Source organism: Microseira sp. BLCC-F43 (genome assembly GCF_041929235.1).
Classification (GTDB): domain Bacteria; phylum Cyanobacteriota; class Cyanobacteriia; order Cyanobacteriales; family Aerosakkonemataceae; genus Microseira.
In genome coordinates, this window is sequence record NZ_JBHFNP010000349.1 from 1 (window position 1) to 57,671 (window position 57,671).

At 45.4% G+C, this 57,671-nt stretch carries 56 protein-coding genes and 1 pseudogene (1 of these 57 running past the window's edge); 21 read left to right on the forward strand and 36 right to left on the reverse strand.

The genetic code is table 11. The annotated features are described in order from the left end of the window. Positions 1-816: 816 nt before the first annotated feature. The 4 genes from grxC to ACE1CM_RS45980 all read left to right on the forward strand — a co-directional run bounded on the left by grxC (position 817) and on the right by ACE1CM_RS45980 (position 3,341). The gene (gene grxC, locus ACE1CM_RS45965; RefSeq protein ID WP_374886323.1) at positions 817-1,134 is read left to right on the forward strand and encodes a glutaredoxin 3; all 318 of its coding nucleotides are present in this window, start codon (positions 817-819) and stop codon (positions 1,132-1,134) included. Between the two features lie 52 nt (positions 1,135-1,186). Further along, the gene (gene tadA, locus ACE1CM_RS45970) at positions 1,187-1,633 is read left to right on the forward strand and encodes a tRNA adenosine(34) deaminase TadA (protein ID WP_374886408.1); all 447 of its coding nucleotides are present in this window, start codon (positions 1,187-1,189) and stop codon (positions 1,631-1,633) included. A gap of 192 nt (positions 1,634-1,825) precedes the next feature. Continuing rightward, a complete protein-coding gene (locus ACE1CM_RS45975; RefSeq protein WP_374886324.1) occupies positions 1,826-2,593 on the forward strand; it encodes a lysophospholipid acyltransferase family protein in 768 nt (255 codons plus the stop codon). Positions 2,594-2,720: 127 nt separating this feature from the next. Continuing rightward, positions 2,721-3,341: a hypothetical protein gene (locus tag ACE1CM_RS45980; protein ID WP_374886325.1), complete on the forward strand. Its 621-nt coding sequence runs from the start codon at positions 2,721-2,723 to the stop codon at positions 3,339-3,341. A gap of 25 nt (positions 3,342-3,366) precedes the next feature. On the opposite strand, the gene ACE1CM_RS45985 is transcribed toward ACE1CM_RS45980, so the two are convergent. Beyond that, positions 3,367-3,759 (reverse strand): hypothetical protein, encoded by a 393-nt coding sequence (locus ACE1CM_RS45985; protein ID WP_374886326.1) that lies wholly within the window; start codon positions 3,757-3,759, stop codon positions 3,367-3,369. Positions 3,760-4,122: 363 nt separating this feature from the next. On the opposite strand from ACE1CM_RS45985, the gene ACE1CM_RS45990 reads away from it, so the two are divergent. Together ACE1CM_RS45990 and grxD are read left to right on the forward strand one after the other, a co-directional pair. After that, entirely contained in the window at positions 4,123-4,359 is a 237-nt protein-coding gene (locus ACE1CM_RS45990) for a BolA family protein (RefSeq protein ID WP_374886327.1), read from the forward strand. 118 nt (positions 4,360-4,477) lie between these two features. Next, positions 4,478-4,801, forward strand: coding sequence for a Grx4 family monothiol glutaredoxin (gene grxD / locus ACE1CM_RS45995; RefSeq protein WP_374886328.1), 324 nt, complete (start codon positions 4,478-4,480; stop codon positions 4,799-4,801). Between the two features lie 178 nt (positions 4,802-4,979). On the opposite strand, the gene ACE1CM_RS46000 is transcribed toward grxD, so the two are convergent. From ACE1CM_RS46000 to ACE1CM_RS46015, 4 genes are all read right to left on the reverse strand, one after another. After that, the gene (locus ACE1CM_RS46000; RefSeq protein WP_374886329.1) at positions 4,980-6,167 is read right to left on the reverse strand and encodes a pyridoxal phosphate-dependent aminotransferase; all 1,188 of its coding nucleotides are present in this window, start codon (positions 6,165-6,167) and stop codon (positions 4,980-4,982) included. Between the two features lie 19 nt (positions 6,168-6,186). Next, a complete protein-coding gene (locus tag ACE1CM_RS46005) occupies positions 6,187-7,320 on the reverse strand; it encodes a hypothetical protein (RefSeq protein ID WP_374886330.1) in 1,134 nt (377 codons plus the stop codon). A 440-nt stretch (positions 7,321-7,760) separates the two neighbouring features. Then, the gene (locus tag ACE1CM_RS46010; protein WP_374886331.1) at positions 7,761-8,018 is read right to left on the reverse strand and encodes a DUF6761 family protein; all 258 of its coding nucleotides are present in this window, start codon (positions 8,016-8,018) and stop codon (positions 7,761-7,763) included. A gap of 90 nt (positions 8,019-8,108) precedes the next feature. Further along, positions 8,109-8,345, reverse strand: a complete 237-nt coding sequence (locus tag ACE1CM_RS46015; protein ID WP_374886332.1) for a hypothetical protein — start codon at positions 8,343-8,345, stop codon at positions 8,109-8,111. Positions 8,346-8,541: 196 nt separating this feature from the next. On the opposite strand from ACE1CM_RS46015, the gene ACE1CM_RS46020 reads away from it, so the two are divergent. Continuing rightward, positions 8,542-9,324, forward strand: coding sequence for a response regulator transcription factor (locus tag ACE1CM_RS46020; protein ID WP_226584716.1), 783 nt, complete (start codon positions 8,542-8,544; stop codon positions 9,322-9,324). Positions 9,325-9,399: 75 nt separating this feature from the next. Here the strand turns inward: ACE1CM_RS46020 and ACE1CM_RS46025 are convergent, their stop codons facing one another. Then, positions 9,400-10,155 (reverse strand): ATP-binding cassette domain-containing protein, encoded by a 756-nt coding sequence (locus ACE1CM_RS46025; RefSeq protein WP_374886333.1) that lies wholly within the window; start codon positions 10,153-10,155, stop codon positions 9,400-9,402. A 169-nt stretch (positions 10,156-10,324) separates the two neighbouring features. Then, the gene (locus ACE1CM_RS46030) at positions 10,325-10,909 is read right to left on the reverse strand and encodes a hypothetical protein (protein WP_374886334.1); all 585 of its coding nucleotides are present in this window, start codon (positions 10,907-10,909) and stop codon (positions 10,325-10,327) included. Positions 10,910-11,028: 119 nt separating this feature from the next. On the opposite strand from ACE1CM_RS46030, the gene petJ reads away from it, so the two are divergent. Both petJ and ACE1CM_RS46040 read left to right on the forward strand, forming a co-directional pair. Next, a complete protein-coding gene (petJ, locus tag ACE1CM_RS46035; RefSeq protein ID WP_374886335.1) occupies positions 11,029-11,364 on the forward strand; it encodes a cytochrome c6 PetJ in 336 nt (111 codons plus the stop codon). A gap of 14 nt (positions 11,365-11,378) precedes the next feature. Continuing rightward, on the forward strand, positions 11,379-11,555 hold the full coding sequence (locus ACE1CM_RS46040) for a hypothetical protein (protein WP_374886336.1): 177 nt from the start codon (positions 11,379-11,381) through the stop codon (positions 11,553-11,555). Between the two features lie 90 nt (positions 11,556-11,645). Here ACE1CM_RS46040 and ACE1CM_RS46045 read toward each other — a convergent pair whose 3' ends face one another. The 8 genes from ACE1CM_RS46045 to ACE1CM_RS46080 form a co-directional block, all read right to left on the reverse strand. Further along, positions 11,646-12,293, reverse strand: coding sequence for a PEP-CTERM sorting domain-containing protein (locus tag ACE1CM_RS46045; RefSeq protein WP_374886337.1), 648 nt, complete (start codon positions 12,291-12,293; stop codon positions 11,646-11,648). Between the two features lie 274 nt (positions 12,294-12,567). Continuing rightward, a complete protein-coding gene (locus ACE1CM_RS46050) occupies positions 12,568-12,912 on the reverse strand; it encodes a PaaI family thioesterase (protein ID WP_374886338.1) in 345 nt (114 codons plus the stop codon). 201 nt (positions 12,913-13,113) lie between these two features. Further along, positions 13,114-14,115, reverse strand: a complete 1,002-nt coding sequence (locus ACE1CM_RS46055; RefSeq protein ID WP_374886339.1) for an acyl-CoA desaturase — start codon at positions 14,113-14,115, stop codon at positions 13,114-13,116. Positions 14,116-14,121: 6 nt separating this feature from the next. Beyond that, positions 14,122-15,840 carry a fatty acyl-AMP ligase gene (locus ACE1CM_RS46060; RefSeq protein WP_374886340.1) on the reverse strand — a complete coding sequence of 573 codons (1,719 nt, stop codon included), beginning with the start codon at positions 15,838-15,840 and terminating at the stop codon, positions 14,122-14,124. 25 nt (positions 15,841-15,865) lie between these two features. Then, on the reverse strand, positions 15,866-17,083 hold the full coding sequence (locus ACE1CM_RS46065) for a cytochrome P450 (protein ID WP_374886341.1): 1,218 nt from the start codon (positions 17,081-17,083) through the stop codon (positions 15,866-15,868). A gap of 39 nt (positions 17,084-17,122) precedes the next feature. Continuing rightward, positions 17,123-17,992, reverse strand: coding sequence for a class I SAM-dependent methyltransferase (locus ACE1CM_RS46070; RefSeq protein WP_374886342.1), 870 nt, complete (start codon positions 17,990-17,992; stop codon positions 17,123-17,125). Position 17,993: 1 nt separating this feature from the next. Continuing rightward, positions 17,994-18,272: an acyl carrier protein gene (locus ACE1CM_RS46075; protein WP_374886343.1), complete on the reverse strand. Its 279-nt coding sequence runs from the start codon at positions 18,270-18,272 to the stop codon at positions 17,994-17,996. A gap of 30 nt (positions 18,273-18,302) precedes the next feature. Then, entirely contained in the window at positions 18,303-19,277 is a 975-nt protein-coding gene (locus ACE1CM_RS46080) for an acyl-CoA desaturase (protein WP_374886344.1), read from the reverse strand. 944 nt (positions 19,278-20,221) lie between these two features. Between ACE1CM_RS46080 and ACE1CM_RS46085 the strand changes: the two genes are divergently transcribed. Beyond that, the gene (locus ACE1CM_RS46085) at positions 20,222-20,500 is read left to right on the forward strand and encodes a helix-turn-helix domain-containing protein (RefSeq protein ID WP_374886345.1); all 279 of its coding nucleotides are present in this window, start codon (positions 20,222-20,224) and stop codon (positions 20,498-20,500) included. 538 nt (positions 20,501-21,038) lie between these two features. Here the strand turns inward: ACE1CM_RS46085 and ACE1CM_RS46090 are convergent. Next, entirely contained in the window at positions 21,039-21,476 is a 438-nt protein-coding gene (locus tag ACE1CM_RS46090; RefSeq protein ID WP_374886409.1) for a DUF4079 domain-containing protein, read from the reverse strand. 362 nt (positions 21,477-21,838) lie between these two features. Here ACE1CM_RS46090 and ACE1CM_RS46095 point away from each other — a divergent pair, with 362 nt between their 5' ends. Further along, positions 21,839-23,059, forward strand: a complete 1,221-nt coding sequence (locus ACE1CM_RS46095; RefSeq protein ID WP_374886346.1) for an RNA-guided endonuclease InsQ/TnpB family protein — start codon at positions 21,839-21,841, stop codon at positions 23,057-23,059. A 1-nt stretch (position 23,060) separates the two neighbouring features. Here the strand turns inward: ACE1CM_RS46095 and ACE1CM_RS46100 are convergent, their stop codons facing one another. Next, positions 23,061-23,450 carry a DUF1830 domain-containing protein gene (locus ACE1CM_RS46100; protein WP_374886347.1) on the reverse strand — a complete coding sequence of 130 codons (390 nt, stop codon included), beginning with the start codon at positions 23,448-23,450 and terminating at the stop codon, positions 23,061-23,063. A 301-nt stretch (positions 23,451-23,751) separates the two neighbouring features. Between ACE1CM_RS46100 and ACE1CM_RS46105 the strand changes: the two genes are divergently transcribed. The 4 genes from ACE1CM_RS46105 (at position 23,752) to ACE1CM_RS46120 (ending at position 27,841) form a co-directional block, all read left to right on the forward strand. Further along, entirely contained in the window at positions 23,752-25,326 is a 1,575-nt protein-coding gene (locus tag ACE1CM_RS46105; protein ID WP_374886348.1) for a photosystem II high light acclimation radical SAM protein, read from the forward strand. Between the two features lie 84 nt (positions 25,327-25,410). After that, on the forward strand, positions 25,411-26,766 hold the full coding sequence (locus ACE1CM_RS46110; protein ID WP_374886349.1) for a DICT sensory domain-containing protein: 1,356 nt from the start codon (positions 25,411-25,413) through the stop codon (positions 26,764-26,766). A 31-nt stretch (positions 26,767-26,797) separates the two neighbouring features. Next, positions 26,798-27,496: a pentapeptide repeat-containing protein gene (locus ACE1CM_RS46115; protein ID WP_374886350.1), complete on the forward strand. Its 699-nt coding sequence runs from the start codon at positions 26,798-26,800 to the stop codon at positions 27,494-27,496. A gap of 81 nt (positions 27,497-27,577) precedes the next feature. Further along, positions 27,578-27,841 (forward strand): hypothetical protein, encoded by a 264-nt coding sequence (locus ACE1CM_RS46120; protein ID WP_374886351.1) that lies wholly within the window; start codon positions 27,578-27,580, stop codon positions 27,839-27,841. Between the two features lie 83 nt (positions 27,842-27,924). On the opposite strand, the gene ACE1CM_RS46125 is transcribed toward ACE1CM_RS46120, so the two are convergent. From ACE1CM_RS46125 to ACE1CM_RS46140, 4 genes are all read right to left on the reverse strand, one after another. Then, complete coding sequence (locus ACE1CM_RS46125) at positions 27,925-29,121, reverse strand: glycosyltransferase family 2 protein (protein ID WP_374886352.1); 1,197 nt, start codon at positions 29,119-29,121, stop codon at positions 27,925-27,927. 125 nt (positions 29,122-29,246) lie between these two features. Then, the gene (locus ACE1CM_RS46130; RefSeq protein ID WP_374886353.1) at positions 29,247-30,071 is read right to left on the reverse strand and encodes a WecB/TagA/CpsF family glycosyltransferase; all 825 of its coding nucleotides are present in this window, start codon (positions 30,069-30,071) and stop codon (positions 29,247-29,249) included. A gap of 636 nt (positions 30,072-30,707) precedes the next feature. Continuing rightward, entirely contained in the window at positions 30,708-30,953 is a 246-nt protein-coding gene (locus ACE1CM_RS46135; RefSeq protein WP_374886354.1) for a hypothetical protein, read from the reverse strand. A 192-nt stretch (positions 30,954-31,145) separates the two neighbouring features. Next, positions 31,146-31,271, reverse strand: coding sequence for a hypothetical protein (locus tag ACE1CM_RS46140; RefSeq protein WP_374886412.1), 126 nt, complete (start codon positions 31,269-31,271; stop codon positions 31,146-31,148). Here ACE1CM_RS46140 and ACE1CM_RS46145 point away from each other — a divergent pair. Beyond that, positions 31,238-31,755 (forward strand): annotated as a pseudogene (locus tag ACE1CM_RS46145) (transposase). The gene ACE1CM_RS46140 and the pseudogene ACE1CM_RS46145 sit on opposite strands and share 34 nt — an antisense overlap. Positions 31,756-32,209: 454 nt before the next feature. Here ACE1CM_RS46145 and ACE1CM_RS46150 read toward each other — a convergent pair. Continuing rightward, positions 32,210-32,416: a hypothetical protein gene (locus ACE1CM_RS46150; protein ID WP_374886355.1), complete on the reverse strand. Its 207-nt coding sequence runs from the start codon at positions 32,414-32,416 to the stop codon at positions 32,210-32,212. A gap of 152 nt (positions 32,417-32,568) precedes the next feature. Between ACE1CM_RS46150 and ACE1CM_RS46155 the strand changes: the two genes are divergently transcribed. After that, the gene (locus ACE1CM_RS46155) at positions 32,569-33,219 is read left to right on the forward strand and encodes a class I SAM-dependent methyltransferase (RefSeq protein WP_374886356.1); all 651 of its coding nucleotides are present in this window, start codon (positions 32,569-32,571) and stop codon (positions 33,217-33,219) included. Between the two features lie 13 nt (positions 33,220-33,232). Here the strand turns inward: ACE1CM_RS46155 and ACE1CM_RS46160 are convergent, their stop codons facing one another. From ACE1CM_RS46160 to ACE1CM_RS46200, 9 genes are all read right to left on the reverse strand, one after another. Beyond that, a complete protein-coding gene (locus ACE1CM_RS46160; RefSeq protein ID WP_374886357.1) occupies positions 33,233-33,814 on the reverse strand; it encodes a serine O-acetyltransferase in 582 nt (193 codons plus the stop codon). Positions 33,815-34,034: 220 nt separating this feature from the next. Continuing rightward, entirely contained in the window at positions 34,035-35,024 is a 990-nt protein-coding gene (locus ACE1CM_RS46165) for a glycosyltransferase family 2 protein (protein ID WP_374886410.1), read from the reverse strand. 10 nt (positions 35,025-35,034) lie between these two features. Further along, the gene (locus ACE1CM_RS46170) at positions 35,035-37,182 is read right to left on the reverse strand and encodes an NAD-dependent epimerase/dehydratase family protein (RefSeq protein ID WP_374886358.1); all 2,148 of its coding nucleotides are present in this window, start codon (positions 37,180-37,182) and stop codon (positions 35,035-35,037) included. A gap of 384 nt (positions 37,183-37,566) precedes the next feature. Next, the gene (locus ACE1CM_RS46175; protein WP_374886359.1) at positions 37,567-38,577 is read right to left on the reverse strand and encodes a class I SAM-dependent methyltransferase; all 1,011 of its coding nucleotides are present in this window, start codon (positions 38,575-38,577) and stop codon (positions 37,567-37,569) included. Between the two features lie 612 nt (positions 38,578-39,189). Beyond that, positions 39,190-40,962: a cellulose-binding protein gene (locus tag ACE1CM_RS46180; RefSeq protein ID WP_374886360.1), complete on the reverse strand. Its 1,773-nt coding sequence runs from the start codon at positions 40,960-40,962 to the stop codon at positions 39,190-39,192. A gap of 51 nt (positions 40,963-41,013) precedes the next feature. Further along, positions 41,014-42,414 carry an O-antigen ligase domain-containing protein gene (locus ACE1CM_RS46185; protein WP_374886361.1) on the reverse strand — a complete coding sequence of 467 codons (1,401 nt, stop codon included), beginning with the start codon at positions 42,412-42,414 and terminating at the stop codon, positions 41,014-41,016. A gap of 146 nt (positions 42,415-42,560) precedes the next feature. Beyond that, entirely contained in the window at positions 42,561-43,544 is a 984-nt protein-coding gene (locus ACE1CM_RS46190) for a class I SAM-dependent methyltransferase (protein WP_374886362.1), read from the reverse strand. Between the two features lie 393 nt (positions 43,545-43,937). Beyond that, positions 43,938-45,284, reverse strand: coding sequence for an oligosaccharide flippase family protein (locus ACE1CM_RS46195; RefSeq protein ID WP_374886363.1), 1,347 nt, complete (start codon positions 45,282-45,284; stop codon positions 43,938-43,940). A gap of 64 nt (positions 45,285-45,348) precedes the next feature. Then, positions 45,349-46,635: a glycosyltransferase gene (locus tag ACE1CM_RS46200; protein ID WP_374886364.1), complete on the reverse strand. Its 1,287-nt coding sequence runs from the start codon at positions 46,633-46,635 to the stop codon at positions 45,349-45,351. Between the two features lie 348 nt (positions 46,636-46,983). Between ACE1CM_RS46200 and ACE1CM_RS46205 the strand changes: the two genes are divergently transcribed. Further along, the gene (locus ACE1CM_RS46205; protein WP_374886365.1) at positions 46,984-49,302 is read left to right on the forward strand and encodes a GumC family protein; all 2,319 of its coding nucleotides are present in this window, start codon (positions 46,984-46,986) and stop codon (positions 49,300-49,302) included. A 130-nt stretch (positions 49,303-49,432) separates the two neighbouring features. Here the strand turns inward: ACE1CM_RS46205 and ACE1CM_RS46210 are convergent, their stop codons facing one another. The 4 genes from ACE1CM_RS46210 to ACE1CM_RS46225 form a co-directional block, all read right to left on the reverse strand. Next, on the reverse strand, positions 49,433-50,212 hold the full coding sequence (locus ACE1CM_RS46210; RefSeq protein WP_374886366.1) for a CPBP family intramembrane glutamic endopeptidase: 780 nt from the start codon (positions 50,210-50,212) through the stop codon (positions 49,433-49,435). 79 nt (positions 50,213-50,291) lie between these two features. Next, complete coding sequence (clpS, locus tag ACE1CM_RS46215) at positions 50,292-50,573, reverse strand: ATP-dependent Clp protease adapter ClpS (RefSeq protein WP_226588404.1); 282 nt, start codon at positions 50,571-50,573, stop codon at positions 50,292-50,294. 813 nt (positions 50,574-51,386) lie between these two features. Next, a complete protein-coding gene (locus ACE1CM_RS46220) occupies positions 51,387-51,719 on the reverse strand; it encodes an RNA-guided endonuclease InsQ/TnpB family protein (protein ID WP_374886367.1) in 333 nt (110 codons plus the stop codon). 111 nt (positions 51,720-51,830) lie between these two features. Beyond that, on the reverse strand, positions 51,831-52,064 hold the full coding sequence (locus tag ACE1CM_RS46225; protein ID WP_374886368.1) for a transposase: 234 nt from the start codon (positions 52,062-52,064) through the stop codon (positions 51,831-51,833). Positions 52,065-53,315: 1,251 nt separating this feature from the next. Between ACE1CM_RS46225 and ACE1CM_RS46230 the strand changes: the two genes are divergently transcribed. After that, the gene (locus ACE1CM_RS46230; RefSeq protein ID WP_374886369.1) at positions 53,316-53,702 is read left to right on the forward strand and encodes a hypothetical protein; all 387 of its coding nucleotides are present in this window, start codon (positions 53,316-53,318) and stop codon (positions 53,700-53,702) included. 573 nt (positions 53,703-54,275) lie between these two features. Here the strand turns inward: ACE1CM_RS46230 and ACE1CM_RS46235 are convergent. Further along, on the reverse strand, positions 54,276-54,509 hold the full coding sequence (locus ACE1CM_RS46235; protein ID WP_373872935.1) for a hypothetical protein: 234 nt from the start codon (positions 54,507-54,509) through the stop codon (positions 54,276-54,278). A 1,065-nt stretch (positions 54,510-55,574) separates the two neighbouring features. On the opposite strand from ACE1CM_RS46235, the gene ACE1CM_RS46240 reads away from it, so the two are divergent. Then, the gene (locus ACE1CM_RS46240; protein WP_374886370.1) at positions 55,575-55,925 is read left to right on the forward strand and encodes an STAS domain-containing protein; all 351 of its coding nucleotides are present in this window, start codon (positions 55,575-55,577) and stop codon (positions 55,923-55,925) included. Positions 55,926-56,594: 669 nt separating this feature from the next. Then, positions 56,595-57,671, forward strand: partial view of a TIGR03960 family B12-binding radical SAM protein gene (locus tag ACE1CM_RS46245; RefSeq protein WP_374886371.1) — the start only. Its footprint extends 1,545 nt past the window's final position; the window shows 1,077 of its 2,622 coding nt (coding positions 1-1,077); the start codon lies at positions 56,595-56,597; its stop codon lies beyond the right edge, outside the window.

A 57,671-nucleotide genomic window follows, 5' to 3' on the forward strand; every position in this document is an offset into this window, starting at 1 on the left:
TCTGAGTATAACTAAATTGAACAAGAGGCGGGGGCCGCCGCCCCCCCCCCCCACACCAAAAAAAAAATAATTTTTTTGGGGTGTTTGAGCCCCACCCCAAACTTTTTCCATCTGGTGGGGGGGGGGGCGTGGGTCCCCGCCTCTTGTTCAATTTAGTTATACTCAGATCTTGCACCATTATCAACAAGCCTGGAAACCCTTGTTTCTTGACGAAAAATCTAGGCTTTCAAGGTTAGCTATTTGCCAGAAACTAAGGTGTTAGCCGTGGTGCAAGATCTGAATATACTCACCTACTTACTTGCAGGCATTCTTCACCAGGACTTACGCAAAGAAACAAAGGGCGAGCCGAAAAATCGTTGGTTTTGCAACCAGATATTGACTCTTCACCTTTGTTTCTGGCAACGCCCTTGCGTAAGTCCTGTTCACCCAAATCGGCAATTAATGTAACAAGGGTAGAGTTAGTAACGGCAATGAAACGATTGCCGATATGTATAATTATTTTCCCTATCGTTTAATTGCTTGCTGAAAACATTTTTCAAGTATAATCTTTTCTCGATGTTCAGCAATGCGCCTATTCAGCGAATGGCTTTTTTGTGGTTTTTCTTACCCATAGCGTTAGCCAATACATATATAGCTTAGCCAAATCATATATCAGTTGATCGGGTTACTTTGTGGGGTTTCCACTCAGTTATCTAAGGGCGTTCCCAGAAACCCAGTTTTTTCCGAGAAACCGGGAACTTGCGCGTAAGTCCTGTTTCCATTTCCCGAGCCATAATCTAGGCTATAGGCAGTTCGCACAGAATCACCAAGGAAAAAATGCTAGACTTCTTCAACCCCATCCTGGGACGCCATCCAGAACGCATCAAAGCTAATGTAGAAATTTACACCTGGCAAACCTGCCCCTACTGCATCCGCGCCAAAATGCTGCTTTGGTGGAAAGGCGTGAATTACACCGAATACAAAATCGACGGCGACGAAGCAGCGAGAAATAGAATGGCGGAACGCGCCAACGGACGCCGCACCGTACCGCAGATTTTTATTAATAATCAGCACTTAGGCGGCTGTGACGATATTTACAGCTTAGATCGACAAGGACAGCTAGACCCCCTGTTAACCCAACCTATTAATACCTAAAATTGTGCATATCGAAAGTTCACCCCCAGGGATTAACGACCCTGCCTATCTCATGCATCGCAAATGGATGCAAAGATCGCTAGAACTAGCTGAAATCGCAGCAGAGGCGGGAGAAGTACCCGTGGGAGCCGTTATTATAGACGCTGGGGGAAACTTAATCGCCGAAGGCCAAAACCGAAAAGAACGCGACTTTGACCCCACAGCTCATGCAGAAATTATCGCCATCAGAGCAGCCAGTAAAATCCTGCAAAAGAGGCATCTCAACCAATGCACCCTCTACGTTACCTTAGAACCATGTCCGATGTGTGCCGGTGCGATCGCTCACGCCAGGTTGGGGAAGCTAGTCTATGGAGTGGACGATCCGAAAACAGGGGCTATCCGCACCGTAGTTAATATACCCGATAGCCCTTGCTCGAATCACCGCTTATCCGTCATCGGTGGCATATTAGAATCTGCCTGTCGTCACCAGCTACAATCGTGGTTTGCCCAAAAAAGGTGAGTAGGAGAATGGGCGAGCAAAGGTATCATATCCCTCATGCCCAATTGCCAACATTTGTCGTAAAAACCGTCCATAATTTTGCCTTGTAAAAGCTCATGACACCAACAGAAGTGTCCATCTGATAGAAGACAATTAACCAGATAAAATTTACCGTTATCTAGTAAGGATGCTTTAGTAACCAGCGCCTTTGATATGACACAGCTTGATTCCTCCGAAAAAACCCTCTCTGATTCAAAATCAACAATGAAAGTGACGGCGGTCACCTCTCGCGTTTCCCCTTGTTTGAGTTCCTTAGCCTATCCCTTGGCGCGCTACGTTGTTTTACCCTTTTACTTCGGCAAGATCGAAGTAACGGGACGGGAAAATTTACCCAAACAAGGGTCAGTTATTCTAGCTCCTACCCATCGCGATCGCTGGGATTCATTTATGGTTCCAATCGCCGCAGGGCGGGATATTACGGGGCGAGATTTGCGGTTTATGGTTACTTCAGACGAAATGAGAGGATTGCAAGGCTGGTTTATCCGTCGCTTAGGCGGCTTCCCAGTTGACATCAAGCATCCGGGAATTGGCAGCATCCGTCACGCCATCGAGTTACTGCAAGCAAGGGAAACCCTGGTAATTTTCCCAGAGGGCGGATACCTTTCCGAAAATCGCAAGTACCCAGTCAATAAATTACAACCCGGTTTAGCTCGCATAGCGCTGCAAGCCGAATCGAGCCAACCAGGCTTAGGGGTTAAAATTGTGCCGATTAACATTGATTACAGTACTTCCTTTGCCACCAAAGGCTGTAATGTCAAAATCCGCATTGGTTCTCCCCTCCAGGTGGCTGATTACTGCATCAAAACCGCATCCGTCAAGCACAGCGCCCCACGACTAACGGCTGATTTGGAAGAGGCCCTCAGAGCTTTGCAAGTCGGTTATGATAGCCCAAACCCAAAGGTGCTTGCTGGTTCGGTTTAGCTTAATCGGCAGCTGCCTCTCGCTCACCCAAAGGATTGCCAGCAAATATCAACCCACTTTTGCCTAGTAATGGTAATATACTCCGAAGTCTATCCGTCGTATTTGTGCCTTGGCACAAAACAACTCCATGATCCCTTCTGCAACTGCTCGTTTCCTCAACTTCACTGGCTTGGTGGTTATACCGCTAATAGCAGTTTTGCACCTGCTAGTGCCAGTGCATGTTCAGGCACAGGAATCGGCTCTGCCGACAGGTTCTAATCGAGTACAGCCAGCTAACGAAACAGACCCGAACCAACTGCGTCCCTTAAATCAAGATAGCAGTCTGCTCAGCCTGCAAGGAGGGCAGCGTCTGATGGCTGAAGCTAGCAATGCAGTCTCGGCACAGGATTATGCTTTGGCAATTAAGAAACTTCAGGATGCTCGCCAAGTTTTCAATCAACTGTCCAACTTTTATCAAGAGCTAGCCGCCAGTTTTTCAGGAATTGATAACCGCGTAGCCGATAGCCAACGGCGCAAGGCAATCGAAACCGCTCAAATGCGGGATGAGGCAACCTATCAATTGGCACTCGTACACAGGGCGCAAAATCAGCCGGAACTGGCAGTGCCGTTGCTAGTTCAAATTGTCCGCAGTCAAAACCCAACGCGGGAATTGGGTAAAAAAGCTTACCAGCAATTATTGGAACTCGGTTTTGTCGATGCACCTTTTCCCAGAGCGGGTAATGCCCCCTCGTCTTCATCTGCCCAGTAGAACCACGTGACGCTCCTACACCTCCCTAACGGGTAGGTGTACGCTTCTCAAACATTCCGTTCGCGCCGCGAGGCGCTTCGCGCCTTAGAATGTGTAGAATTTCCTTCGAGGTAGCATCGATAGTAGAACTAGCTATTACTGCGCTACCTTTGGGGCGTTTTATAGTAGGGAAAGCGCTCAAACCTACTTTCTTAATATTGATAGCGGCGTTAATATCTCTATCAACTAAGAGTTTTTCAATATCATCCCAATACTCTCGAATACTGCAATCGGTAAAAACAAATTCGTCACGGTAAGCGAGAAGTTGGGATGTATAAGCAGAATTCTTTGCGCTCGCACTCGTGACAGCTTTTGCAGCTATGTGACCTTTGGATTTCAAAGAATTGAACGGCAGTTGCTTTACTTGGGGAGACCCCAAGACCGCACTGCCTCCCAAATGCGGCATCATTCCAAGACGCTGTTAGCTATCGTATTTTTAGCTCGAAGAGGAAAGCGGACAAGGGCAATTAAAATTGCCTCGAATTTATGGTATAATGCAAGCCAAACTGTCTCGTTTAGTTTAGAGACCTACCTGCGGGCTGCGGGAAAGTTACGCCTAGGCAGATATCAATCCCTTGGGGGTTGAGGCCAGGAACCCGAAATTTAAGGCAATGCCTGAAACCGGGATATCTAGAGTATATAGTCGGAAAACTCGGAAAAATCTGGGTCTCTTTAGAGCGCAGAGTGTCAATAAACTGAAAACAAAGCGTTTAACTGTCGGTTTTTACACGAAAGGAATCGAATGATTACTCCGGATCAGGTTGCAGCAATGATCAAGGCCCAAATGCCGGACGCCCAGGTTCAGGTTCAAGACCTAACCGGAACCAACGACCACTATCAAGTAACGGTGGTTTCTTCGTTGTTTGAAGGTAAGAATCGCGTTCAACAGCATCAGATGGTTTATGGCGCACTGGGAGAAGCTATGGCTACAGAAGCGATTCATGCTCTGGCGCTCAATACCTCCACTCCCCAAGGCTAGGGATTAATTAAGCAAACATAATGGTTGGGTCAACGACCCGTTGGTTAGCGGTAATATGGTTGAACCAAACCCGCTTGAACCTAGTACAAGAAAACAACGAGATCGCAAGGGTAAAATCATGACACCAGAACTGAAACAAAAAATCGACACCTTAGTCAAGGAGAATAAGATTTTAGTCTTCATGAAGGGCAACAAGTTGATGCCCCAGTGCGGTTTCTCCAACAATGTGGTACAGATTCTGAATACTTTGGGAGTCCCCTACGAAACCGTAGATGTTCTGGAAGACTACGAAATCCGTCAGGGAATCAAAGAATATTCCAACTGGCCTACGATTCCTCAAGTTTACATTAACGGTGAGTTTATTGGCGGCTCGGATATCATGATCGAGCTGTATCAACAAGGCGAGCTACAGCAAAAGGTGGAAGTCGCTCTCGCTTCGTAAAGCCTCGATTTTATTGACTCGGCTTCTAGGATTTTGACTTACACAAAAACCGGATTTCTATAACATAAATGCGTTGGTATTCCCTGGTGTTTTATGTTAAGAAATTCCGGTTTTTATACTGAGGCGCATTCATTCATACTCCTTCGTTAAATCTGCAATCTGCAATCGGCAATTTCTTCTATAAGGTATCAAGAGCTTGACTAAGCTTATCTAAATAGTCTATCAATACATCATCTTCTCGACCACAGCAGACACGAATCCAACAACCTTCACGAACACCGAATAAACATCCAGGAACCACATTCACCCCACGGGATACCAATTCCTTAAAAAGCAGCCAACTACTACGGGGATAACCGCTCTTCAAAAATATATAAAAACATGCCTCTGGTTTGATAAAGTCGATAATTGAACGACACTTTGTCAATCTGTGTAAAGCAAGTTCAACTTTATGACGAGACACCTTTGAAAATAAGGGCATTAATTGAGAATTATTCAAATATTTGATAATCGCTTTATTCGCGACGCAAGGTGCATTGCCATCGGCAAAGGAGAAAGCATTGGAAAATATTTCGATCAGCTGAGGATTAGCAACCACATATCCCAGGCGAAAACCCGCAAGTAGATAGGTTTTTGATAAGCTTAAGATGCGGATTACAGATGGACTATCTAAATAAGTTCTATCATCAGCAATTGAGGCTAGAGGGATATCGCAAGCTTGGTCGATAATCAAGTATGCCCCTTCGTTCTCGCAGGTTGTTACTATCTTAGATAAAACATCATTTGGTAGATAAAGTCCGGTTGGATTATTAGGATTGGTGAGATAAATAATGGTGGATGGCTGTATATATGGTTTAATTTCATCAAAGGTGATTTGGAAGGTATTAGTATCTTTTGGAATAACAGTCGCGATCGCTCCTCCTCGTCTTTCTAAAACATTGCGTGCTTGACCTGAACAGAGAGGATAGGTTGGGACAATTTCAACAAGAAGAGTTCCATCTTTTACCAAACAATCCAAAACTAGGGAAAAACCACGAATTGCCCCCGATACAAGCATAATATTCTCGGCTGTATAAGCAATCCCTGTACGCTCTGCTTCAAACTTTGAGAATGCTTCCCGAACAGATTTATCTCCTGCCTGATGTTGATATTCTGCTTGCCATATCTGCCTTCCTGCGTCAAATTCCTCTTGAGCTTCCAACTCTGGTTGAAACAATTCAATCGGTGGCATACCCATGCCAAGATTGATGCAATTTGGACATTTCTCTACTTCTTCCCAATACTTTAAGAATAAACTGCGGATATCTGCATTATTGGCATATAACGCATCCGCAGTAACATCTAAAGGTGAAGACTGGCTTACCATAATTAATGCTTAAATTCAATCAAGGACTCTGGTTATCGATCGCTTCGATCGTAAAGATTATAGGATCCGAGTTAATCTTTGCGTGCCTCTCTTGAGCATCCCACTCATATTTTTTTTCAATCAGTGCGATCGCCAGATTTTTATCGGCGGGTGAATTCAGTCTTCTACAGGTAGCCAACGAACTTTTTCCTTCAGCGATAACTTTGATTGGATCTGCTTGAGGTAAACAAGATTGATATAAATAATTGAGCAGGTTCTCGCCGAAAGTGCAAGATGCATAGAAAGATTTAGGAGTTTTATCACCGCTCCGCACGTAATAAAGATCGTTTTTTTGACCGTTCGGAAGTATTACTGTAAGTTTCATGTGTGAGGTGAGGGAAATAGTTTCCTGGTGAATCCATAATTCGTCAAACTTAGAGGCGGCAAATCTACCAAACGTCGTGACAATAGATATCTTTAGATTGGGCGCTTCGTCGGAACGTTTCCCCACTGGGAAAAAACTCACATATGCATCGCGATCCCACATATGCATTGCAATTGCAGGAGAAGCATTATATAGCTTAATTTGTAGCTTACCTCGGTGGCTAACCCTTGCTTTTATGTCCAAAATTTGTTTCTGTAACTTATAAAAACGAGCTAGTGTCAGCCCGAGCATGTCTAACACATTAATACCAATCGATTTGAGTTCTTCATCCCGTTGTTTGGCTCCTTCTGAGTCAGGATGAATTAGAAGGATTTGGATTTCTGCACCATTATCCAAAGCTGTTATAACTGCCTTAGAAAACTTATCGTAAAGATATTTGTTGTTGGCTAAATCGGTGAAAGTTTCCAGAATCCGAATCTGCTTAGCAGAATTTATATCATCAACAAAATCTTCCAGTGGTAGTGCTGGAAGTTCCGATATACCATAAAGCTGCTTAATGCTACTATCTAGCAGCCAATAAACAGCGATAGAACCGATAAATTCTGGAATTAAGCCAAGTGCTATATCAGAGATAGTTTTTTGAGATGTAAGCTGGCTAATGAAACAGAGAATTACAAAGGAAACAAGCCCAAACAGTAACAAGATAATAATTTTTGACAGTTTATCCAGTTGTTCTGGATTTAAGGATAATTTTTTGCCAATTATTTTGGTAAGTTTCTTGAGTTGCATAGTTTGGTTTGCTCAAATTTGTCATGTCGATTGCTGCTGATTTTTGGAGAGATGCAAAAAAATCAAAGTGCGCCACGGCAAAGGAGTCTCTTTAAAAGCTAATGGACTCATATTTATCTACAAGGCCACTCATTTTAATTCCGTAAGCAAAAAGCCCGAAAGCGATATGCCGACCGCAGGCTACACCAACGGACAACTCGTACTTGCTTTAAGATATATGCGACATCGAGACATTTATGCACCGATACCGAGTTGCTCACAAACAGCGTCAGCCCTTGTGGAACGCCAGTGTTGCCCAAAAAGCCTTATAGCCTTGGGTTGCCCTACGGGAAGGCTTACGCCTAGGTGACTCAACAGTCCCCAAGTCCTCCGATCAAATAAGGGTGGCAGTCGCCACCCTGGTTTGAGCTAGCTCGAAGTGAAAACGCAACCCGTAAGAGCTAGTAATAGTCAGATCTCTTGGGTTCAGGCTGGAGCTGAGGCATTTCAAAGTTGGACGGATCGTAGATGTAGCGAGTTGACTCTTCTTCTAAACGGTTAATTAGATAAGGTTCAATCGCATTAGTGTGGCGCAGCGCGGCGAGATATCCGTCTAAATACAACCTTAAATCGCTGAATCTGTAGCCTCGATTCCACATTTCGACTAGGGCGTCGGTCAGTTTTTGATAGTGGCGAATCGTTTGTGTATCTTGGAGCATGGTTGGGTGTCTGAACTCGGTAAAGGCGGAAATTACGGGCAGTGTTTACCGCAGGTAATTATTGGCGTTAAGCATAGCATCTTCACTCGACTACCGTAGGCTCTCTCTCCCCGACTTGGAGATAAAGATTTCCTGAAAATTATTCAACTGGGCAATATTTAAGTCCAGATGGCTAGGTTCGGTCAGTCGCGCGGGAGCTTGATGCCCACACCCCGCTGGCGCATCGTGCTTAGCTCGATCGTAATCAAGCAGGCAAAGGAAAACCTGTATCTGCTGAGCGATTTCTGCTATTTTTTGTTCCGGCTCGGTCACTGGTGTTTGAACCACTAGGTTAGGATTATTGTAACGATAATTTAATATTCTTCCCAGCTTGGCTCGTATCCGGGCGCAGCGGTTGCGCTAAAAGCTAGAACGCACTAAGATGAAGCCCAACGCTGTAGCCCCCGAAGTAGCGGGTGTTACAAAATTTTAATAGGGTCTGGTGTTAAGTTGAAGGTCAATAACGGCAAGGAATATAGCCTCCGTGGTTTCTGTAGGGATTCAAATTGTTGAAGGTAATCCGCACCTGCGATCGCTACTCGGTTGGCACTTACAGCAGGCAGGATATCGCGTGCATCAATCCGCTAGCCTCTACCAAGCTAGGGAAGTCTTTCACATGCGCCAGCCAACGGTAGTAGTTCTCGATACCGAAGTGTCCGATGGCGATGCTTTAGAATTTTGCGGCTGGCTGCAACGGCAACAAATGCCATTCGTTCTCATGCTCTCTGCGCGCAACAGCGAAGCCGATATCGTCGCTGGATTGAAAGCAGGCGCAGATGATTACTTGACCAAGCCATTTGGCATCCAAGAGTTTTTGGCGCGGGTGGAGGCGCTGATTCGACGCCAGCGCGCGACGACTCCACCCGCTTACCTGGATTATGGCGATCTCAAAATTGACCTGGTGCAGCGCCGCGTCCGCTTCAAGGACGAACTGGTAGATTTAACCCCCCAAGAATTTAGCCTGCTCTATGTCCTGGCTCAAGCTGGGGGAGTACCTTTAAGTCGTTCGGAACTGTTACATAGAGCATGGCCCGATGCGATTGATAATCCGCGCACCATAGACACCCACGTCCTCTCCCTGCGAAAGAAACTGGAAACCGATCCCCGGCAACCCAGTTTAATTCAAACCGTCCGTAACGTGGGATACCGTTTTAACCCGGATTTTCTCAACCTGAATCAAACTCAAGGGGATGAATCTGTCAATAACAAAAAGCCTCCTACTCCTGGCACGCCTAGCATGGTCGCATTAGATGGTAATTGGCGCTGAAAATTTGAGATTTGAGATTGTAGATTTGAGATTTAATTTAAATCTGCCATCTCAAATCTAAAATCTTAAATTCTTTCACTCCCATTCTTGGGCAGCAAGCCGTTCTATTTCAATTAAATTTTCCCGCAGTTGCAGCCAGTCTACTTGAGTCGCTGGTAAATCTTGAATCAGTTGACCTTGTTGTAAGTGTAAAACTCGCGTACAAAATTGCTGCACCTGTTCTAGTTGCTGATTGACCATTAAAATTGTGCTTTGTTCGCGTTCCTGTAACTGTTGCAGTAGGTTTAAAACCAAAGCAGCACGACCAACATCGAGGGCAGAAGTTGGCTCGTCTAACAGTAAAATTTTAGGTTGAATGACTAAGGCACGCGCGATCGCTACCAATTGTCGCTGTCCCGCAGATAGTTGCACCTCCGTGCGTCCTAGCCAGTCTTGCGGGATGCGTAACTGTTCCATCCAATAAGATAGGCTCTCTTGAATCTGCTGTTGCTCTAGGCGGCGTAAAACTAAGGGATAAGCGATCGCTTCCCGTACCGTCATCCCCAAAAGTTTAGCTTCTTGCATCAGTAAAGTCACTTGCTGGCGCAACTGAATCACCGGAATTTTACGGAGATCTCGTTCTTCCAAATAAATCGATCCCTTGGTGGGTTCGCTGAGTCGATTTAACAGCCGCAAAAGCGAAGTTTTTCCCGCACCCGATGGCCCTATTATGGCAATTCGTTCTCCTGAAAAGACTTCAAAGGATATATTTTGCAGCAAATAAGATAAACCGACTGGCGCAGCTAAACTGACGCCATCTACTCGCAATTGCGGATTGTTTCTGCTAGTCATCCTAAACTTGTTTGTAGTAAGCACTAAAGTGCTAAATTCCTGATTACGGACTGAGTAATCCTAGTTTGTTTGTAGTAAGCACTAAAGTGCTAAAAAATTCCTGACTACGAACTGGGTAATCCTGCTTTGTTTGTAGTAAGCACTTTAGTGCTAAAGTCCTTACTACGAACTAGGTGAGCTTACCCATACTCATAGCTGTCAAGATTGTCCAAGCATCTACTAAGAACAACAACAAGGTAAATCCTAACAAAATTAAATACATCCAAGGCTGTGACAACGGACGGATATCTGTTGTATCGATGCCTGTTTTTGCTTGCACTTGCCTCACCATTTGGGCAAATCCCACCACGCGCATCGGCAGCAAGTAAGCTTGACCAGTTTTACTTAGAAAATAATAAACTAGCCCGCCTTGTCCAGTGGTACGCATTTTCAAATCTTTTACATCTGTCCAAGGTAGCGACCAACCTTTGCGGAAGAAGCGAGGAACCCAGCGGGGATAGTTTACCTGAATTTGTTGCCGATCTAAAATCACCCGTTCGCATAAGGCGGCGTATAAGGCAACTAACCCAATCCCAATCCCTAACCATAAAATAGCTGAGGGGACGGGTGCTGCGGTTGCTTGTGCCAAAAACGGTAAGGGAAGTGTGAGAGCGACATACAGACACAATAAGGTAATTCGGATCAATGGAGAAATGGGGAAGACAGAAGCTGACTCTGTTTCTGATGGGAGTTGATTCACTGGGTTGGTTGACACGGTAGAATATTAGCTGACTTTCTTAACAATTTAACGGGTGCGGGCGCTCGCGGCAACAACCATGAAATAACCCTGACAAACTCGATTAAACTCATTTATATAAATTTAGGAGAATTGCCTTGAAAAGATGGTTCATTGTTGGATTGGGTGCCCTGATGGTGTGGACTCACGTTTTAACTTCCCCTGTCCTTGCCGCAGATACCGCCAACGGCGCTAAACTTTTTGAAGTTCACTGTGTCGGTTGTCACGTCAACGGTGGCAATATTATCCGGCGGAATAAGACACTTAAACTTAAAGCATTAGATCGTAATAAAGTCAATACAATTGATGCGATCGCTACCCTAGTCGCCAACGGCAAAGCCAATATGTCTGCTTATAAAGAGCGTTTAAGCCAAGCTGAAATTGAGGATGTTTCCGCTTACGTTCTGGAACAAGCAAGCAAAAACTGGCGTTAAATAAAATAACGACCATGATGCGACTTTTGCTTGTAGATGACCAGGAACTGTTTCGTAAAGGATTAGCATATTTGCTATCCCTGGAAGATGACAGGACTTACGCAATGGCGTTGCCAGAAACAAAGGTGAAGAGTCAATCTCTGGTTGCAAAACCAACTATTTTTCGGCTCGCCATTAGTTTCTTTGCGTAAGTCCTGGATGATTGAGAACTGGTGGGTGAAGCGGAAAATTACTTTGTGGCTGATAGCAGTCTCGCTATATTTGGGCCTATTCTTATAGCATTACCAGGATGCTTTGCGTTTGCGTTTCATCCAGCAAGCTATTGCACCAGCAACTATAGTTCCAGGAATTGTCCCAGGCTCAGGAACAGAAGTCAAACCAATACTGGCTTTACCAGTGCCAGTAGTTTGAAGGCACCCGCTAGAAGGTGGACAAATTGTCACAACTTCTGATTCAATCTGACCAAGGAAAACAGAGGTATCTAATGGGCTTGTGACTATCCATCGAACTTGAAAGAAAGTGTTTATTCCCGCAAAAGGAGAAGAACCACTTACCTTACCTTGACCCGTCACATCAGTTATTAAATATTGTCCATTAACAATATATGAACCTGTTTCAAAGGGAGAAATTGGGATGGATTTTAGTCCCAAAGAAGTCAAGAGGGGGAAATTAAGTAAAAAGTTGAGATCGAAAGTAGTTTGGTTAGTGTCGGTATCGAAGGTGACTATGCTCGGTAGATTAGGGTTTTGACTAGCTGAAATCACTCCAGTAGGAACTTGTCCACCGTTAAGCGGTAAATTCACCGAATCAAACGTGCCATGAAAATCAGCAAAAGTCTGTTTGATGATAGCGGCAGATGCTGATTTGGACAACCCGGTCAATAGCATAGTCGCCGAGGCAAGACAGTAAATAATTTTGTTTGCCTGCATACTAACCTCTCAATTAAATTTAGCTTTTAGCGAATTATTTGACTGATTCAGTGAATTGTTACAAGTAGATTCTGCTAATAAAGTGTTAGTGTCAGGAAGTTTTCCCCACTGGCGAAAGATGATTTATAACGCTCTTGTAACAAAGGTTCCACAAAGCAGGTTTTCGGGGGGGAAAAAACTAAAGACACTAACGATTCCTCCAATTAATTCAGCCTCGGTAATTTGAGGGATTTTGTCTCAACTTAACGGACATTGACATTATCGTTTTCTGGGATCAACCATAGGGAGTTACGGTGGCTAAACCAGTAGACACAAGTGTTTCTTTATTCCCGTTAACAGAAAACACATCAGCCCGGGTGATGACTTGGCTAAAAGTCGATTTAATGACATAACCTCGACCAATCAATTTTTCCCCAACAGCAGGAGCAATAAAATTCAGCTTATATTCGGCAGTAACCACATCCCCCACCTTAGAAGCTGCCGCCCAACAACAGGCACTATCAATTAAAAAACCAATCACAGCCCCGTGGGTAAAACCATTATGCTGCTTTAATTCCTCTCGCATTGAGATAATTAATTCGGCAAAGCCATCTTCACAAGCTGTGATTTCTACGTTCATCCAGACCGTAAAGGGAGAGGTCTTAATTTTTTATTTTAAGGAAACAAGATCGGCTGGGGTTCTGATTTTGGCAGTAGGGTTCTTCAATTTTTCGGCCTTGCTCGTAGCATCCATAAATGACAAGCTCCTAATATTGTGCAATCACTTCCTAGAAAAAAGTCAGCGAGCGATTCCGGGATTTACCCTTTTTGCTTTTACTTGTTATGGAGTTGGACGCTTGACATTCCAAGCCAAGCCAAGCTTTTCAAGCAAGGTAATAAATGAACCGCTGGGATCGATTTGCCACCAATCAATGTTGAGCAGGGCAGATCCCGGAAAAGCATGATGATTGTTGTGCCATGATAGTCCTAAACTGGGAATAGCTAAAAACCAAATATTGCCACTCTGACTGTTGGTTTGATCCACAAACGGACGAGTACCGAATAAATGACAGCCAGCTCGAATAATCAAATCTCCCATCAAGGTCATCACACAAAATCTGAAGCATCCTCCCCATAAAAAGGCAGTCCAAGCACCGTACCCAGTCCCAGTAAACAGGAAACCCAGTAAAGCTGGCAAGAGGAATGAAGCCAAAACGATGCCATAAAAATAGTTATTGATGGTAACTATTTCTGGTTCAGCTAGTAAGTCCTTAGCATATCGTTCCGGGGAAGCGATTTGGTTCGTCTTAGGGTTATACTTCCAGCCAAAAAAAGCGTGCCAGACATTTCTGAGCTTAGCCCAAGGTTCTTCAGCCTTAAAGAAATAGGGAGAATGAAGATCCCCCTCTTGATCGGCATAGATGTGATGGCAACGATGATACGCCGCATACTCAAGGATGGGCGCTTCACCTACCATTGAGCCAGCCAATGCCAGCAGAATGCGTAAGGGTTTGGCTACTTTATAGCTTTTATGGGCAAACAGTCTGTGCATTCCTGCTTCTCCCCCCAAACCAATAAAGTTAAACATGAAGAGCAAAATTCCCAAGTCAACCGGACTAATGCCTCGAACGAAAAAAGAAGCGATAGCGGCAATTGCACCAATTAAACTGATGATATCGATGGTAGGATACCATGCGTATCTAATCCATTTCCCAATCCCAGAAAGGGGTTTGTATTGAGTATTGCTATTATGTATTTCTAGGGATTGGAATACTTCAGTTACTTCTGTGACTAAAGACTGATCTTGCATTTGAGCTACATAACTTGGTTGTTGAGCAGACATAAACTGTTACCCTTCAGAGACTTTCGTGACTTTTTCAAGGCTTTTAAGTTCTTGCAACAGATACAGCAACTTGGTACGCTGCCGTTGAATTTTTCCGCTAGTGGTTTTGGGAATGTTATTTAACGGGACGAGTAAAGTTTCGTGTACTGTCAGTTGGTAATGGTTATAGACAGAAGCCTTAACTGCTGCTTTTATCTCATCCTCATAACGATGGAGTTGCTGCCAAAACTGGCGAGCTACTTCATTAACCACCACCAGTTTTTGAGAATAAGTGCTAGAGACTGAAAACACGGCACAATTGACTTCGTATAAGGCAGGGTGAGACAGTTTGACCGTTTCTTCGATATCTTCAGGGTAGTAGTTTTTCCCATCGATTACGATCAAGTCTTTGAGCCGCCCCGTAATATAGAGTCTGTGCTGGGAATCCAGAAAGCCTAAATCTCCTGTCCGTAAAAACCGCAATCCATCGCGAAAAACAAATGTTTCCCAATTTTTATCGGGTTTTTGCCAGTAACCTAGCGTAATACTCGGTCCCGCAATCCAGATTTCTCCGATGTGATGGGAAGGGCATTCTGTTAAAGTTTGAGGATCGATGATTCGTAAGGACAGTTCTGGCATGATCTGACCATTGCTAACCACCGTGCGGGTGTTGCCTATCTGTTGGGACGCATCTGCATCGAGGACTTCATCCCCGCTACAAGGGATAGTCAACGCCAAAGGTTCTTTAAATTTATCTGCACCGCTAACGATTAGGGTTGCTTCTGCCAAACCATAACAGGGTAAAAAGGCAGATTTTTTAAAGCCGTAGGGAGCAAAGGTTTCGCTAAACTGTTCCAAGGTATTCAGTTTGATATGCTCAGCGCCATTGTAGGCTACATCCCAAGATGAGAGGGATACTCCTTCCAACGAAGCGGAATCGAGCCTTTTGACACACAGATCGTAGGCAAAATTAGGCCCCCCTGTAGTTGTGATCTTTTTGTCTGAAATCGTTTTCAACCAAATTTTTGGTCTTTGTAGGAAAGTAACCGGAGACATTAAATAACAGGGAAATCCCACATATAAAGGCTGAAAGACACTGCCAATCAATCCCATATCGTGAAATAGGGGAACCCAACCTAACACGATGCTGGTACTGCTGTGACCGAAGGTTCGCTGAATCATTTTTTGGTTAGCCATGATATTCTCATGGCTCACCATCACTCCTTTGGGAAAAGAGGTAGATCCAGAGGTATATTGCAAAAAGGCAACTTTATTACTCGCTCCATCAACCGGAGCCAATAAAGGGTTTAAATTTTCCAGGCAGGGAAAATTGTCGATTTTATGGGATGATCCCAAGTTATCTTTCTCAAATAAGTCTTGGACACTTGAATCAGCGATTACTAAACGAGCATCGCAATCATCAAAAATCCGTTGATAATGTTCGCAATTATGTTTGCGGTTGGGTGAACTGAGGGGAACTGGAATGCGGTTGGCGTACAGACAAGCAAAAAAGGTGATGACAAATTCAGGACTGGTAGGTAACTGAATCGCAACGCGGTCACCGAGTTCGGTTTTTTCGGTCAACCATCCCGCTAACTTTTGGACTGCTGCTAGTAAACTGCCATAGGTTAGCTGAGCATATTCCCGACCTCTGCTATCCAGAAAGTAATAGAGCGGCTGATGAAATTGATTTTCTGCTCTGAATAACAGTATGTCAATCAAAGTATTCAGGTGACGATAATTCATCGTTTTTATTCCTTAGACTAAGGGATTATGCACCATAAAAGGTAACAGGTAAATAAGTTAATGTTCGGGTAATAAATCCGTCTGTATTCCATCGATAATCAGCAGAGGCTAATTCTATGTGCTGTACATGCTCTTGGAGGTAAGTGAAAAGGAGTTTGCCTTCAAGTCGGGCAATCATCTGTCCTAAGCAATTGTGTATTCCATGCCCAAAAGCAATCTGAGAAGCAGCATCTCGGGTAATATCAAAAGCATCAGGATTGAAAAATTGCTCCTCATCTCGGTTGGCGGAAGCGAGACAGAGTAACATTCTCTCGTCTTTTTGAATAGTCTGGGAGCCGACTTGTAGCTCGCTGACTGCTAGGCGTACCGTTTGCTGTAAGGGTGGGTCAAATCGAAGAATTTCATCAATGACTTGTTTGCTAGTAGCTTGTCCCTCGCGGAAGATTTGCCACTGTTCGGGGTGTTTGGTAAAGGCTAGAATTCCATTACTGAGCAACCCCTTGGAGGTTTCGTGACCTGCAACGAAGGTCATGACACAGGCGATACCTAGCTCGCTATCTGAGAGTCGATCTTCTCCGACTCTGGCTTGAATTAATTTACTGAGTAAATCTTCTCCCAGATCTGTTTTGCGGTAATCAATTATCTTTTGGAAAAGCCCTAGGCAGGATTGTAAATCTTCCTCAATGCGACGGATACGCATCTTAGTCAACAAACTCGGTTCTAAAATAGACCGAACGCGGTGAATATATTCATCTATCCTGTTGATATACTCATCGGGAATGCCTAGCAAATGGGCAATTGTATGGAGTGGTATCTGATGGGCAATCCGCGCAAAATCAAAACTTTTTTCCCCAATCATTGGAGCAACTAACTCTTCAATTAGCTTCTGAATGCGGTCGGTGTAGGCTTGTATATTAGTGTTACTAAAGGCTTGTCCTGCCAGCCGACGCAAGCGCCCATGATCGGGGGGATCGGTAAAAACTATCGCTTTTTTGCCCAATTCCACCAACCCTGGAATATCGCCAACCTTCTGTTTGATTACGTACTGGGGAATGTAGTTAACACTGACTGCATCAGAGTTCAAAACTTGGATAATATCTTTATATTTAGTCACGATCCACATATCCAAGGTATGGTGGAGCGGATTGTGTTGGCGTAACAGTCGATAAGTGGTGTAGGGATCTTCTTTTAAACCGGGCGCAAAAGGATTAAACTTGGCGGTAGACTCAGAAGTAATCATCATCTCTTTTTTCGCATATAGAGGGAGCTATTCGATCGTCCTTTAGAAAGCTAACGATTGCATTTCAAAGCGCAGTAGTAAGATTTGCCCGAAATAGAAACCTGCAACTGATAGCTTAAGATACTGTTCGTATTTTCGATATAGTTCTTCACCAAACTGCTCCACAATCAGCAGTTTTTGCCGTCGCATATTTTTCAGCCACAGCTCGCAAGTTTTGCCATATTGCATGCGATCGTTGCGGTAGGTTTTAATCTCAAATAAGCCATCTGATGCCATAAATATTTCACCAGGGCGGGGTAACTCGGAATCAGGAAAAATCTCCGTTTGGATGAACATATTTTTATCTTTGGCACTTAATGACCCATAGGCGATCGTCTGCAAAGATAACTTACCTTTTGGTTTTAGCCACTGTTGACATCGGCTGAAAAACTCCCGGTACACGCTAATTTTTTCCTCTAGGGTGGCTTCTGGTCGGGCAAAGTGTTCAAAAGCTCCGATTGAAACGATCGCATCGTAGGTGGTTGTCGGCTGATGGACAATCCAACTTTCCTCGTAGACTGTGATATTTGGGATATTCAGAGAGCAGATATGCTGATATTGATTGTGGCTCAACGTTAGCCCAGTGGCATGGTAATTGGGATCTAAGCTGACATAGCGGTGCATTAATGCTCCCCAGCCACAGCCAATATCTAGCAGTCTCTTGCCAGTTGTTGCTCCTGAAGCACTCAGATGCCAATCAATTTTTTTCTGTTGGGATTTTTCTAAGTCATCGTCTAGGGTTGGATCGTCCCAGAACCCACAGGAGTAAGTCAGACTAGAATCTAGCCAGAGGCCATAAAATTCATTACTGACATCATAGTGGTGCTGGATGGCCGCTGCACTGCCGCCCCGGTTAGTTAAGCTTTGTACCATCTTAGGCGCTCCTAGTGACATCTTCTAAAGTTTTTTCTTCTTGTATCATCTGGGCTAGATGGGTAGAAACTTGAGCAATTGTATTGAACTCAAAAAACAGAGAAGGACTTAGCTCAAAGCCTAACCATTCTTCTAAATCACCTACTAGAGATACGACTGCCGAAGAATTGATTCCAAACCGTTCAAATTCATAATTATCGTCAATTTTTTCTGGCTCTACTTCGAGGAGATCTGCTAAATAGGTTTTAATCCATTTGCTAATTTGCTCTTGAGTCTTCATAACATGTCCTTATCTAGAGTTTTAGATGAATTATGAGTTGATTGCTCGAGCTTGAATTCTTTCTTTAGTCGGAACTTTCACATCCCAAGCCAGATGAAAGACTTCCAGTAATTGAATGAACCAGTACCCCGGATCTAGGCGATACCACTCCAAGCCAAAGGAAGCCGAACCGGGAAACGCATGATGATTGTTGTGCCATGATTCACCGAAGGTCAGTAGGGCAATTGCTCCAAAATTATGACTGTGTTCTTCGGTCTCAAAGCGACTGCTTCCGAAGCAGTGCAAGAAGGAGTTAATTGACCAAATGGTATGTCCTACCCAAAGGATTCTGAACACCCCCCCCCAAAGAAATCCTGCTAACGCTCCGGCTAGACTCCAGTGGTACAATCCTCCTAAGAGGGTGGGCAGCACTAACCCAAGGGAAACCCATAGATAGTAGTAGCGATCAACTCCGATCAGGTTTTTGTTTTTGATTAAATCTGGTACATAGTGGACAACACTGGGATATTCATGTTTGTACATCCATGTCACGTGGGAGTGAACTAAGCCTCGAATGCGATCGCGCCAACCACTACCGTGAAGATTTGGTGAGTGAGGATCGCCGGGTTTATCACTCAGTTCATGGTGGCGGCGATGCAACGCTGCCCATGAGATAACACCCCCTTGACCTGCCATTGCACCCCCAATCGCGAGAATGATTTGGACGGCATTATGGGTTTTATAGGAACGGTGGGTAAATAAGCGATGGTAGCCAGACGATACCCCCAATCCTGTAATTAACCAAAATAGAACAAAAAGGGATAGCTCAAATTCGCCGAATGGAAGATAAGGCATTAACGGCAAAGCTATTAAAGTTACTACCAGGGGCAGGATTTGAAACAGGATAAAGTGCCTCTTTTGGAGGCCGTGAAGGAAAGAGTTTTCAACCACTTTTTTTCTTTTTGTTTTGTCCGTAAAAATGGACTCGACATCTGCTAATTCAAGCTCTACTAATTTTGTATTCATGGCAATCAGTTCAAGCAGCTAAGAAAAACTTAATCCAGGCAGGATTTACTCATGCTTTTAGGGACTTATAATCGGCCTTAATACTCCAGCATGAGCAATAAACCCTGTCATATGATGTCCGCCTAATTACCCTTAATAAAAATCTCGACCCGTCACCGTGTCACCCTGTCACCGCGTCATTCCTAAATAGATGGGTGAAGAACCGGACATGATATCAGAATGCGATCGGAACCAACGAATAAAGCGATTGCGAACACCCTCGTCTCCGTGGCTTGTAAGTGAGTAGTAATGCTTGTTAATTGCAACACCACTGAGTAAATTTACTTTATTGAGTCGCGATTTTTGGAATTATTAACCTCTCCAGCGATAGCATAACCTCTACTTATTCCTCAGGCTATGCTTTGGCATTTTCGGAAAAATCCGGTTTTTGTTCCAAAACTTTATATTGCAATACATGAAGCACGACGAGAAAAGAAACCCAGTTTCAGAGTTGTTCGCTTGCGCGAGTGCGTGCGCGCCAGCGCGCAAGCTAAGGGAGGCATATCTATGGTTGCCAAACCAACGATTTCTCTTATCACCTTTGTTTGTTTGCGTAAGTCCTGTTCGTAATAATTTTAATGGTGAACATTTACATCCCAATTCTGAAAGAGACCCTTTTCAAGCTAGATGTATAGCATCTGCCTCGTCTTGATAAGACTACAGCTTTAACTTGAATAATCAGAGCAACAGGAATCTTCAATTTTTTTTGATTAATTAATCAAAAAATGATGGATAAAATTTTTCAAGTAGATCATATTTATCATCAAATTTTTGATTTAAAATATAAAATATTTGATTGTTTTTTGAAGTTTTAATGAAGCTAATAGGTAAGTAGGTGGGCATCAATAGACGCCAGTATGTGAAAAGATGTAAACATAGAGAGTTTAATCGCGGTCTATCAGTGTATGGGATGTCGGCTGAGAATCTGGCTCACAACAGAGGAAAAGCAAACCCTCGAAGAACTTAGAAGAGCAAATCGTGTGCCACAACGCACCAAGGAGCGAGCTACTGTGTTATTACTAAATACGCGAGGGTTAAAAAATGAACAAATTGCCCAAGGACTTGGCTGGGCATTGTCAACGGTACGTCACAGGATTCATCGTTGGCAAAGAAGAGGTTTGGTGGGATTGTGGGACGCACCTGGAAGAGGAGGAAAACCAAGTTATATGATGTCCGGCAAATAGCCCTTAATGAAATCTCGACCCGCGACCGTGTCTCCCCCTCTCCGCGTCAGTCCTAACTATGAGTATTCAGGCGGACACGATATTACTCGTAATCGGATTTAGTAGCGCTAGAAAATTATATTCAAACTCATCCCAGGAGTTATAAATCTAAACAATTAGCGACCATACTCAGGCAAGAATGTCAAGTTAACTTGACTCCCGACAGACTAAGACGGGTACTCAAAAAAATGGGTGGGTCCCGAAAAGATTACGGAAAAGCCCACGCCGAAATCAAGTTCTTACCAGTGCTTTAAACAAGCAGACTTATGACCAATTTACTGCGAGCGATCGCATACATAAATTGGTGCGCCGCTCCGATCGCCTGTTGTCTTTAAATCTTTTCACATACTGGCGTCTATTGACGCCCACCTACTTATTACCCAATAGTCTTCAGTGTCCAATCACCAATGAGCCAGCTAGATACTTGGGTTGTGCGCCTACTGACACAATTAGAGAAATTGCTCGCCGCGAATAATTTATTTCTAAAATCCTCCTTTGATTAAGGTAAATATTTCTGCACCACGTCCCACCCAGTTAGGGAAACCAAGACAAACCCGACAAAAAGAAAAATATTTGTCGCAACGTGAAAAGTGCGCGCCCAAGAATATTGGGGACTAATCAGGAGGGCGCTGCCTGCCGATAATAAAACTAATCCAACTACTGCTAACCCAACGGGTAGATGGAGGGAATGACCCAGGGTGCCATAGTGACCCAAAGTACCCACGATGCCGATGGTGAGGAGTAGAAGAACTAAACCCACCATTATGCTGCCTACATTGTAGTGCAACGAACGCAGCCATCCCGGTCGTTGCCTGTGAGAGGTGCGGGTATAAAACATCCAAATCCCCGATAAGGCTAGCAACAGATATGCCGCGATGGACAACCCCATCGACCAGGCGGCAATTCTCCATAACCAAATAAAATCAGGTAAATTCACAAATTGGGTAATGGGTAATCGGTAATGGGTAGTGGGAAGCTTCATGCTTCGACCCTACTAGCAGAGGACTTACGCAACGTCTCTATATGTAGGGTGCATCAAGAGCGGTGTACGGCACCATCTCTACCATATCTGGAGTTGCGGCGATTGTCCTGTAGCAATTGCCAGCACAAAAATAGGGCTGCTCGATCAAAGCAGCCCCAGCAGTCATAAAAACGGAAATTTTAACGAAAATGTCGCCGAAGTCCCCGTCCTTCTGAAGGCGGGGATCGATAGCGACTAACTATCTCAGACGCTGCCTTCGCGAATCCACATTTCTTAGATTTGTGCTATCCTGTTACTGTAAATGTTATATTCCATTAATGGTTATAAAAGTAGTCAAAGTTCGCTTATATCCAACCAACGAGCAGCAGCACCAGTTATCCAAGATATTTGGGTGTTGCCGATGGTGGTGGAACTTTGCACTAAACAAAAGTATTGAGGAATATAAAGCAACGGGTAAAGGTTTAGGGCAGTCAGCCTTGAATGCTTTACTTCCAAAGCTCAAAAAAGACAAGGAAACTGAATGGTTGGGTGAGTGTTACAGCCAAGTTTTACAAGCAACAACACTCAACTTAACCCTAGCCTACAAAAACTTTTTTGATGGACGTGCTGGATTTCCTAATTTCAAATCTAAGAAAGGTAAACAGTCTGCCCAATATCCTCAAAACGTAAAAGTCCTGGATGGCGTTGTCAAATTACCGGGAAATATTGGGGAAATCAAAGCCTCTATTCATCGTCCTATAAACGGCAAAATCAAAACCGTAACCGTCAGTAAAACACCATCGGGTAAATATTTTGCCTCTATCTTATTTGAAGTAGAAGGCGAAACTCCTAAAACTGCTGACGGCAAGATTTATGGGATTGACTTAGGGGTAAAACATTTTGCTGTAGTTACAGACGGTGAAAAGGTTTCCAAGTATGACAACCCGAAGCATTTAGCTAAACATGAAAAGAACCTAAAACGCAAACAGAAAAAACTTTCTCGCAAAAAAGAAGAAAGTAACTCTAGAAACAAATACCGCTTCCTTGTAGCTAAAGTTCATGAACGAGTAGCCAACGCGAGGCAGGATTTTCTCCACAAACTTAGTCATAAGTTGACCAGCGATAGCCAAGCTGTGATAGTCGAAAATCTTCATGTTAAAGGCATGGTAAGGAATCATAATTTAGCTTTAGCCATATCTGATTGTGGATGGGGAATGTTTGTCAATTTCCTAGCTTATAAACTTGAACGCAAAGGCGGAAAGCTTGTTGAAATTAATAGATTCTTTCCCAGTTCCAAACTCTGCTCTAATTGTTACCATCAAATGTCTGAAATGCCATTAGATGTGAGGGCATGGACTTGCCCTAATTGCAAAACGCATCATGACAGGGATGGGAATGCCGCAACGAACATTAGAGCAGAAGGAATCAGAATGCTAAAGACGGATGGAACAGCCGTTTCTGCCGTAGGAGGGGGAGTAAGACCAAAACTAGGACGTAAGTCCAAGTTGAGGCATTCCCCTGTGAGTACGGAAGCTCCGCCCTCTTACAGGGCGGAGTAGTTCACTCTACAGCCACTAAAACGGGTGATGTTAAAGATGCTGTTTTGTCTAAAGTTTTGTTTGTTTTTTCTGACTTTTGATGGAAAGCGATGGTTTGTTCGACTTTTTGACTTGCCTCGCTCGAGACTTGGGGTTGTTCCTCGACTCGCAAGCGAGCGCACGGTATCTTATCCGATAAAATGGCACTCGCCATCATACCCGAATGAATTTCCAGCAGCGCCTCAGATATTGTTTCAAACATGAGGCGTTGGCCCGGAAACACCACCCGCTCGAAGTACCAGTTGGGAACGTTCGTAATCCGAACAACTTGAACCTTGCTCGTCGCATTCACGTAGCAACAGAGTATGCGATCGCTCGAGTTAGGCGGTAAGGGATCAAGGATTTGAGCCATAGCTGCTAGGGTAACTGATGCCAAAACCGATTACATATGCACCTTAGCATTTTGCGATCCCCGTTGTTTGTAACTGTGACTACCAACAGGCCACTCCATAAGGATTCTACCGTAAAATCGGTCTTTCGATAGATTAAGAATTTCTTATATATTTTACAAGTTGATACAAGCATAGCTAAGAAGCGGCGTCATTTTAAGCTGGGAGCGGGCAGATGAATAAACTCTGCGGTATCGTAAAGTTATATGAACGAGTTTAAAATTTTGATTAATTAGTGGCAACTCACCCATCCACTTACCCGCAATGGCAAATCGAATTCTGTATGTCCGCCTCCCCTGCAACCCCATCTTTCCCATCGGGGTTGTTTACCTTGCCGATCACCTGCATAAGTTGTTTCCAAAGGTAGAACAGCGCATCTTCGATCTGGGAACGGTGCCGCCCCTAGATTTTGCCCCTGCGTTGGATGCCTGTATAGATGAATTTCAACCCAACCTATTGGTATTTTCTTGGCGAGATATCCAAATTTATGCACCAGTGGGGGGTAGAGGTGGTAACCCACTCCAGCACGCCTTTGAGTTTTACTACGCTCCGAATCCTTTGGTAAGATTGCGGGGAGCGCTGGGCGGGTTGCGCGTGACCACAGCCTACTATACGGAACTGTGGCGCAACCTGGGGTTAATCAAGCGGGGACTAAAACGCGCCAGAAAATACCAAAGCGATGCGCGTGCGGTTGTTGGCGGCGGTGCGGTGAGCGTATTCTACGAGCAATTGGGTAAAAGCTTGCCCGATGGGACAATTGTTTCCGTCGGCGAAGGCGAAACGTTGCTGGAAAAACTCTTGCGGGGGCAAGATTTTAGCAACGAAAGGTGTTATGTGGTGGGAGAGACAACGCCGCGGGATCGCATGATCCACGAACCTCCCACCCCGATCGAAAAAACCGCCTGCAATTACGACTACATCGAAACCATCTGGCCGGAATTTCCATATTACCTGCAAGAGCAAGACTTTTACGTCGGCGTACAAACCAAGCGCGGTTGTCCCCACAACTGCTGCTACTGCGTTTATACCGTCATTGAAGGCAAACAAGTACGCATCAACCCTGCCGATGAAGTCGTCGCCGAGATGCGCCAATTATACGCTCGCGGCATCCGCAACTTCTGGTTTACCGACGCCCAGTTTATCCCCGCGCGGAAATTTATCGACGACGCCGTCGAACTGTTGCAAAAAATCCTCGACGCCGGGATGAAAGATATCCACTGGGCAGCATACATTCGGGCAGATAATTTGACGCCAGAATTATGCGACTTGATGGTAAAAACCGGGATGAATTATTTTGAAATCGGCATTACCAGCGGGTCGCAGGAACTGGTACGGAAAATGCGGATGGGCTATAACCTCCGCACCGTCTTAGAAAACTGCCGCGATTTAAAAGCCGCCGGTTTCAACGATATAGTTTCCGTCAATTACTCCTTCAACGTGATTGACGAACGTCCCGAAACGATTCGCCAAACAATCGCCTATCACCGCGAACTAGAGCGAATTTTTGGAGCCGATAAAGTCGAACCCGCAATCTTCTTCATCGGGTTACAACCCCACACCCATTTAGAAGAATATGCCTTTGAAAACAATATCCTCAAACCAGGATACGACCCGATGAGCTTAATGCCTTGGACAGCCAAAAAACTCCTCTGGAATCCAGAACCATTAGGCTCATTCTTTGGGGAAGTTTGCCTGCAAGCTTGGCGACAAAATCCCAACGATTTTGGACGCGAAGTTATGAGAATATTAGAACAAAGACTCGGTTGTGCCGACTTAGAAGCAGCCCTCAACGCCCCGATCGAAACCAAACAAAAACAGCTAGTAACAGCTAATCGCTAATAGCTAATGGCTAATGGCTTAAGCAGCAATTGACCATTAGCAATTAGCAATTAGCAATTAGCAAGCTCGTAATTACCAAAAATCATGTTAGAAGGCTCAATTTTACAACAGCTGTCAGATGCCCATAAAACCGGGCCAAGACCGCTACGTTTTGGCGTATATTACAAAAACACCTTAGTTGCCCTCTGCCACGCCTTAGAAGACAGTATATTATCCTCAAACTGTTCGCCAATAGTCATTACGGCATTTCAGCGCGGAAAGTGGTACCTGCAAGAAGCAGAGCGGTATCGAGAAATAGCGGCAAAATCGCGTCAAATTGCCATCATGGCAGCACCCGATACCGGCTTTGCCGAACACCCCACCAGCAAGCTGCCCAATGTAGACTTAGTTAGCCTTGCTCCTGTCGATCCCGTGGCGCAAGAGTGGCACTTGATGATTCTGTCGCCCACATACACAGCAATGGTAATTTGTCAAGAGCTATCCCCATCAGATTATGGAGCGGGGGGGCAGCCAGAAGCAGATTTGGAGCGCAAGTTTTACGGGTTTTGGACGTTTGAACCGGCGTTGGTATGGGAAACGGTAGAATTAGCGAAGTCTCGCATCGGGCAATATAATCCCGAACTGGAAGCCAAATTAACCGCCCAACTCAAAGCTATGTCCAGCGCGGGAAACCAGCAACCGGAAGATCTCGGTGCGATTGTATCCCGCGTGGTAGATTACCTTCAGACTAGCCATGAGGATTTAATTAAAGACAAGCACGCGGAAATACCCGCATCCCATCACGAAGTGTTGGATATTAACTTGGTTTCCAACGAGTTACAAGCTTTCGTGCGGATGGCGCAGCTGATGGAACTTGCCAATACGGGAAACCCAATGTCAACGGCAGAAGTAGCGGCGCTAGCAGAAACTATGGGGCAAATTTTAGATTTACCCGCATGGCAGTTAAAGCGCTTGCGCCTTGCTGGTCTACTCCACGGGTTAGTGCCATCGCTGACACCGGCGACTTCCTTGCCAGAAGAAACGCCCTGCTGCGCCTTAGTGCCGGGAATACAGGCATTGCGTGCCATGCCGCAGTTGAAAGCGATCGCATCAATCATCACCCACTTTACCGAATGGTGGAACGGTAGCGGCACTCCCGCCGGGTTAGCATATGATGCCATACCCTTGGAGTCGAGAATTTTAGGGTTAGTTACAGATTTTCAGTGGCGCGTCAGTCAGTATAAGGCATCCCAAAACAGTCGCGCCGAAAGTTTATCTCAAGCTTTGGCAGAGTGTCAGGCGCTGGCAGGGGAGCGGTGGGACCCTAAACTAATAGAAGCCCTAACTCTTTTGGTCAAAGGTTTACAACAGGGACTCAGCTTACCCGTAACCCCGCCTAAAGTGAGTACTGGGATGTGGTTATTTGATGACCATCAGGAAAGCGATTTGGTTAGTCATTAATCAATTAGTCAAAAGTTACCCATTACCGACTATGGAAGCTATACGATCGGGCAAGATTAAACATATGCCTGGGGCAGATCTAGAAGACGAAGATTTATCAAATCTTGACCTCAGTCGCGTTAATTTGGCGGGTGCTAACCTCGTCGGTGCAAATCTTTGCGGCTCGAAATTAGAAGGGGCAAAGTTAGAAGGCTCTAATCTTTTGGGCGCTAATTTAGCATCTGCTGACTTGCGCGCTAACCTGTTAGGTGCAAACTTAATGCAAGCTGATTTAACGGGTGCTGATTTGCGAGGTGCTAACCTCCGAGGCGTTAATTTAATGGGGGCAAAACTGACTGGATCGTCTTTTGCCGGTGCTTTTTTAAGCGGTGCTAATTTGATGAGTGTAAACTTGCAGGGGGTAGACTTGCGCGGGGCGGATTTGCGGGGGGCAAATCTTACAGGCGCTAATCTTTTAGGAGTTGATTTGAGTCGCGCCGACTTGCGCGGCGCTAGCTTGAGCGATGCTAATTTGGAAGAGGCAGACTTGCGGGGGGCGAATTTAGCTGGAGCAGATTTACATGGGGCGAATTTGCTTTGTGCTGAATTACAAGGAGCTAATTTAGATGGGGTGAATTTAGCCGCATCTTGCGTAGTAGGAACATCTCTGGTTCAAATAAGGCAGCCACTAGAGGAGTTGAAAATTCCTTTGAAAATTGCTCATAGCGAGCATTCTCAGTTACAAGAATAAGCTTGTGGGGGACAAAACCAAATAAAATAGCGCTCGCGGTCAATGGTGGTACAATTTGGCTCAAGTGACTGAGAAAATCTCGTGAATTTACATGAAGTTCTGAACCTAGCCAAGCAACTTTCGCCAGTAGATAAAGTGCGTTTGATGCAGCAAATGGCTTTTGAGCTAGAAAGCGAGTTAAGGGATAAACCCACTGCTCCCCAGCAGCACCACCAACCCCAGCAACCTCCCCAACCACCCCAAGAACCACCCCAGTGGGAAATGTCTGCCAATGCAGCACAAAGACCTTCTGCGCCTGACATCGATCCATCTCGCTGGGATGATTGGGCAAGCTTTCCGGAATAAATAGCCAGCTAGCTAATTGCTAATAGCAAATGGCTTTGAATCAACTCGCCATTAGCCATTAGCAATTAGCCATGAGCAAATAACTATTTAGCATCAACTGCATCCCGTTCGGTGCGTATCCACTTTGTTTGAGGTCGCACTAGAAAAGCCAGGTACAGGGGAATTTTCCAAAGCACATAAAAAGGGACTGCCAAAAGTGTTAAAAGCGGTAATTCGGCGCGTCCAAATTTAGCCCAAGCCCCCACAATTGAGACTAAAATTAGCAATCCTTCTGCTGCTAATAAAATTCCTGGCGTTGATGCCAATCCTAAGCTTGCCGCTAATAGAGCGCATCCAAAGGCAGCTAGCCACAGTATGACTAACAGCGAGAGGGGCGGCACGGATAATTCTAGCGCGATCGCCAACAAATCAAATCGCCTTTGACGAAGTGACTCTTTAAGTAATAGCGGCACTTGCTTCACCAAGGTTTGCAAATGACCGTGTTCCCAACGCGTCCTTTGACTTTTTGCTGCTTGGTTTTGCTGGGGGAGAACGCCTGTTACTCTAGCTTCGGAGCAAAATAGTGGAGGATGTCCGGCGATCGCTAAATCCAACCCTAGCTGCATGTCTTCAACAATATTGCCGCTAGCTAGCGGTGCTTCTCGAATCACCGACCAAGGAAACGCCATTCCCGTCCCGCCTAACAAGCAGGGGAGTCGCAGTATTTCCAGTCCCCGCGTTCTGACTAGGTTCTTGACCAGAAAAGCTAGGGAAGAAACCGCATCTTTTGGGTTTGGGTTGGCGGGTTGTTCCATCAGGTAGGTTGCCTGAACCGGGCGTCCTGTAGTCATCGCCATTCGCGCTATGCCATCGATTGTACCGGGATCGACGATACAATCTGCATCGATCATCACGACTACGTCGGGGGGGTCTGCTTCGATGAACCGCATACCGTAGTCTAAGGCATAGCCTTTACCCCGGCGATCGAGATCCTGCCTTTCAACTACCGTTGCGCCGCAGTTGCGAGCGATCGCCGCCGTTCCATCAGTGCAATTATCAGCTATTACTACCAGCCGATCTGAAGCTGTCAACTGTGGCAATAATTTCAACAGCGTTGTACCAATTACTTTGGCTTCATTATGAGCTGGAACCAATACAGCAATTCGAGGTCGTATGCCTTCAATCTTATTGCCCTTCGTTTGACTGGGCAATAAGGCTGCACTGCATTCTATAAAAAGAACCCCGATCGGAACTAGGAGTCCCAGGGCGAGCGCTAAAAGAACAATATTAACTAAGAACACGGGCTGTACGCTTAATAATCCCAGTCTAGTAAAAATCCTTGCGAGTAGGTTGTTTCAAACCAGGGTGATAAAACTCGGACTTAATAGGAGCAACAAAGCACCCCCTTGAGTTTTCTCCCGATTCTTCAACTCACCTGAGACGGTTTCTCAAACTTCTTCTCCTGACATTGTGTTGACCAATCGGGTACCCATTCTTGATACTGCGGGTCTTTGTATAGGTTGAGCTTTTGCTTGAGCACCAGCCATAAGAAAGGTAGGTCTTCTACTAAATATCTTTTCCACAAACGCCTTGGCTCTTGCATCAGCCGATACAGCCACTCTATTCCTAACTCGCTCATCCACTTAGGCGCTCTTACCTTATTGCCAGCTTCAAAGTCAATGGTTGCTCCAATTGCCAAAAATATTTTTATATTCTTTAGCCTATCTTTGTATTTGAAAATCCACTTTTCTTGTTTAGGCGTACCCACTCCAATTGCCAGTACCGTCGCTCCTGAATTATTAATTATATCCACAATCTTTTCGCATTCTTTTTCATTCTTCTCAAACCCAAAGGAAGGCGAATACGAATCCACAATTATTTCTCTTTTGACTTTTTGATTAATTCTTTCCTGCGCTTTTTTCGCTACTCCTTCCTGCGCTCCCATTAAAAACATTTTAATCTCTTCATTTTTCTTATTGTACTCGTAAAATTCTGGGAAAAAGTCAGAACCTGATATTTTCTCCCTAATCGGACATCCTAATAATCTGGATGCATAAAATATTATTTTGCTATCGCATACTTTATAATTTGACTGGTTGTATATCTTATAAAATTCTGGATCTTTTTGCATCAGCATCAGATGGTCTACATTCGGGGTTACGACTATTCCACCCTGTTCGTTTAGCTTTTCCAGTAACTCTTGTTTGGATAAGTTGTCGATAGATGCATTGAGAATATTGACTCGCTTCATTTTTACCCCCGGTAACCTTTTAACTTGCTTTCCAACATTTAGGTAGATCGTAATACGGACAAATCTAGTTTTGTTTTAACTTCACCGCCTCCATTTTGGCAATTCATTAGTCTTTATCGGCTTATAATCTAGTGGTTTCACTGATATTTTCTCCTCTTCGTTTTTGTGCTTATTCAATTATACTTAGCTTCCCCTACAATACAATTTTAGTCAATCCAGCTCCTGTTAAAGAGCATTTAAATATGAGCATTTTTTATATGTGTAGATCTACGGTAGTCTCCCTAACTATTTTTTTTAGGGGTATTTCCCATATCATGAGCGTTAAGCTGCTTTGCTTCCCCCGGAACTAGGTAACCCAGCCAGGAAAAAACCGTATTTATTTATACAACAATTCTAGCACTGTTATACTGAGGCGCAACATTGTTGCTGTAAAGTTATTTATTGGTAGGAGAGAGAGGGAGATGGCAGGAGCGGGCGAAAAATTCTTGATTTCTCGCCAGCCTTTTAACCATGATGGCCTAAATCAAATGAGCCGGAATCCCCAAACAAAAAGGAGGAAGCCGAATCGATTTATACCATTCGCGAGCGCAATATAGGTAAAAGTAGCTGTATTACATTCTATGTTCCCATAATCGGTTATAGATCGACTGTTCGGGGAATCGCTCCCGCCGACTCCCGCAGACGACAGCAGTTGATGGTTAATTTTCCACTACGCTTTGAGCCTGAACGCTCGATTCCTCGACGAGGGTCTATGCGATCGCGCCCTTGGATAACAAAGGGTTGCACAAGCAAAGACTGTACGCGAGCTGGAGTGCGCCATCTTGTCGGGTTTGCGATCGCCAACGAGATCCCCACCGGAATCCTTACCAAATTGTCCGTCAACTCAAAGTTTAGGTAAGCTCGCAGAAGCCAACCAACAGACATTCAGACGAAATTAGCGCTCGGTCTCAAATCGATCTGGCGCGATTGAACTCTATATATCACAAAGACTGGTCTTTTGACATCCTCCCTACCCTAGTTCGTTGAGGGTAGGGATTCCTAAGAATTGCTTCCTAGTGCGTGTTTTCAAACTCGTTATATCCTGAAAAAGGCGCGATCGCTCTTCTTTTGTGTTGATGCATCGAGGGGACGAGAGTAATCAGCAGTGGGAGAGGTTAAAACCGCTACTGCCACCGCAGAAACCGAAAACGGGTAAGCCAAATCACGATCGCCGACAGGTTGTCAATGGCACCCTGTGCATACTAACAACTGGAGCGCCGTGGCGAGACCTGCCAGAACGTTATGGAAAGTGGGAAAGCGTGGCCACTAGGTTTTATCGGTGGCAAAAAGCTGAAATTTGGCACCGAGTCTGAGAAAGCCCAGCAGTCCAACGTCCTAGTCGCGGTCGCCCAAGTATCCGTCCTTTGAGATTAGTTGGAGACTTGGGCTATACGGGTCGTCGCATCCGTAATTACCTGCAAGTCGTGGTATTCGTTTGACTATTCCAAGACTCTCAAATCAGCCAGGTCACGGTCCTTTTAACCGTGAAATCTACCGTCAACGCAACATTGTTGAACGTGCTATCAACCGACTCAAGCAATTTCGCCAGCTCGCTACCCGCTCTGAAAAGCTAGCTGCAAATTATACCGCTATGCTCGCGAGCGCCTGCATTTTGTTGTGGTTAGAGTTGGAAAACACGCCCTAGTCTTCCTGGTTCTCGGACACTTACTTAGGTCAATCACCCCTGATGTGCATTAGCGCTGACGGCAAAAGCTGACGGGGTGACAACAATCGGTCAAACCCTTACGACCTGCGGGGTTGACCGATTGTAATCCTTCTGCGGATTCTCATGACACAGCTACTGCTGCTTTGATTGTTCCGCTCTTTTCCCACCATCCCGACTGGAATCAAGGCAGTGGCTGGAAAAATCACTTGAATAATCTCCGCTTAATTCTCCAACCTTTTGTATTGTTTAATTTGATTAAACATTGGTTGCAAGTATTTCTAAGTCCGGCTTTGTTAACAGCTTTTTCTCGGTTGATTGCCATTATGAATTTCTTCCCTAGCGCTGTTACTCGACCTCTTCAAACACAGGATTTTCAGTTTTTCGCTGCCTAGAGTGACAGAAGAGCGGTAAAGAATCTGAGAAACAAACAGATTCAAGTGTCCCTACATTGGGGAGCGCTGATAATTTTAGCGGGGATGCCTACCGCAGTCATACCGGAGGGAATATCTTTCAGAACGAGGGCCTTGGCACCGATGTTGACATCATTATTATTTCCCATAGTCACGTCGCCAAGGATTTTTGCACCAGCACCGACATTGACTCGAACGCCTAATTTCGGAGCCTCAAGCGGGCGATCCAAATCACGATTTCCGATGGTTACACCTTGCCGGATCGCACAATCATCGCCGATAATAGGGGAACACCTGCGGGGATAAAACTGACTTATGCAGATGGTGAGCGATCCCGCTGCTCAAACAGGTGCGTGAGAACAACCATAGGAGCAATCGCAACATGCAGCTTCTGATCCGCAAGATTTCCTCTCGTGCCTACTCAAGCAAGTCGATCGTACAAGCTTGGCGCAGGCAACGGATGGCGAGTTTCCTAGATTTGGTAAAGCCCCCAAAACAAGCGCTAATACTAGATTTGGGGGGAACACCTTATATGTGGCAGTTGTTTGACCATGACTTCGAGATCGCATTAGTGAATCTACCCGGTTCGTTTAACTCAACTAACCCAGTCAAAAACATTACGTTTGTCGAAGGTGATGCGACGGATCTATCCAGAATATTTAAGGATAAATATTTCGACGTAGTATTTAGTAACTCGGTGATCGAACACGTTGGAAATGAACAAAAGCAGGCTGCCTTCGCGGCTGAAGTACACAGACTAGCCAAGGCTTATTGGATACAGACGCCGAGCGATCGCTGTCCGATTGAATGCCATACGGGTATGCCATATTACTGGAAACTACCGAATTGGGTGCGCGATCGCCTCATGCGTTCCTGGGAAGAAAAATTACCAGCCTGGGCAGAATTTATTAAACAAACACGTGTTCTTTCTAGGCAACGAATGCATCAACTTTTTCCCGATGCCGAGATGTATGTTGAGCGCCAATTCCTGTTTGAAAAATCTTACTCGGCTTATCGACCTTTCCCAAGGTGAATCCGCTGCCAACTCAGGTGATATCTGGCGATTTGCCAGCATTAATAATTTTAGCCGGGATGCCTACCGCAGTCATACCGGAGGGAATATCTTTCAGAACGACGGCGTTGGCACCGATGTTGACATCATCGCCAATCGTCACGCCACCGAGGATTTTTGCACCAGCACCAACGTTGACGCGATCCCCTAATTTCGGAGCCTCAAGCGGACGCTCCAGGTAACGATTTCCGATGGTTACACCTTGCCGGATATAACAATCATCGCCGATCTCGCAATATCCGTGAATAACAATGCCATGTTGATGTTCAAAAATAACGCGGCGACCAAGCTTCACTGTATAAGGCAACTCAATCCCATAAGTATTGCGAACTTTGCGATACAACATCCGGTAGAGAATGCTAAAAGGTGCCCGCAGTAGCTTCGGTTCAATTTTCATTCTCCAAACACCAAACCGCTGAACCGCAACGGCTCGAAATCCCGGCAGCGTCCAATCCCGTCCATGAGCAATCCAATCTTCTTTGATTTGTTCCCACAGTCCAAGCTCTGGAGTTTCTGACTCGTTGGCACTTGAAATCAATTCGGGTTGCGTGACCATAAAGTTATCTTTGCTGCTTCACTATTTCGGTGACAAAGTTCTTTTAACTACTGCGTAAGGCGCGCAGAAGTTAAGACATTTCCCTTAGATAACACGCTATTAACTTAAGTTGCTAGTTATCTCTCTGGGAGCGGCTAATGGCTAATGGCTAATGGCGAGATTGGTAAAAATCCTATATTAGCAATTAGCAATTAGCAATTAGCAACGCCAAAGTTTATAACTAGCAACTTGCGTTATTACGTATAAAATCACTCAGGAGATTTGGCGGATCGTTATCCGGTTTGCCTTGAACGCAAAGGCGCAGCCGCCAGATAGCAGGGCCCAAAGCCCAAACAGCGTCAGCTAAGGCAGCATTCAACCAACCATAGTTTTTCAGAAAGTACCGACGTCTGGAATCAAACCAGTATTGAGGGAGACGCTTGGGTGGACGCTTGGTGTCGGTCACTGCGGAACTTTGCCCGACTAAATGGACAACTCGACTTGGCGGCACATACCAGCAACTCCAGCCAGCTTTTTTTGCCTGCAAGCAAAAGTCGGTTTTTTCGTAATACATAAAATATTCTTCATCCAGCAAGCCCACCTGCTCAAATACTTCTCGGCGGACGATCGTGCTTGCTCCAGCCACCCAATCAGTCTGAGTTGCTGCTTCGGGAACCGGAGACCAAACTAGCAACTTTGCCCATAATTTTGATACCGCACCAACACGTAAGCCGGAATCCAGCTTGCTGAGTACTGTATGGCAGCGAAAAGCAGAACACGGCGGCGTACCGTCGGGGTCTTCCAGGCGGCTACCAGCAATTCCCACGTCGGGATGAGAGTTGATAAACTCCACTAGCGGCTTTAAGGCTCCGGGGCGGACAATGGTGTCTGGGTTGAGCAACAGAATGTAGGGGGGTGGATCGGGTGACTGTAGAGCGGCACGGATGGGAGCGTTGTTACCGAAAGCGTAGCCGCCGTTGCGATCCAATGGCATGATGGATACCCAGTCACTCCCACCTTCGGTTTCAATCGCGGCTTTGATTTGTTCGACCGATCCGTCGCCAGAAGCGTTTTCGGAAACTATAACGCGGGTGTCGGGCAGACTTCGCACTTCATCGAGGAGCGATCGCCAGCAGTCAATGGTTAGCTTTGACCTTCGGTAGTTAAGGATGACTACAAGCAAACGGCTTGGGTTATTTACCTGTATTGCATTATACATACGGGTAATAATTGGGTCACGCCTACCTCAAGGACTCGTTAACAGGGACATGTATGCCTTCTTTAATCAAAGTCTCGCGCTCTTTAACGGGAGACCAGCCAAGCTGACGCTCCGCCTTGGAGGAATCGAACGCAGCAGCAAAGCTGCGACCCTCAAAATCAGCATAGCTGGGGAACGCAGCATTGGGGTCGCGTCCGATGCTTTTGATTGCCCACTTGGCGATCGCCGACGTGTAAACCCTCCAAGCCGCCGTAGGCACGCGGCGCAACTTAATGCCAGCCTTATGCTCGAACTCATCGAGATATTCGTTGGCGGTAATACAGGCAGTGCTGGTGAGATTATAAGATTCACCCTCGATTCCGGGTACGTTAATCGCCCTCACCATTGCATCGGCTACATCATCCACTAGCACGATCGGGAGTGGATTGTTGCCATCACCGTACAGGCTGCACACCGAACTGTAAGGCCAAGCGGCAATGCCCCAGTGGTAGGGACTACCACCGCTACCGAGTACGACGCCTGGGCGGAAGATGACCAAGGGCAGACCTTTTTGGCGGTGAAGTTCGAGCAGCGAGCGCTCGTTCTCTACTTTAGATCGCCCATAGGGGGCGGCGCGCATTATACCCGCGTTAGGCTCGGTTTCTTCGGTGATGGTCGCAGCGTTTTTACCTGCATAGTAAATCGCAATCGACGATGCGTAGAACAACCGCTTGACTCCACGTTCCAGGCACAATTCGCCAACTTTGCGCGTAGGTTCAACATCAGATTTAAGAAACTCGCTCCAGGTTTTCCCGTTGCCCCGCGCTAAATGGTAAACATAATCTATCCCATCGAGTGCCGCCTCTACTGCTTTGGGATCGGTGAAGTCGCCCTTGACAATTTCCACCTGAAGGTTTTGTAATTCCGGCGGGCAGCTACTGGGATTGCGGGCGAGTATCCGCACCCCATAACCATCCTGGCGCAGGCGGCGAACCAACGCCCGACCGATGAAACCCGTACCGCCGAGGACAAGTACTGTAGATTTTGGCGCGGGAGGCTCTACCAAGGGGCTGGGAACCGATAGTGTTTTCTCAGGCATCGGCACATCGGTTTCCCGTGCCACCCACTCTGCCAGTGCCACCGCCGCCTCGCCAATTGCCGGATCGACTCGCTCGTCCAGCTTACCTCCCCGACCGTTATAAAAGCTCTCAACCGTCCGCGCGATGCTGTAGGGAAATGGCTTCGCTGCCTTGAATAGACCCATCTTGGATAGCACCGAGTTACCCAAAGTGCCGCCTGCTTGGAGTAGCGAGTCCCTGGCTGTTGTGGCTACATTAGCGAAGCGATCGAGATCGAGTAGATAAGGTGTATGCTCTTGGCAAACATAGGTGTTGTTCTCGAAGTCAACCCGTGCTGCTGCGTTCGTTCCTCTCACGTGGATGTAGTGTTCCGCGTATCCATCAATAAACGAAAAACGCAGCCGGATACTGGTATTACCCTTCCATCCCCGAATCTCCCAACGACGGTAAAACTCTAGCCCTTGAGGCAGTTCTAGCTTGTCGCGCACATCGACCGAGAGCGAGTCGGGTTGACCCAAAAGATGAACCAGGTGGGCGAAGGAGTGGGGAGCCACCTCGAATAAAATATTCTTTGGTGTTTGGAGCATCCAGGCTCCAAACGGCCCGCCCTTAAGCTGTCCCAGCTCTTTATTCCATACGATGTCCACCTGATCGATCTGCCCTAACCGACCGCTACGCAGATCGGACACCAACTTTTCATACACTGGAAAATACAGGAAATTGTGGCTGACCCCGATTACCCGACCGGCGGCTGCGGCACGCTGGCGCAACTCCTGACAGTGGGCAACTGTGTGGCAAAGCGGCTTCTCGATCAGGGCGTCAACGCCTGCTTCGATCGCTTGGCAGGCTGTGGGAAAGTGAACGTGGGGCGGCGTCAGGATTTGGACGACATCCAACTGTTCTTGGGCTAGCATTTCGCCCAGGTCCCCATAGACTTTGGATATCCCCTTTGCTGCGGCGAACTGCTGCGCCAGGGTGCGGTTCAAGTCGCAAATTGCTCGCACCTCAACATTGGGCAACAAGCGCAGCGCCGAGTAGTGGTAGTCACTAATATAGCCAGCGCCCAGGAGGGCGACGGCGATAGGTTTGCTATGTTTGTTGCTAGCAGCCATTTTTATCTCCCAGTTGGTTGGATCGCGGGTACTTGAGCAGCCTTGTACTCAATCATTTCATGCTGTTTGTTTTGCAGGCGCGCGGTGGAACTTGACAGCGCCAAAGGCTTGAGGGAACACCGACATCGCGCAAGAAGGCCCCCACGCTATACTATTTTTCCATGAAAACCCCTGCCGCTGCGTTTTATCAATTGTTCGCCATGCCGACAGCGGATAGCGCCCGAAGGCCTTCGTTGCGTCCAATCGCAACTACTCCAATTTTCTCAGACAAGCTACTCAACTGAATCTCCTGTTATTAGAGCATTTTTCCGTTAATTGAATTCATCCTTGGCGATCGCTGGCTGCTTTTGAGCTTGTCTTTAATTTTTCCCATCCCTCAAGCAGCTATTTATCAGACTTGGCCTGTTTTTTCAGAAATTCCGGAGTCTGATCCTGTTCCAGTAATCTCAGGGACCGTAAAACAGGTTTAATCATGTCTTTGACCGGCTGAGGGAATGTTTTTTTGACAAATTGGAAAATCGGACTAGGCTTGATTTGTGCGGGATGAACTTTTTTGGGTTCATTTTCGGGAATGTCCACGTGGGGAGTTTGCTCCGTGACCGGCGAAGACAGCAGTTTCACTGGTTTGCCTTTGATCGCTACATAAGTTTTACGGTCTGTGAGGTTATTTGGCATTGTCGGAACGTAGCATTCATAGAACGACGTAAAACCGACATGGGCCACTAAATTGCTCAGGGAAGCGTGGGTCATCCACAAACTAATCGTATTATCGATCGATGCCCACAAATCTCGTTTCTTATCTTCCGCTGTTGCCTCTTCGGGGTGTTCGACATAATCCAAGCCCCAGTAGGTTTTACCTTCAAATTCGACGCTCTTGCGATCGCTCAGACTGATGAAAGTATCGAACAGGACTACTCGTTCGCAGACTTCGTAAATCTTCTTGACGAATTGGAATACATCAGGCGGTTTGAGGTGATATAGGATTCCCGAACACAACACCACATCAAACGAACTATATTTCTCCTTGCTCAGATTACGCACGTCATCTTGATACAGATAAAGGTTATCTAGTTTGAGGTGGTGTTTGGCAAACCGTGCTTTTTCCAGGTTCGCTTCGCGGATTTCTATGCCCACTACCTCTGAGCCATGCAGGGCAAACTCAATGCCATAATGACCTTCCAGACAGGCTAAGTCTAGGACGCGGATCTGGTTCAGGGGTTTACCGACCAAATCAGAGGCTACTTGAACCAGACGGCGAAGCCGATAATCAACTTTCCCAGGCATCAGCGTGTATTGATCGTCGCCCAGGTAGATAGACATGGCAGTCCATTCGCCATAGGTTTCTACAACCCTATCTCTTGAAAGCGATTTATGCAAATTACTATTATAGTCCATTTTCTTCACCAGAGCATTATCTAAATTATTTCATCCCATATATTATCTCAATCTTGTTAACCTTGCTTATTTCAAAATATTTTTTTTTTAATATACTGCATTGATTATTGTCAAAATACTTTCTTCATAATTAGAGTTATTATAATTTCACCTCCAGTGTTTCAACCCACATTCCGCACCCTGGGGTGTCACACAGCATAATTACCCATAAAACTCAATCTTTAAAGTTATAAATTATGCCTTTAAAACGGTTTTTATCCGTCAATTTACTGAAAAAAAGTATAATTTATAGCTTTAATTTTTGATAAAAATAAGTAAAAACCGATTGTGACGGTAGAGGGTGCGGAATGTGGGTTTCAATCAAGTTAGTTTTGTCTCCGCCTCATTATTATAATTCTTGCAAAAATAACTTTTTCTCTTTAGGGGCGAAGTATTTGCGATCGGAGCTTTCGGTATCATCAGGGTTTTTCTACCCAAATGCTAATTCATCCGGCACGCTGCGGCAAAGCCCTTCGCGGATTTTTGCTTGCACCTAATAATTACGCTTGGACTATTTCAAACCATGCCCTCAGCAATCAAATTTCCACTAATGACTAATGATTGCAGTTGATTTTAATTACTCTTGCAGCCCTCCCACCAGCATGAATTATTATTAATAAATTCCATCAACGCATTGTATTTAGGCGAGCCGTTTTGCTCTACATATTCTAAAGCTCCCCAGCTTCCCCATTTACTCGGTTGACCTATATCCCCCAAGTGCATAAACAGCGTTCCTCCAGCTTTTTTCCAATCATTCAGTAATTGTTTATAAAGATCGTACATTTCCTTGCGTCTATTTATTTCTATAAAAAATTTTGTCAGTTTCTCGTTATTTTCTACTCCTCCAGCACCAGCAATATGCTGACCACCTTCATAAGCAACTAATTTAAGACCTTTCTTTTTGGCTACATCTGCGTGATATATAAAATCATTATAAACATCTGGCAAGCTATCTTTAAATCCCCCAAGTAAATTCCCGTATTTTAATTGTTTGAATGCTTTCTCAAAACCACCATCCGGTTCATTTATCCACGACTCTACTGTGCTGGAATTTTCAGGCGCACCCAAATTTCCACTGAAATAGCCAGCTGTAGCGTAAGCATCAATACCGTGTTGATAACAAGGTTTATTACCTTCTGCTACCCAATATGAGCATTCTAATGCGTAATTTTCTAAACCTTTATATACTCTTTGAGTACTCATGACGCAGACTACTCGATTGCTTTGATTACCAAACACTTTTTTCCACAGATCGCACATTTGAGCAGTACGCATACCATACCATTGATAAAAAGCATCTGCTTTATCTTGCCCCCACCTAGCTTTCCCTTGTTCTAAAGCATAATGAGTTTGGGGAAATTGCCAATTCCAAACTTCATTAGAAAACTCTACATAAACTTTTAGATTAGGAGCTAAAGTCTCTTTAATTGTCTGAGCAAACTTAGTTATATATTCATCATTAGCCTGGTGTGGCATATTGAACCACGGTTCAGCTTGGATTTTATTAGATAAAGCCACCATTATTTCTACCGGCACTCCTTTAGTTGCATAGGAAGCCGTTTCTATTCGAGGTCTGTCACGCCATTCTTTCTGGTTTGAATTATTTGTTCCCATCCATTCCATGAAGCGCAAGGATCTAAATTTTTTGATCTTTTCTATAAAAATAGGGTTAAATATTTCAGTTTTATAATTCTTTTCATCCTCAGCCTTAACTGCTCTGATGTTACGGATATAATTCCCCGTCTTTTTGGGATCGGTAGAAGCAATGGTCAGGATTATACCGCCGCCTCCTTTTGAATCCACATCCAGCACATCCCTTCCAGGAGTTGAAGCAGCAAAATCTTTTTTGGCATCAAAACCATATTCAATCGTGCCTTCCCCATCATACAAAACCACATATTTTCCAGAAGGATAACGATTGGGTATGTCCCTTAATAACAAAGTACTTACACGAGTATATTTAGGAGCCTCTTCAGGAGTTGGTAGAGACTTAACCCAGCCATTTTCATCTAGATTTAACAGATTATATTCCTGTGTATCCCATTCTCCATTACAGCCTGGAGATCCAGTCACGCATTGAGTAACCCATTGTCTAGAGGATTTGAAAGCATCCAGAAAGGGCAACTGAGTTGACCAGTCAGCAATACCATTAAGACCAATTCCTAAAGGGGAATTTAAATTAGAAATATTGCTGATTTTCGCCACAGCTATCTTATTGTTTGAATTAGTATTTTGGTTGAAAAATTTATTAAACCCTGTCGAAATTTGAAGCAAAATTACACTGATTAATATTCCAACTAAAAAGGCTAATATTTTTGTTTTTTTAAACCAATTGAATATAGACATAGATTTAACTACCTTGGCAGTTATAGGTTGACCTCAAGTCAGTCAATTAGACTAGTTTGGTCTTGCTTGAGCCAGGGAACGCCTGGATGGAGATAAGCGCGTTCCCCTAACCTGATTGGTTCTTGCCTCTTTCAGCACCAGCCCTGATATTGCCCCACTGATAAGCGCAAACACCGGGTTAGTCATGGCATTGATGATACAGTCGAGCATGTACAAAATCAAGGCCACCGCCAGCACAGCTGCGGGTGCTACTTTGGGGTGAAACCAAGTACTAGCGGGATAGCGTAATATAAACAAGCTCGCAGGAGGTAGTAACATGGATGCTGTTATGCTAACCAGCCCGACCACACCGTTGACACCAAACACAATAATCCACAAGCTGTCGGTAACTGATTTATCTACCAAATCTCCTTTCCAGTCCCGTGTCCAAACACGGTTGCGTCCGAATCCTCCCCAGCCAAAAATTATCCTCTGCCTTGCCCTCTCTGACAGGGGTATTTCCTGATCGAGTCTAAACTTTAACGATTCGGCTCGTTCTTCATTAGTTATCTTGACCGCCATGTCATAAATTTGCTCGCCAGAAACAGTTCCGGTTACTCCTTGGTACAGGTAAAGTGACATGCCTAATATTAGAAGCAACACCGGAATGGCGGTACGCAACCAACTGGAAGAAAATAGCAGGACGATCCCTAATACCAGCAAAATGTACGCACCAGAGGATTTGCACAAGACAAAGGTGATTAGCATAACAATTACCAGCCTTTGGATTGGTATGTTCCAGACATGCTTGATGGTTCCACTTTTCCAAAGCCAAATCCCAGTCAGTGTTGCAGCCATCATCCACGCGGCCACCATAAGACCGTGGTTCATAAACACCATCGGCCTAAATCCCCCTGCACGCATTGATTGAATAAAGTACTCCACTCCACCAGGGTAGTAGCCGTAAATCGTTAGGTGCAGTTGCGGGCTGAGGCGTACTTCATATATGCACAGAGGAACATAGGCTAGCCCGCCGATGAAAACACCAATTGCTAGCTGGCGCAGCCCCGCCAGATTAGCAAGATATATCCGCCCCAGAAAATAGGGCACTCCCCAGGTCATAGTTTGATCGAGAACAGCGGAAAATCCATTGTACAAACCCAGGTCGTTAGCGATCGATGAAGGCAACGGGCATAGGCACCAACTTAGCATCGGCAGGTCAAGCCAACCGAATTTAAACGAAGTAATCCGTCCCGCATCGTATATCACGGTTGCCAACAAAATGCCGTAACAAGTTGCGTTCATCTTGGTGATGTCTGGGATGCCCGGTAAGGTATAGTTGATTACTGGGAGAAACAGCCATGCCGCGATAAAACTCACAATTACTGCCCGCTGAGGCGGAAACCGTTGGAACAAATAAAGAACGGTTGGAATCCAGGCAATTACAACGAGTAAAGCTATGGGACTATACATAGGTATGGGCTTCGTTTGGCACGACCTTAAAAACTAAGTTAACTGAATGAGTAATCTTTTTCATCAAAGCTTAAACATTTTTAAAAGCCACCTACCCTGCCTTGTCTAGTTTTGATATTTTGGGAATATGAGCGTTTAATTAAGTTTTATGCTTTGTATAAGTAGAAACCTGCTGCATCACCATCTTTCTCCTTGTTTAGTTGCTTAGCCATAGAATTAAAGTCATCAATTTGTTCTTTTGAAAACATAGATTTATCGGGATTTACAGCATAAGATGCACTCTCCGTTATGGCTATATTTCCAAGAATCTGTTCGCTGCCCCAAAACTGAAAAGCGTGCGAGTCAAATACGATATCCGCAATTTTAAACCCAGCTTTATTTGCCAATATTTCCATACTTTTAGTCGTATGTAAAAAAAAGTGCCGCGGCGCATCAATTTGAACCCAATTAACGCCATATTTTCGCCAAGCAAAAGAAGAAGCTACAGGAATTCTAATTAAAACATATCTATTTTTATTCACAATACGATATAATTCTTTTAACACAGATAAAGGCTGGGGCATATGTTCAAAAGCATGGTTCAACATAATAAAGTCAAACGAACCTTCTATCTCGTGTAAGTACTTCTTAAGAACCTTAACACCGTTTTCATAAAAAATATCACTTTTGATAAAGGGATCGACACCTGTAAGGTTAGTAAATCCATCCGAGCGCATCTGGAGTAGAAGGTTTCCAGAACCACAACCTACGTCTAAAATTTCTGATTCTAGCGGTAATTGTAATTTTCTGAACCATTCGTAATAATCCGCCATGGGTGTTTTATATATTTTTATTAGGATTTTTGAAAGCAAAATCCCGATTTCTTTATTTCCATAAATAAGATATTTCATCCTCTGACGCTTGAGAAATGACTCTATGGAGTTTACCTTTGAATCTGATGTAATTTCTTGAAAAGAGTAAAAATTATCCGGGTAGTATTTTGACAGAGCTTCCGGTATTTCTTTAATTTGTATGCATCCACATTCGGCACATTCAAAATATTCAAATTCATCTCTGAATCCAAACATCATTTCTTTGACAACATAAGTTTTATTGCCATTTTTATTTTTACAAATTGCACAAACATTCATTTCAGCCTCCATCCAGATTACATGGTTTTATTTTTTAATAATATTTTTTCATAGTCTTTTAGACATTCTCTCAACACCGCCTACGCACTTTCGTTAATATCTCCACCATTTTTTGGCAATTTGTTCGTTTTTTATATATAAATCAGATTTAAATATATTATATTTAATATCCTTTCCGCTAGCATCGGTTGTGTAAAATTCCGTTCTTGCTCCCTCTCCCTGATGGGAAAGGGGCATCTGGTGTTAGCACAGCGGCAAGTAGTGCGGGTGATACGCTACCGATACAAGCGGACATGATATTAATCAAAAAATTAGTCTTTTCCCAGCCATTTTTATGCTCGCTAATTGAGAGGTTTTTGTTCATGCTAGTACCTTTATATATATTTTTCCGACTCATTGAATAAGTATTTGGTTTATAGGAAGCCCCCAACCTAAAATGTATCGCACTAGCACCACAGAGCTTAGTAATAGCAAAAACAGCACAGTTGCCACAATATCCTGTCCCAAACAAATCAGCCCTTCACGCCAAAGACCGTACATGTTTACCGCGTACAGAGGCAGATCGTAAAACGCGATTACGAACATAGCCCCAACTAGTTTAAATTGGGAAAATGCAACAGGTAAACCAATAGCAATAGTCATAAAAGCCAACAGGGATCCTGGAGGATTATAGCGAGCGTTTCCCAGAGCTAAAAGCGCGGGAAAGGTTGTAAAATAAAGCGAGGTATGCCATATCCCCAGAGCAATAATCGGCACCATCCAACCCGCCTCGTGGTAATTGCTTTTATACAATATAAAAACCAGGCGATCGCCAAAGCCGATCAGCAACGACAAGCCTGCGGCTAAAGCGACAAGCATAAGTCTGCGGCTCTTGATAATTTTGGCTCGAAACGTTTCGCGAGGCAAGTCAGCAAGCTTGGCAAAAGATGGAAAAATCACTTTGTTACTGAGAGCTAAAATGACTTGGCGCGGTATGTCGGCAAGGGTAAAAGCAATGCCGTAAATCCCCAGCATTTCAAGCGAGATTAATTTGCCTAAAATCATCCTATCCGATTGGGAAACGAAAAAATATAGAGCTGTTGAAACGAATATCCACTTCCCAAACGAAAAAATACTTTTGACTGCATCTCGCTCCCAGGCAAAGCGGTTAGGTTGTTCTGGAAATAAACGATGGCTCCAAACCATTTGAACCAATGCCGATGCAAAACCCCCGGTTACCATAGCCCAGACTGTAGGATTGTAATAAGCGCAGACAATCGTTACAGCCATCGACGTAATTTGTCCCGCTAACTCATAAATTGCCAATTTACCAATCGCCACTTCGCGGTTGAGGGTAAACAAGGCAGTAGAGTTGAATCCAGAGATAATTGCGTTCAAACCAACTACCGGCAGCAACAACAACAGCCTGGGTTCATTGTAGAATTGGGCAGCAGGCTCAGCAAGCAAAAGGCTACCAACCCAGAGACAAACGCCGCGAACCACCTGTATTGTCCAAGCCGTGTTGAGAAAAGCTGGGTCATCCCCGCGCTTATTCTGAATGATGCTCGGACCGATGCCAACATCTGAGAACAGGTGCAGCCCGGTGATGAAAACATAAACTAAGTTTATCAGGCCGTATGCTTCTGGCAAGAGCAGGCGAGTCAGGATCAAGTTACTGCCAAGTCGCAGCATCATACTCATCCCGTAGGCAGCAAATGTCCAAACTGCCCCGCGAATAGCAAGCGCTTTAATTGATGACACGATCCGATCTCCGAGTGGGGAAACCAAACTTGTGGGGGAGCAATGTATTTTTACGCATCAGTACTCAGTTAATGCTATTAGGGTAGATGTTGGCATATATAACGCTTTGTGAGTCATCAAGTGGGGACTTTTCGATATTAGAGCAAAACAAAGCTGCCAATTTGCTTGCTTCCTTCGCGGCGTCGTGCTGCAATCGGACACGATCTGCACCAGCGCGACCCATCTGTTCTAGCTTTTCCACAGGGGACTGCAATGCGACGCGCATCACCTCAGTTAAGGCTTCAACCGATCCACCTGGCACTAGCCAACCGCAGACATTCGGTTCTACCAGTTCGGGAATTGCCGCAACGTAGGTGCTGATGACTGGTCGCCCTAATGCTAGCGCTTCCATCACCACTAATGGCAACCCTTCGGCAAAACTGGGCAAAACCATTGCCCGCGCCGCTAGAATCTGTTGCTGAACTTCAGAGTTACTTGCCCAACCAGTAATTTCGACCTGGTCTTGAATACCCAGTTGTGAAATTAAAGTTTCAATTTCAGGTCGCAAGGGGCCATCGCCTACCAAGATTAGCTTAAATTGCAAACCTTCGGCGGCTAACCCACCAGCTGCTTCGACCAAGAGCAAGTGACCCTTCTGTTCGCTCAGTCTACCAATGCAGGCTAAGCGCGGCGTCTCTGTTACGGGGGTATGGGTTTGAGACAAAAATATCTCGTCTACACCACAATGAACGACGTGGATTTTTGACCAATGCTGGCGATCGCACCACCTTAACACCTGGCTTTTACCAAAAGAGCTTACCGCCACCACAAACGCCGCTCGCTTAATCTTTTCTCCTAAATACAGCGCTTTTGGTTCGTCAAACTCTTCCGGTCCGTGTACCGTAAAGCTGTAGGTTGGCCCGCCTAGCACGCGACACAACATTGCTACCGTCGTCGAATTGGTTCCAAAATGAGCGTGAACGTGTTTTATGCTCAACTTTGAACACCAACCCAGCACCACGCAAGCTTCAGCCAGGTAGGCAAAATGATCCAAAATGTTACCTTCTGACCGCTTGCTGGTTTGTAGCATTAACCACAAAGCCTTTAACAACGAAACAGGTCGAGTTAAAGCCGTCAAGACCAGATTAACCAGTAAGCCTGGAATCCCTACTCCCAGAACGACTCGCGTTTTTTCCAATTCGAGTTTGTCGGCTTCATCCACCAGTTCCGAGCCGCACGAGCGCAGGGCAAACCTTACAATTTGAAGGCCGCAAGCTTCCAGACCGGCAATTTCTCGCCGAATAAAGCTATGGCTGACCTTGGGATACTGATTAACCAGATAAGCTATAATCATCAGCCAAATTAGAGGCATGTCACAGCCAAATTATAGGCAAGCGACAGCCAGAGGATTTTATTTTTCAGCGAACTTTATAATTATACTAGGATCTAAGGCGCGATCGTTCTGCACTAGCGAGCTTTTCTTCATTTTCATACCACAGGGAGAATGGGAGCGATCCCTGTCACTTTTTTTACCCGAGCTCAAAAGTGACAATATAAAGATATTCTCGTTTTTCCCCAAAGGAAAAGCCACCCACAATCTTCCTAACCTATACTCGATGTGAGTCGGTCAAGCCGAATCAGAGTCAAGACATAATTGTATAGTGACGGTCGATTGAGTCAGTGGCAGACTGAGTAAGCAAATCTGCGTAGAAATTGACAAATGGTTAAAGATAGCCGAGCATTGCAGCAATTACCATCGGAAGACCTAGAGGAGTTTAACGCTCCGCCTTCCAAAGGGTTGAATCTGCGTCCGTTTTTAAGGACATTCCAGCGGCAAGCGTGGTTGGTTACCGGGGTGGCCGGGGTAGTAATGTTTGCCGCTATGCTTTCCGGCGGCAAAGAACCCCCGATCTATGAAGGCAGTTTTCGGCTTTTAGTAGAACCAGTAACATCTGAAGCCAAAATGGCTGAACCCACCACACTCACTCGCAGTGGGGGAGGAATACCTGATGATAAGGTTTTTAGCCTCGACTATCCAACTCAGTTACAGATTTTACAGAGTCCGGCAATGCTATCTGCCATTGCCGAGCAAGTTAAAACCCAGCTTCCTAAGTTTGGCTTGAATCAACTTAAAAAAGGACTAATAGTTCAACGCATCGGTGAAGATTCGTTTACCAAAACTAAGATTATCGAGGTTATCTATAAGGGGGAAAATCCCAAAGAAGTTGATTTGGTTTTGAGGAAAACGGCTGAAAAATACTTGAAGTACAGTCTAGATGAACGAAAAACGCGCATCAGTGAAGGGATAAAATTTATTGACGACCAAATGCCTGAATTGCAAAATAGAGTAAATCAATTTCAGGGACAGTTGCAAGTGCTGCAACAACGATACACTTTAATCGATCCAAAAGCACAGGGCAGCGACTTATTCGATCAAGTTCGTAAAATAGGCGATGACCAATTAGAAGCTCAAAGGCAGCTGCAAGAGCAGAAAATTTTGTATGCAAATCTTCAGAGACAATTAGATCTAACGCCAGACCAAGCACTGGCAGCATCAGCGTTAAGTAAAGAACCCAACCGCTTGGCATTGCTACAAAAGTTACAGGAAGTAGAAAGTCAAATTGCAACAGAAACCGTTCGCTTCACGGCTAATAGCCCCAACATTCAAGCTTTACAGGAAAAAAGACAAAACTTACTCACATTAATGAATCAAGAAACCGAGCGAATTTTGGGACGAAATGCAACAAGTAAAGTCAGCAACCCCCAAGTATTATCTTTCCAAGATGAGGTTCGGGTAAGACTAATTGAGGAACTGGTTAAGACGGCTAACCAAATTCAACTGCTAGAGGCTCGGAATCGGGCAATGGCAGAAACTAGAAATGCTTTTGAGCAACAAGCAAAGCAATTTCCAATTATTGCTCGTCAGTATAATGATATAGAACGGAAATTGGAAATTACAAACCAGACGCTAAACCAACTTCTGACTCAGCGAGAAACACTGCGGGTCGAAGCAGCACAAAAAAACGTGCCGTGGGAACTCATTTCCGATCCTCAAATTGAGCGCGATGCTGCTGGAAATCCGGTTGCGGCTCCCCAGAGTAATAGAAAGCAACTAATGATGGGAGTAGGAGGAGGACTGTTTTTGGGGCTATTGGCGGCTATTCTCCTAGAGAAGTTCCGCAATATGTTTTACACAGTTGAAGACATTAAAGATGCGATGGAAGTGCCGCTTTTGGGAGCCATTCCACTCGATAAAAAGAAAGAAAAAACACCAAAGTCAATGGCATTGCTGAAGTGGCTGCCCAAAATTAACGACAGCCATCAAAATACTTCTGCTTTTGTAGAAGCTTTCGACTCTCTCTATGCCAACCTCCGTTTTCTCTATTCCGCTCCACCAGTCCGTTCGTTAGCAGTTTGCTCGGCTACGGCTGGTGATGGCAAGTCTAAAATTGCCTTACATCTGGCTTATGCAGCAGCACAGGCGGGTCAGCGAGTCCTCTTAGTGGATGCTAATTTGCGCTGTCCTCAGCTTCACCTCTGGTTAGATTTACCAAACCACAGGGGACTTTGCGACCTGCTTAACCACAAATTATCCCCTAATGTTTTCATCGAGCGATCCCACCAAACCGAGAATTTGTTTGTGTTAACTGCTGGACAACCTTTACCAGACTCTCCCAAACAACTCGGCTCTCCTGGGATGCAGCATCTGACAGATGAACTTCAGTCCAACTTCGATTTAGTTATCTACGACACGCCTAATCTGCTTACCTTTATGGATGCCAGTTTTATCGCTACCCATACCGATGGAATATTGCTGGTGGTAGGCGTCAAACAAACTAAAAAATCCGCAGTCATGCAAGCCATTAGTCAGCTAAACACTTTTCGCTTATCAACCCTGGGTGTAGTTGCTAATTATGCCAAACCAAAGTCCGCTGCTGCCTCCTCTGACGATCGCCACCCAACTTCCAGACTTAACGAAAAACTCGCATTAGATTCCCACCAGCCTTCTCTTCCAGAAATGAATAGCAAATCGATTTGACTCATAATAAAAACGCTTGTTCCTAGTTGCGCTATCTTCGCTAAAGCGCAACTAGGAACTCTACCTATTTCGGGCAATTAATCCAACCAACTTGACCTCATAGTTAGCACCAGCGTTCTACTCCCATCCCTTATTTGCTTGTGTTCTTGTATTTGCGGATTCGTTGCTTCATCCAAAACGCCAACACACCCAAAAACAGCAACCCCATCACCCCAAGCAGAGGATTTCCCTCAACGCCCGTAATCCAGTCCGGAACCTTGCCAGAATATTGCACCAACTGCCCTACATTGATCATGTAATAACCCCAAACTAGCCCCGCGTGCAGGCCAATTGGCAGCCCAAGACGCCCTTGACTACCCTGCTTCCCCCAAACCATCGTTAACCCAAATAGCACCAAGGCTGGAAATGTGGGCAAAGTGCGAAGCATCGCTTGCAGGGGACGAATAAAATGCAGCAGCGCAAAAATAACCGCATCTGCCCAAACCACTACGCGCGGAAGGTAATCACGCTGTAACTCATCTAGTAGCCATCCCCGGAATACCACCTCCTCTGCCAATCCAATTAACAGAGCGCTCCCCAACCCTTCTAAAATTACCCTGGGAAAGCGATCGTCTGGCTGCTGCCACACCAGCCACCCCAGTATCCCTTCTAGGCCAAATAGACTCAGTACAAATAACAGCCCAATACTCAGTCCAACAAGCAATTCTAAGCCATTCTGCCGCGTTCTTACCAAACCGTAGCTGTTGAGCAGATGGGGTTGCCGGTATACTTTCTCACCCCAAAATCGCAGCAAGAGGAGAAATTCTCCGAATAACAGCCCCATCGTCAGGATAGTAACCAAGTTTTGGTCGCGCCCTAACCAATAAATTGGCGCTGCTGCTGGCACCCAGAGCAAAAGCAGGGTCAACAAAAAGACACCCAGCCTGATCGGGGCAGGGCAGCTAGCTAAACGGTAATGGTTCAGTCGCAAAAAATTCTGGCCTTCGGTGCTATTCTTCGGGTTCAATCGTACTGGTCAAGCCGTGATTTTTCAAAGTTTCGCAGTAAAACTCCGCGTGTTCCTGAGCGCAGGTAATCACCAAAGCAATCCCGTTCGTATGGGCTTCCATCATAATACTGACGGCTTGGGGTTGGGTGAGATTGGGCACGGTTGTCAATAATACCTTTACCACATACTCCATTGGGTTGAAATCATCGTTATGGAGTAAAACGCGGTAGCGAGGTGCAAGTTTACGAGACGTTGAACGCTTTTCAAGGGTCTCGACAGACACGGCTCTATCCTCCCCGTCAATTCAATACAACTGGGTAACTCATTACTGCTATGGAGAGGATTTAAACTCTCGTGACGCTCCTACACCTCCCTTCGGGTAGGTTTTGGCTTCCAAGACATAAGATCTTGGAACTTCCTGAGTGGTACTCGTGTTCTTTCCCACTACAGCCGTTTATAGTCAGGTTCGCGTCCTGCCCGACTTGAATAGTTAAAAACCATTCATCAATCGTTCCATGAAGATTTTACCCACAAGTGGCAGTATCGATATACGACACACTTCCTTGTGGAACCCCCTATCTTCAGTTGTCAAGGTACTGTTCGGTGACCAGCATTTTCGGCTATTGCCACCTGATAGAATAATAGCAGCTATTCGCTGTATATTGTATGATGGATACTTTAAATACAGTTGTTAATCTGAGCCTGCTGCCAGCCTTACGGCTGTTTCATCCGTTGTTAGCAGCAAACGGCGCGATTTTGCTCTTAGCTTTAAAGTACTTAATATTTAATTTATACCATCCAACTGCTGGCCTAACCACCTAGCTGGCAATTTGTCAGCCCAACTCAGGGGAGTGGGCTGACCATAGCACTGGGAGAGGGTGCTGCGAGCGTTGACAAGCGGCGCATCAGCGCTTCGCACCTGCCCCCAAGTATCAACCGCAAATGCTATCTACAGGTGAGGGCAACAAGCTTTAGCCAAATTATAGCCTCAATCCCGATTACCCTTGGGGAGTGGCTCAATAAAATCAGGAGACAGCACCAAGATACGCTTTTTTCTTTTGACACTTTGCCGCTTAAAAGACGGCGGATTCTTCGCTCATCGAGCGATCTTGCTCAAACTTGTTGCCAAGTCCGAGATTAGGATCTTCTCTCCCGAAGCGTTAGTTGACCTGTGCCCCACGGTACTTGTTAACTGATAGCCAGTCTGTTTCAACGCGCGAGCCAAAATATTTATCGCCGCATTATGGTCGCGGTCTAACGTACATCCACATTGACAAACGTGAGTGCGTACAGACAGCGACTTTTTCACAACTTCACCGCAATTAGAGCAGTTTTGGCTCGTATATTGCGGTGGTACTCCCACCACAACCCGACCGTAAACCTTGCCTAAATACTCCAACCACTGGGTGAATTGCGACCCTTGCAGCATCGCATCCCCCCCAACCCCCCTTAATCAGGGGGGTGCCTCAGGCGGGGGGATGGTGGTTTTTCACCATATTGCGAACTTGCAGTTTCTCCAACGCCACAAAATCTTGATATTTTATGACGCACAAAGCCGTTTTAACGGGCATTGCTCTTGACGCTGGCGGGAAACTTTTAAATGCTTGCTTCCTAACCGATTAATCGCGCGCTTCCGATTGCGAGACCCCTTTTTCTTCTTAGAAACACGGCGCTGCAATCGCTTTAAAGCTTTTTCCGATTTACGCAGGTGACGGGGATTTTCTAGCTTATTACCTTGCGAATCGGTATAAAAGGCTGACAATCCAACATCCAATCCAATCGTTCTACCCGTCGGTTGGATATCGATATTGCGATCTGCGTCTATGACGAATTGAACGTAATATCCATCGCTGCGCCGAATAATTCTGACGCGCTTAATTTGAGCGATTTGGTAGTATTGTAGGTCGTAATTACCAATGAGCTTTAATCTACCAATATCGTTTTTGTCGATGAAGTTGATATATCTGCGTTCTTTTGATAGCTTCCATCCCGTCTGTTTGTCTTCAACGGAACGGTTTCTCTTTTGGAATTTTGGGTATCCTTTTTTACCCGTTTTCCCTGATTTGCAGTTTGATTAAAAACGTTGAATCGAGAAGGATGCCCTCTCGGTAGCTGCAAGTCTTGCCTGATAGTTGAGCCTGCTTGCCAATTCAAACTCTTTGGTTATAACCGCACTTAATTTGCTCAATTCAAACAACTTAACGCCACGATTATCCATCCAAAACCTGATTGCTTTTTTCGGATTAATTGGCATTTACGGATAGCTTCATCTTTTATTTTTCGGTACCGAGCAACTTTTCTTTTAGCTTTGAATGAGTATGTAATCATGGCGTTCTGTTTGAGCGACCTGGTTTAATTGTACAACTGTTTATTGTTAGCATGACTCCCTAAAGACAAAATTTAATATTCTCGATGTTGACTGCGAATAAATAAGCCCTTGTCGCATTTCATCCACCGGATGAATCACGCTTGTGTTCATGCTCCCGCTCTGTTTTAGGTAAGCTCACCCCCGGTTGAAGCACGGAGGCTTTTGCCCCGTACCCAGAATCGTTGGTTTTCAGTAGCCCTAAGAAACTAGCGATGTCAAAGAAGTTCTTCCTCAAGCATACTAGCCCTTGAACCTCGAGGCTGGCTTACATTCAGGATATCCCCGTGGATATCCAGTCTTGTTTCTACAACCGAGTTCCCCCGGACAGCCCCATTACCACGGTTTGCGTATCACTCGTCGATACTTGCTTACTGCGAGACCTTTTCTGCGTGGTTACCGAGGGTGCCTTTCGATCATTTCAGCATCTCAAATATTGTACCGATTTGGTACACTAAATGTCAAGGGAACAGTTACACATTCGAGTCAAGGAATCAGAGTATGAAAAACTTGAGCGTTATGGCAAAAAACACAAGAGGTCTAAGTCAGACGTTATTCGAGAGTGCATTCTTTCTTTGTCTGACAGGGATTAAAATCGTTCGTGTCGTGCTTCTGCGCCGTCAATTTATTGCGGCGCAGAAGCACTCCCTAAATCTTTAGGTGAAGCAAGCAGCGATGGGTTTTGCTTATAACTTTCAGCCTAGCCAAATTGTGTGTCTGGACCATGAGGGAACCTGCCTGTACGCAGAAGTGATTCAAATCGTTGAATCCCGTCAGTTGTGTTGGGCACGCCCCTTAATGCTGGCAACTGCCCCATTGGGTGTCGAGCCAGTTCCACAGCCGCCTACTTTGTATGACTTGCGACAAGGTGCAGATTTGCTTTGGCCTTTGAGCTTGTTCCGCACTGCCCTCGATACTGAAGTAATACCGCTGTTGGCTCAGCTACAGGCGTCAAAAGCTCAATCTGAGGGATGCCACTCAGCACACCGACAACTCAGCCATTTTGTCCGCCAAGTTTGGCAAGCCCACCCAGCCAAATTTTCATAAAATCGGCGTAACTAACCCACTATACCTTTCTAGCTTTCGGTCAATTTGCTCTGCCGGGAAACCAGTTCACGGGCCCTCAGACTCGCTTACTCATCTCGCAGATTACTGACACTGCTTTGATCCCGACCGATGCAGCGGCCCGGATCCTGGATACTGATGTATCCCCATCAAAGCTTGTCCTGGTTAAGCGCTTGTGGATGGCGCTAGTACTTTCAACCGGCTCTACCCTTGGAGAAAACCTTTATTGGTTAGAAACTACCGTGAAGCTAGTTTTATTGTCAATACGGCAACTGCGAATAAATTCGCTTGTGTCGAAATTGGGCGAAGCAATCTTCTTGGCGGGGCTAGCTTTCTCCCACATTTATTCAGCTGTAGATTGGTTTGTAGCAATCTAAGACGGCTCCTGCTCAAGTAGCGCAGCCATCGAGTATTTAACCGCCTAGTCAGCCGAATGACCTACTTGCGGCTAGCAATTTTAATTATAGGGACGAATCTCTTCAACCCCGATCTTGAGAGGGATTCGTTCTTAGCACACAAGTAAAGTTTCCCAGCATTTTTTCCCTAGCCCGATTATCAGTAGCTTGCCACTAACGCAATCCGACCAGCATCCATCTCAGCCATTAATAATTCCAGCGCCTCGTAATCAACATCAGAAATGTAACCCAGGCGCGTCAGTTCATAGTTGATTTCATTCTCGATATCCGGAGTCAGTCGCCGAATCGAAATAGCTTTTTCTACCAGTTGACGAATCGCGTTTTTAGTTTCCACGGTTGGCAGGGTAACTCTTTTAATATCAAAATTTTCCACCTACTATTTATCTGTCGGGGTGATCTGGAACTTTTGCTTTGAGTGATCTTACTCACACGCGGCTTCAACCTTGGAGTTTTGGCAAATTATTCAGTTCTGATGCAAAAATCCAGAGCCAATTGATATTTACAGAGTTTGAGCCTGCCAGCATCTGCTTTTCTACGGTTTTTCGTTGCTAGCCAAAGAAGGGAAAGAGTTTGAAGCAAATGGTCGAAGCTCACTTCTAGTCAGAGAAATACTTAAAAGCTATTCCACAAAAATCAGGTTTTTAAGTATTTAACAACCGTATTTTTTCGGAGGTTTCGATTGTTGTTAATATCCCGGTTCGCGTTGCTGCTGAAGGCGACCCAAAACCCTAAAAATTTTCCAAGTTTCCGGACATGACCGTTTATACGTTGAAATTACCCCTTGGGCAGCTGTTGCAGATATGAAGTAATTCTTTCTAACTGTAGGATTAACGACTGCATAGCTTGAGGAAGCTGCGCTATATGCGCGATTCTCAAGCGCCCATACTTTTCCAGTCTGGCTTCGCCCTACGGGGCGGCTAATTGGCTAATAGCGCTACTCCAGTAGCTAGCTAATGGACCCGAAGCTCTTGCGCTTTGGAAATCGCTAAGGTAGACTCCGAACCCAGAGCGTGCCGTCCTTGCATCCGCGCCCTACCCCTTCTATCTTGATCCCTGAAATTTTTGCTGTCTGGGCAAGAGAAGGGGGACTCTTGAGGTATTGAAGCAACGGTCGGACTTGTTCATAAATCGCTCGGGATTGCTATAGTGTCTAAAATCATTACTTTGGATATAAATTATCTGAAAAAAAGGTTCGGTAACTTGGTATTTTCCGAAAGCAGCAGTTATACTGTTGTCGTTTTAGGTTCCCTGTCAGTCAATCAGTTGTATAAGGAAATACTTTTTAGCGAACCAAGCTTGCTCAAAACTTTAAACAAATGGGGTGGAAAGATGAAGATTCCGTGAAAACCCTCAAAGCGAGTGGTCAATACTGCAAACCAGCGTTTAAGGTCAAAGGCATCTGATGCCATTGTTTGTCTATTCACACGGTAATTGAATCATGCAAGCGACGATTGCTACTTCCCAACTGACAGTTATTCAGCCCCAAGGCCATCTCAATGCCGCCAACGCGCCTGAATTTGGCAGACAGCTAACAGCAGCGATCGCTTCGGAGTGGCCTACTGTTGTATTGGTAGACATGGAACAGGTGGAGTCTCTAGATAGTGCTGGTCTGATGGTCTTGGTTTCTGCTCTCAGTCACGCTCAACAGAAAAACTATCAATTTAGCCTTTGTTCGCTTTTACCGTCAATCCGGATCATTTTTGAGCTAACTCAGCTGGATCGGGTGTTTGAGATTTTTGCCAGTCGCGCTGCTTTTGAAGCCGCACTCAACTCCTGGGCAAGGCGCTAACGTCTGCTTAAACAACGACTGCGACTCGTGATTCTCCTGCACGCCTTGGGGCGCTGTCCTGCGGATACTTAAGCGATGGCACCAGCCAAACCCCATAAAACCCTCTCGACCGTTCCAGAATTTCCCCGAAATATACCATCGCCTTGCCTGCTATTTGGCCTGTTATTGGGCTGTAGCAGGGTCTTGGCATGACAACATTAACCACGTTTTTTCCCGCTCACAGCAACTGTGCTAAAATTACTTGAGTCAGTAAAAGACTTTAAAACTTACCGACCGGCTGGAGGAAAGTTGACGACCCAGGATCCCGTTGTAAGGCTGTGTTTACAAATGTGGTAAGTGTGGCTTTTCCATCGCTCGCGATCTAAATGCTGCGATAAATCTGGAAAATGCCTCAAAAAACCCTTGTACGTGCGGCAAGCGCGGAATTTACGCCTGCGGACAAGAAGAAGCCGAATCCCTTGGTTGAAGCAGGAAGCAAACGTCGAGTTAAGCGAAATACTTGATTTGAGTAAGTTTTGTTTGGCACAACGTACTACCTCATGCCCCAGATTCCCCTTTTGCCGCGAAAGCCAGGGAAAATTAGCTATGAGAAATTTTTCGCGGGATGGCAGAGGTTTAAATTTTGATCGATGGCCCTGTCGCTGGAATTAAACGAGAAGAGAAGTAACTGTGGCAGTCGCAGTAGAAGCATTACTCACACCAGATATCCTCCGCCCAGCTCGTTATTTGGGCAACGAGTTGGGCGCGGTTCGCAAAGCTTGGGATGCCGCTGTTGTGCGCTGGGTATTGACTTACCCAGAAGTTTATGAAGTTGGCGCATGTAACTTAGGGCATATTATTCTATACAACATTTTGAATACCCAGCCGCGACAGTTGTGCGATCGCGCCTACTTACCCGCGCCAGACTTAGCAGCGAAACTGCGCGCAACCCAAACGCCCCTATTCGCGGTCGAGTCGCGGCGTCCCCTGACAGATTTTGATATTTTGGGCTTTAGCCTCAGTTACGAACTGGGCGCAACTAACATCTTGGAAATGTTAGACTTAGCCGGAATTCCCCTCACGTGGAAAGAACGGGCGTCCGATAATTCCTGGAATGTTGAGCAAGGCAGTTGGCCTTTAATTTTCGCCGGGGGTCAAACGGCAACATCCAACCCGGAACCCTATGCGGACTTTTTTGACTTTATCGCTCTGGGTGATGGGGAAGAGTTATTACCAGAAATTGGCTTGGTCCTGGAAGAGGGTAAGGCAGCGGGATTGAGCAGAGAAGAACTATTGCTCGATTTGGCGCTAGTACCAGGGGTTTACGTACCCCAATTCTACGATATGGCAGCAGATGGCTCGGTGCATCCCAACCGCCCGGATGTTCCAGAGCGAATTCTGCGGCGAGTGGCGACGCCAATGCCTGCTTACTCGATTGGTTTGGTTCCCTACGTCCAGACGGTACATGACCGCCTCGTGGTTGAAATTCGGCGCGGTTGTACTCGCGGTTGTCGCTTTTGTCAACCGGGGATGTTAACCCGTCCGGCGCGGGATGTGGAACCGGAACAAGTCATAGAATCGCTCGAGCAGGGAATGCGGCAAACTGGATATAACGAGTTTTCGTTGCTTTCCTTGAGTTGTTCCGACTATCTGGCGCTACCGGCAGTCGGGATGGAAATTAAAAATCGCCTGAAAAACGAGAATATTTCTCTATCCCTACCCAGCCAGCGAGTAGACCGATTTGACGAAAATATTGCCAATATTATC

Coding starts and splice junctions, on each gene's coding strand:
- ACE1CM_RS46240 (WP_374886370.1), top strand. CDS start 55,575: ATGCAAGCGACGATTGCTACTTCCCAACTGACAGTTATTCAGCCCCAA.
- ACE1CM_RS46200 (WP_374886364.1), bottom strand. CDS start 46,635: ATGCCTCTAATTTGGCTGATGATTATAGCTTATCTGGTTAATCAGTAT.
- ACE1CM_RS45975 (WP_374886324.1), top strand. CDS start 1,826: ATGACACAGCTTGATTCCTCCGAAAAAACCCTCTCTGATTCAAAATCA.
- ACE1CM_RS45980 (WP_374886325.1), top strand. CDS start 2,721: ATGATCCCTTCTGCAACTGCTCGTTTCCTCAACTTCACTGGCTTGGTG.
- ACE1CM_RS46060 (WP_374886340.1), bottom strand. CDS start 15,840: ATGAATTATCGTCACCTGAATACTTTGATTGACATACTGTTATTCAGA.
- ACE1CM_RS46185 (WP_374886361.1), bottom strand. CDS start 42,414: ATGTATAGTCCCATAGCTTTACTCGTTGTAATTGCCTGGATTCCAACC.
- ACE1CM_RS46175 (WP_374886359.1), bottom strand. CDS start 38,577: ATGGACTATAATAGTAATTTGCATAAATCGCTTTCAAGAGATAGGGTT.
- ACE1CM_RS45990 (WP_374886327.1), top strand. CDS start 4,123: ATGATTACTCCGGATCAGGTTGCAGCAATGATCAAGGCCCAAATGCCG.
- ACE1CM_RS46070 (WP_374886342.1), bottom strand. CDS start 17,992: ATGGTACAAAGCTTAACTAACCGGGGCGGCAGTGCAGCGGCCATCCAG.
- ACE1CM_RS46115 (WP_374886350.1), top strand. CDS start 26,798: ATGGAAGCTATACGATCGGGCAAGATTAAACATATGCCTGGGGCAGAT.
- ACE1CM_RS46205 (WP_374886365.1), top strand. CDS start 46,984: ATGGTTAAAGATAGCCGAGCATTGCAGCAATTACCATCGGAAGACCTA.
- tadA (WP_374886408.1), top strand. CDS start 1,187: ATGCATCGCAAATGGATGCAAAGATCGCTAGAACTAGCTGAAATCGCA.
- ACE1CM_RS46045 (WP_374886337.1), bottom strand. CDS start 12,293: ATGCAGGCAAACAAAATTATTTACTGTCTTGCCTCGGCGACTATGCTA.
- ACE1CM_RS46170 (WP_374886358.1), bottom strand. CDS start 37,182: ATGGCTGCTAGCAACAAACATAGCAAACCTATCGCCGTCGCCCTCCTG.
- ACE1CM_RS46055 (WP_374886339.1), bottom strand. CDS start 14,115: ATGTCTGCTCAACAACCAAGTTATGTAGCTCAAATGCAAGATCAGTCT.
- ACE1CM_RS46075 (WP_374886343.1), bottom strand. CDS start 18,272: ATGAAGACTCAAGAGCAAATTAGCAAATGGATTAAAACCTATTTAGCA.
- ACE1CM_RS46155 (WP_374886356.1), top strand. CDS start 32,569: ATGCAGCTTCTGATCCGCAAGATTTCCTCTCGTGCCTACTCAAGCAAG.
- ACE1CM_RS46160 (WP_374886357.1), bottom strand. CDS start 33,814: ATGGTCACGCAACCCGAATTGATTTCAAGTGCCAACGAGTCAGAAACT.
- ACE1CM_RS46050 (WP_374886338.1), bottom strand. CDS start 12,912: ATGAACGTAGAAATCACAGCTTGTGAAGATGGCTTTGCCGAATTAATT.
- ACE1CM_RS46220 (WP_374886367.1), bottom strand. CDS start 51,719: ATGCTGCAAGGGTCGCAATTCACCCAGTGGTTGGAGTATTTAGGCAAG.
- ACE1CM_RS46005 (WP_374886330.1), bottom strand. CDS start 7,320: ATGCAACTCAAGAAACTTACCAAAATAATTGGCAAAAAATTATCCTTA.
- ACE1CM_RS46130 (WP_374886353.1), bottom strand. CDS start 30,071: ATGAAGCGAGTCAATATTCTCAATGCATCTATCGACAACTTATCCAAA.
- ACE1CM_RS46085 (WP_374886345.1), top strand. CDS start 20,222: ATGGGATGTCGGCTGAGAATCTGGCTCACAACAGAGGAAAAGCAAACC.
- ACE1CM_RS46040 (WP_374886336.1), top strand. CDS start 11,379: ATGATGCGACTTTTGCTTGTAGATGACCAGGAACTGTTTCGTAAAGGA.
- ACE1CM_RS46095 (WP_374886346.1), top strand. CDS start 21,839: ATGGTTATAAAAGTAGTCAAAGTTCGCTTATATCCAACCAACGAGCAG.
- ACE1CM_RS46100 (WP_374886347.1), bottom strand. CDS start 23,450: ATGGCTCAAATCCTTGATCCCTTACCGCCTAACTCGAGCGATCGCATA.
- ACE1CM_RS46000 (WP_374886329.1), bottom strand. CDS start 6,167: ATGGTAAGCCAGTCTTCACCTTTAGATGTTACTGCGGATGCGTTATAT.
- ACE1CM_RS46105 (WP_374886348.1), top strand. CDS start 23,752: ATGGCAAATCGAATTCTGTATGTCCGCCTCCCCTGCAACCCCATCTTT.
- grxD (WP_374886328.1), top strand. CDS start 4,478: ATGACACCAGAACTGAAACAAAAAATCGACACCTTAGTCAAGGAGAAT.
- ACE1CM_RS46025 (WP_374886333.1), bottom strand. CDS start 10,155: ATGACTAGCAGAAACAATCCGCAATTGCGAGTAGATGGCGTCAGTTTA.
- ACE1CM_RS46080 (WP_374886344.1), bottom strand. CDS start 19,277: ATGAATACAAAATTAGTAGAGCTTGAATTAGCAGATGTCGAGTCCATT.
- ACE1CM_RS46010 (WP_374886331.1), bottom strand. CDS start 8,018: ATGCTCCAAGATACACAAACGATTCGCCACTATCAAAAACTGACCGAC.
- ACE1CM_RS46190 (WP_374886362.1), bottom strand. CDS start 43,544: ATGAATGTTTGTGCAATTTGTAAAAATAAAAATGGCAATAAAACTTAT.
- ACE1CM_RS46065 (WP_374886341.1), bottom strand. CDS start 17,083: ATGATGATTACTTCTGAGTCTACCGCCAAGTTTAATCCTTTTGCGCCC.
- ACE1CM_RS46110 (WP_374886349.1), top strand. CDS start 25,411: ATGTTAGAAGGCTCAATTTTACAACAGCTGTCAGATGCCCATAAAACC.
- ACE1CM_RS46180 (WP_374886360.1), bottom strand. CDS start 40,962: ATGTCTATATTCAATTGGTTTAAAAAAACAAAAATATTAGCCTTTTTA.
- grxC (WP_374886323.1), top strand. CDS start 817: ATGCTAGACTTCTTCAACCCCATCCTGGGACGCCATCCAGAACGCATC.